At 75.1% G+C, this 55411-nt stretch carries 59 protein-coding genes; 19 read left to right on the forward strand and 40 right to left on the reverse strand.

The window, feature by feature from the left end; all coding sequences use genetic code 11:
* Positions 1-1100 (forward strand): DUF885 domain-containing protein (locus PHY01_RS14580; protein ID WP_218030161.1); only part of this gene is annotated, 1100 nt, incomplete at its 5' end.
* Positions 1101-1368: 268 nt separating this feature from the next.
* The gene (phoH2, locus tag PHY01_RS14585) at positions 1369-2742 is read left to right on the forward strand and encodes an RNA 5'-3' helicase PhoH2 (protein WP_141279272.1); all 1374 of its coding nucleotides are present in this window, start codon (positions 1369-1371) and stop codon (positions 2740-2742) included.
* Positions 2743-2803: 61 nt separating this feature from the next.
* Here phoH2 and PHY01_RS27965 read toward each other — a convergent pair whose 3' ends face one another.
* The 6 genes from PHY01_RS27965 to PHY01_RS14610 all read right to left on the reverse strand — a co-directional run bounded on the left by PHY01_RS27965 (position 2804) and on the right by PHY01_RS14610 (position 8717).
* Positions 2804-2926, reverse strand: a complete 123-nt coding sequence (locus tag PHY01_RS27965) for a hypothetical protein (RefSeq protein WP_281283635.1) — start codon at positions 2924-2926, stop codon at positions 2804-2806.
* 50 nt (positions 2927-2976) lie between these two features.
* The gene (locus PHY01_RS14590; protein ID WP_141279203.1) at positions 2977-4404 is read right to left on the reverse strand and encodes a GuaB1 family IMP dehydrogenase-related protein; all 1428 of its coding nucleotides are present in this window, start codon (positions 4402-4404) and stop codon (positions 2977-2979) included.
* Positions 4405-4430: 26 nt separating this feature from the next.
* Positions 4431-6125 carry a serine/threonine-protein kinase gene (locus tag PHY01_RS27630; protein WP_246085904.1) on the reverse strand — a complete coding sequence of 565 codons (1695 nt, stop codon included), beginning with the start codon at positions 6123-6125 and terminating at the stop codon, positions 4431-4433.
* Positions 6126-6244: 119 nt separating this feature from the next.
* Entirely contained in the window at positions 6245-7738 is a 1494-nt protein-coding gene (locus tag PHY01_RS14600; protein ID WP_141279204.1) for an ATP-dependent DNA ligase, read from the reverse strand.
* Positions 7725-8213 carry a DinB family protein gene (locus PHY01_RS14605; RefSeq protein ID WP_141279205.1) on the reverse strand — a complete coding sequence of 163 codons (489 nt, stop codon included), beginning with the start codon at positions 8211-8213 and terminating at the stop codon, positions 7725-7727. Before PHY01_RS14605 ends, PHY01_RS14600 begins: the two co-directional genes overlap by 14 nt.
* Before the next feature lie 3 nt (positions 8214-8216).
* Entirely contained in the window at positions 8217-8717 is a 501-nt protein-coding gene (locus PHY01_RS14610; protein WP_218030162.1) for a DinB family protein, read from the reverse strand.
* Between the two features lie 61 nt (positions 8718-8778).
* Here PHY01_RS14610 and PHY01_RS14615 point away from each other — a divergent pair, with 61 nt between their 5' ends.
* The gene (locus tag PHY01_RS14615; protein ID WP_141279207.1) at positions 8779-9747 is read left to right on the forward strand and encodes a helix-turn-helix transcriptional regulator; all 969 of its coding nucleotides are present in this window, start codon (positions 8779-8781) and stop codon (positions 9745-9747) included.
* A gap of 124 nt (positions 9748-9871) precedes the next feature.
* Here the strand turns inward: PHY01_RS14615 and PHY01_RS14620 are convergent, their stop codons facing one another.
* The 8 genes from PHY01_RS14620 to glpX form a co-directional block, all read right to left on the reverse strand.
* A complete protein-coding gene (locus PHY01_RS14620) occupies positions 9872-10828 on the reverse strand; it encodes an ABC transporter ATP-binding protein (protein ID WP_141279208.1) in 957 nt (318 codons plus the stop codon).
* A 13-nt stretch (positions 10829-10841) separates the two neighbouring features.
* On the reverse strand, positions 10842-11615 hold the full coding sequence (locus PHY01_RS14625; protein WP_170183819.1) for an ABC transporter permease: 774 nt from the start codon (positions 11613-11615) through the stop codon (positions 10842-10844).
* On the reverse strand, positions 11612-12511 hold the full coding sequence (locus PHY01_RS14630; protein ID WP_246085905.1) for an ABC transporter permease: 900 nt from the start codon (positions 12509-12511) through the stop codon (positions 11612-11614). Before PHY01_RS14630 ends, PHY01_RS14625 begins: the two co-directional genes overlap by 4 nt.
* 13 nt (positions 12512-12524) lie before the next feature.
* On the reverse strand, positions 12525-13658 hold the full coding sequence (locus tag PHY01_RS14635) for an ABC transporter substrate-binding protein (RefSeq protein ID WP_141279210.1): 1134 nt from the start codon (positions 13656-13658) through the stop codon (positions 12525-12527).
* Positions 13659-13801: 143 nt separating this feature from the next.
* Positions 13802-14995: an EAL domain-containing protein gene (locus PHY01_RS14640; RefSeq protein ID WP_141279211.1), complete on the reverse strand. Its 1194-nt coding sequence runs from the start codon at positions 14993-14995 to the stop codon at positions 13802-13804.
* Between the two features lie 91 nt (positions 14996-15086).
* Positions 15087-16478 carry a class II fumarate hydratase gene (locus PHY01_RS14645; RefSeq protein WP_141279212.1) on the reverse strand — a complete coding sequence of 464 codons (1392 nt, stop codon included), beginning with the start codon at positions 16476-16478 and terminating at the stop codon, positions 15087-15089.
* Between the two features lie 74 nt (positions 16479-16552).
* Positions 16553-17167, reverse strand: coding sequence for a L,D-transpeptidase (locus tag PHY01_RS14650; RefSeq protein ID WP_141279213.1), 615 nt, complete (start codon positions 17165-17167; stop codon positions 16553-16555).
* Positions 17168-17292: 125 nt separating this feature from the next.
* Positions 17293-18357: a class II fructose-bisphosphatase gene (gene glpX, locus PHY01_RS14655; protein WP_141279214.1), complete on the reverse strand. Its 1065-nt coding sequence runs from the start codon at positions 18355-18357 to the stop codon at positions 17293-17295.
* A gap of 114 nt (positions 18358-18471) precedes the next feature.
* On the opposite strand from glpX, the gene PHY01_RS14660 reads away from it, so the two are divergent.
* Positions 18472-19083, forward strand: a complete 612-nt coding sequence (locus PHY01_RS14660) for a DUF4245 domain-containing protein (RefSeq protein ID WP_141279215.1) — start codon at positions 18472-18474, stop codon at positions 19081-19083.
* A 91-nt stretch (positions 19084-19174) separates the two neighbouring features.
* Here PHY01_RS14660 and PHY01_RS14665 read toward each other — a convergent pair whose 3' ends face one another.
* The 3 genes from PHY01_RS14665 to PHY01_RS14675 are packed head-to-tail and all read right to left on the reverse strand — an operon-like array spanning position 19175 to position 21295.
* A complete protein-coding gene (locus tag PHY01_RS14665) occupies positions 19175-19390 on the reverse strand; it encodes an exodeoxyribonuclease VII small subunit (protein ID WP_141279216.1) in 216 nt (71 codons plus the stop codon).
* Complete coding sequence (gene xseA / locus PHY01_RS14670) at positions 19383-20690, reverse strand: exodeoxyribonuclease VII large subunit (RefSeq protein ID WP_141279217.1); 1308 nt, start codon at positions 20688-20690, stop codon at positions 19383-19385. The genes PHY01_RS14665 and xseA overlap by 8 nt, the downstream gene beginning before the upstream one ends.
* Positions 20687-21295 carry a lipid droplet-associated protein gene (locus tag PHY01_RS14675; RefSeq protein WP_141279218.1) on the reverse strand — a complete coding sequence of 203 codons (609 nt, stop codon included), beginning with the start codon at positions 21293-21295 and terminating at the stop codon, positions 20687-20689. The genes xseA and PHY01_RS14675 overlap by 4 nt, the downstream gene beginning before the upstream one ends.
* 101 nt (positions 21296-21396) lie before the next feature.
* Between PHY01_RS14675 and PHY01_RS14680 the strand changes: the two genes are divergently transcribed.
* Positions 21397-22353, forward strand: coding sequence for a 4-hydroxy-3-methylbut-2-enyl diphosphate reductase (locus tag PHY01_RS14680; RefSeq protein WP_141279219.1), 957 nt, complete (start codon positions 21397-21399; stop codon positions 22351-22353).
* On the opposite strand, the gene PHY01_RS14685 is transcribed toward PHY01_RS14680, so the two are convergent.
* Both PHY01_RS14685 and PHY01_RS14690 read right to left on the reverse strand, forming a co-directional pair.
* Positions 22283-22963, reverse strand: a complete 681-nt coding sequence (locus PHY01_RS14685; RefSeq protein WP_141279220.1) for a DUF6542 domain-containing protein — start codon at positions 22961-22963, stop codon at positions 22283-22285. The genes PHY01_RS14680 and PHY01_RS14685 overlap by 71 nt on opposite strands.
* Positions 22960-24495, reverse strand: a complete 1536-nt coding sequence (locus PHY01_RS14690; protein WP_246085906.1) for a DNA recombination protein RmuC — start codon at positions 24493-24495, stop codon at positions 22960-22962. The genes PHY01_RS14685 and PHY01_RS14690 overlap by 4 nt, the downstream gene beginning before the upstream one ends.
* Positions 24496-24614: 119 nt before the next feature.
* Between PHY01_RS14690 and PHY01_RS14695 the strand changes: the two genes are divergently transcribed.
* Together PHY01_RS14695 and PHY01_RS14700 are read left to right on the forward strand one after the other, a co-directional pair.
* Positions 24615-25733, forward strand: a complete 1119-nt coding sequence (locus PHY01_RS14695) for a glycosyltransferase (RefSeq protein ID WP_141279222.1) — start codon at positions 24615-24617, stop codon at positions 25731-25733.
* 150 nt (positions 25734-25883) lie between these two features.
* On the forward strand, positions 25884-26480 hold the full coding sequence (locus PHY01_RS14700) for a hypothetical protein (protein WP_141279223.1): 597 nt from the start codon (positions 25884-25886) through the stop codon (positions 26478-26480).
* Between the two features lie 6 nt (positions 26481-26486).
* Here PHY01_RS14700 and PHY01_RS14705 read toward each other — a convergent pair whose 3' ends face one another.
* A complete protein-coding gene (locus PHY01_RS14705; protein ID WP_141279224.1) occupies positions 26487-26975 on the reverse strand; it encodes a methylated-DNA--[protein]-cysteine S-methyltransferase in 489 nt (162 codons plus the stop codon).
* Positions 26972-28444, reverse strand: a complete 1473-nt coding sequence (locus tag PHY01_RS14710; protein ID WP_141279225.1) for an AlkA N-terminal domain-containing protein — start codon at positions 28442-28444, stop codon at positions 26972-26974. The genes PHY01_RS14705 and PHY01_RS14710 overlap by 4 nt, the downstream gene beginning before the upstream one ends.
* Positions 28445-28571: 127 nt before the next feature.
* On the opposite strand from PHY01_RS14710, the gene PHY01_RS14715 reads away from it, so the two are divergent.
* From PHY01_RS14715 to PHY01_RS14725, 3 genes are read left to right on the forward strand one after another with little or no spacing between them, the layout of a single operon-like run.
* Complete coding sequence (locus PHY01_RS14715; RefSeq protein WP_141279226.1) at positions 28572-28886, forward strand: hypothetical protein; 315 nt, start codon at positions 28572-28574, stop codon at positions 28884-28886.
* Positions 28887-28925: 39 nt separating this feature from the next.
* Positions 28926-30464: a sensor histidine kinase gene (locus PHY01_RS14720; protein WP_246085907.1), complete on the forward strand. Its 1539-nt coding sequence runs from the start codon at positions 28926-28928 to the stop codon at positions 30462-30464.
* Positions 30461-31126: a response regulator transcription factor gene (locus tag PHY01_RS14725; RefSeq protein WP_141279228.1), complete on the forward strand. Its 666-nt coding sequence runs from the start codon at positions 30461-30463 to the stop codon at positions 31124-31126. Before PHY01_RS14720 ends, PHY01_RS14725 begins: the two co-directional genes overlap by 4 nt.
* Positions 31127-31128: 2 nt before the next feature.
* On the opposite strand, the gene PHY01_RS14730 is transcribed toward PHY01_RS14725, so the two are convergent.
* The gene (locus PHY01_RS14730) at positions 31129-31749 is read right to left on the reverse strand and encodes a hypothetical protein (RefSeq protein ID WP_141279229.1); all 621 of its coding nucleotides are present in this window, start codon (positions 31747-31749) and stop codon (positions 31129-31131) included.
* A 147-nt stretch (positions 31750-31896) separates the two neighbouring features.
* On the opposite strand from PHY01_RS14730, the gene ychF reads away from it, so the two are divergent.
* Positions 31897-32970 (forward strand): redox-regulated ATPase YchF, encoded by a 1074-nt coding sequence (ychF, locus tag PHY01_RS14735; protein WP_141279230.1) that lies wholly within the window; start codon positions 31897-31899, stop codon positions 32968-32970.
* Positions 32971-32998: 28 nt separating this feature from the next.
* Here the strand turns inward: ychF and PHY01_RS14740 are convergent, their stop codons facing one another.
* The 4 genes from PHY01_RS14740 to PHY01_RS14755 all read right to left on the reverse strand — a co-directional run bounded on the left by PHY01_RS14740 (position 32999) and on the right by PHY01_RS14755 (position 35566).
* A complete protein-coding gene (locus PHY01_RS14740) occupies positions 32999-33304 on the reverse strand; it encodes a site-specific integrase (protein ID WP_246085908.1) in 306 nt (101 codons plus the stop codon).
* A gap of 265 nt (positions 33305-33569) precedes the next feature.
* Positions 33570-34016, reverse strand: a complete 447-nt coding sequence (locus tag PHY01_RS28230; RefSeq protein ID WP_344253286.1) for a DUF6941 family protein — start codon at positions 34014-34016, stop codon at positions 33570-33572.
* 199 nt (positions 34017-34215) lie between these two features.
* The gene (locus tag PHY01_RS14750; protein ID WP_218030163.1) at positions 34216-34461 is read right to left on the reverse strand and encodes a hypothetical protein; all 246 of its coding nucleotides are present in this window, start codon (positions 34459-34461) and stop codon (positions 34216-34218) included.
* Between the two features lie 550 nt (positions 34462-35011).
* A complete protein-coding gene (locus PHY01_RS14755; protein WP_218030164.1) occupies positions 35012-35566 on the reverse strand; it encodes a sugar O-acetyltransferase in 555 nt (184 codons plus the stop codon).
* A gap of 124 nt (positions 35567-35690) precedes the next feature.
* Between PHY01_RS14755 and PHY01_RS14760 the strand changes: the two genes are divergently transcribed.
* Complete coding sequence (locus tag PHY01_RS14760; protein WP_141279234.1) at positions 35691-36323, forward strand: hypothetical protein; 633 nt, start codon at positions 35691-35693, stop codon at positions 36321-36323.
* Between the two features lie 106 nt (positions 36324-36429).
* Here the strand turns inward: PHY01_RS14760 and PHY01_RS14765 are convergent, their stop codons facing one another.
* Together PHY01_RS14765 and PHY01_RS14770 are read right to left on the reverse strand one after the other, a co-directional pair.
* Complete coding sequence (locus tag PHY01_RS14765; protein ID WP_141279235.1) at positions 36430-37260, reverse strand: RCC1 domain-containing protein; 831 nt, start codon at positions 37258-37260, stop codon at positions 36430-36432.
* 45 nt (positions 37261-37305) lie between these two features.
* The gene (locus PHY01_RS14770; RefSeq protein ID WP_141279236.1) at positions 37306-38112 is read right to left on the reverse strand and encodes an SCO6745 family protein; all 807 of its coding nucleotides are present in this window, start codon (positions 38110-38112) and stop codon (positions 37306-37308) included.
* Positions 38113-38194: 82 nt separating this feature from the next.
* Here PHY01_RS14770 and PHY01_RS14775 point away from each other — a divergent pair, with 82 nt between their 5' ends.
* On the forward strand, positions 38195-39793 hold the full coding sequence (locus PHY01_RS14775; RefSeq protein ID WP_141279237.1) for an alpha-amylase family glycosyl hydrolase: 1599 nt from the start codon (positions 38195-38197) through the stop codon (positions 39791-39793).
* On the opposite strand, the gene PHY01_RS14780 is transcribed toward PHY01_RS14775, so the two are convergent.
* Positions 39769-40353, reverse strand: coding sequence for an isochorismatase family protein (locus PHY01_RS14780; RefSeq protein ID WP_141279238.1), 585 nt, complete (start codon positions 40351-40353; stop codon positions 39769-39771). The genes PHY01_RS14775 and PHY01_RS14780 overlap by 25 nt on opposite strands.
* A gap of 89 nt (positions 40354-40442) precedes the next feature.
* On the opposite strand from PHY01_RS14780, the gene PHY01_RS14785 reads away from it, so the two are divergent.
* The gene (locus PHY01_RS14785) at positions 40443-41168 is read left to right on the forward strand and encodes a Clp protease N-terminal domain-containing protein (protein ID WP_174824122.1); all 726 of its coding nucleotides are present in this window, start codon (positions 40443-40445) and stop codon (positions 41166-41168) included.
* Here the strand turns inward: PHY01_RS14785 and PHY01_RS14790 are convergent.
* The 11 genes from PHY01_RS14790 to PHY01_RS14840 all read right to left on the reverse strand — a co-directional run bounded on the left by PHY01_RS14790 (position 41135) and on the right by PHY01_RS14840 (position 49068).
* Positions 41135-41515, reverse strand: a complete 381-nt coding sequence (locus PHY01_RS14790) for a type II toxin-antitoxin system VapC family toxin (RefSeq protein ID WP_141279239.1) — start codon at positions 41513-41515, stop codon at positions 41135-41137. The genes PHY01_RS14785 and PHY01_RS14790 overlap by 34 nt on opposite strands.
* Before the next feature lie 3 nt (positions 41516-41518).
* Positions 41519-41758 (reverse strand): type II toxin-antitoxin system Phd/YefM family antitoxin, encoded by a 240-nt coding sequence (locus PHY01_RS14795; RefSeq protein ID WP_141279240.1) that lies wholly within the window; start codon positions 41756-41758, stop codon positions 41519-41521.
* A 13-nt stretch (positions 41759-41771) separates the two neighbouring features.
* Positions 41772-42830, reverse strand: coding sequence for a 3-deoxy-7-phosphoheptulonate synthase (locus tag PHY01_RS14800; protein ID WP_141279241.1), 1059 nt, complete (start codon positions 42828-42830; stop codon positions 41772-41774).
* 157 nt (positions 42831-42987) lie between these two features.
* The gene (locus PHY01_RS14805; protein ID WP_170183820.1) at positions 42988-43380 is read right to left on the reverse strand and encodes a VOC family protein; all 393 of its coding nucleotides are present in this window, start codon (positions 43378-43380) and stop codon (positions 42988-42990) included.
* Complete coding sequence (locus tag PHY01_RS14810; RefSeq protein ID WP_141279276.1) at positions 43377-43655, reverse strand: ArsR/SmtB family transcription factor; 279 nt, start codon at positions 43653-43655, stop codon at positions 43377-43379. Before PHY01_RS14810 ends, PHY01_RS14805 begins: the two co-directional genes overlap by 4 nt.
* A gap of 41 nt (positions 43656-43696) precedes the next feature.
* Positions 43697-44860, reverse strand: a complete 1164-nt coding sequence (locus tag PHY01_RS14815; RefSeq protein WP_141279242.1) for a PP2C family protein-serine/threonine phosphatase — start codon at positions 44858-44860, stop codon at positions 43697-43699.
* Positions 44857-45666 (reverse strand): polyphosphate kinase 2, encoded by an 810-nt coding sequence (ppk2, locus tag PHY01_RS14820; RefSeq protein ID WP_141279243.1) that lies wholly within the window; start codon positions 45664-45666, stop codon positions 44857-44859. The genes PHY01_RS14815 and ppk2 overlap by 4 nt, the downstream gene beginning before the upstream one ends.
* 12 nt (positions 45667-45678) lie before the next feature.
* On the reverse strand, positions 45679-46170 hold the full coding sequence (locus tag PHY01_RS14825; protein WP_141279244.1) for a TspO/MBR family protein: 492 nt from the start codon (positions 46168-46170) through the stop codon (positions 45679-45681).
* Positions 46171-46217: 47 nt separating this feature from the next.
* Positions 46218-47075: an ABC transporter permease subunit gene (locus PHY01_RS14830; RefSeq protein ID WP_141279245.1), complete on the reverse strand. Its 858-nt coding sequence runs from the start codon at positions 47073-47075 to the stop codon at positions 46218-46220.
* Positions 47072-48049, reverse strand: a complete 978-nt coding sequence (locus PHY01_RS14835; RefSeq protein ID WP_141279246.1) for an ABC transporter ATP-binding protein — start codon at positions 48047-48049, stop codon at positions 47072-47074. Before PHY01_RS14835 ends, PHY01_RS14830 begins: the two co-directional genes overlap by 4 nt.
* Complete coding sequence (locus PHY01_RS14840) at positions 48046-49068, reverse strand: LolA family protein (protein ID WP_141279247.1); 1023 nt, start codon at positions 49066-49068, stop codon at positions 48046-48048. The genes PHY01_RS14835 and PHY01_RS14840 overlap by 4 nt, the downstream gene beginning before the upstream one ends.
* Positions 49069-49162: 94 nt before the next feature.
* On the opposite strand from PHY01_RS14840, the gene PHY01_RS14845 reads away from it, so the two are divergent.
* The 5 genes from PHY01_RS14845 (at position 49163) to typA (ending at position 55407) form a co-directional block, all read left to right on the forward strand.
* Entirely contained in the window at positions 49163-49846 is a 684-nt protein-coding gene (locus tag PHY01_RS14845; protein ID WP_141279248.1) for a response regulator transcription factor, read from the forward strand.
* A 7-nt stretch (positions 49847-49853) separates the two neighbouring features.
* Entirely contained in the window at positions 49854-51164 is a 1311-nt protein-coding gene (locus tag PHY01_RS14850) for a sensor histidine kinase (RefSeq protein WP_141279249.1), read from the forward strand.
* A 147-nt stretch (positions 51165-51311) separates the two neighbouring features.
* Complete coding sequence (locus tag PHY01_RS27970) at positions 51312-52067, forward strand: (deoxy)nucleoside triphosphate pyrophosphohydrolase (protein WP_281283637.1); 756 nt, start codon at positions 51312-51314, stop codon at positions 52065-52067.
* Positions 52068-52163: 96 nt separating this feature from the next.
* Positions 52164-53033, forward strand: coding sequence for a PDDEXK-like endonuclease domain-containing protein (locus PHY01_RS14860; protein WP_141279250.1), 870 nt, complete (start codon positions 52164-52166; stop codon positions 53031-53033).
* Positions 53034-53481: 448 nt separating this feature from the next.
* Positions 53482-55407: a translational GTPase TypA gene (gene typA, locus PHY01_RS14865; protein WP_370467415.1), complete on the forward strand. Its 1926-nt coding sequence runs from the start codon at positions 53482-53484 to the stop codon at positions 55405-55407.
* Positions 55408-55411 lie beyond the last annotated feature (4 nt).

Consider the following 55411-nt stretch of genomic DNA (forward strand, 5'->3'; position numbering starts at 1 on the left):
CCCCCCTGCCGGCGGGCCCGCCCCCGTCGCCCGCAGCGCTCGTCCGGTCCGCCGGCCACCTCGCGATGCGGCTGCCGGAGCTGGGTCTGGAGCCCCGCCGCGAGCGGTTCCTCGCGGCCCAGCTGATCGCGCTGGAGGCGATGGCCCGGCGGCTCGCGGGGCAGGGCATCCCCTACTCCGACGCGCTCGCGGCGGCGTCCGACGGGCCGGTCGCCGCGGGCTCCCCGGACGACTACCGGGCCGCCCACCGCGATCTCGACGCCCTGCTGCCCGGCTCCGGCGACCTCGCGACCCGGCTCGCCGAGCACCGCCGCCGCGACGAGGTGCCACCCGACCGGCTGCCCGCCGCCGTGGCCGCGGTGGTCGAGGCGCTGCACGGCCGGGCCCGGGACGTCGGCCTGGTGGACGGGCCGGAGGAGGTCGCGTTCGAGATCGTCGACGGCGCGGCCTGGAGCGCGCTGCACGTGCGGACGGGGCCGGGCCGGTCCCGGGTCCTCGTCGACGCCGCGGCGCGGCCCACGCGGGCCGGGCTGGCCCGGCTGCTGGCCCACGAGTCCTACCCGGGCCACCACGTGGAGCAGTGGCGCCGCGAGGAGGTGCTGGTGGGGGAGCGGGGCTGGGCCGAGCACCGGCTGGTGCTGCTCGGCACCCCGCAGGCGCTGCTCGCCGAGGGCGCGGCCGACTGCGGCCTGTACGTCCTCGCCGGTGACCGCTGGGGCCGCTGGGCCTCCGGTGTGCTGGCGACCGTCGGCCTGGGTTTCGACGGCGAGCGCGCCGAGCGCATCGCCGCCGCGGTCGCCCGGCTGACGCGGGTCCGGCTCGACGCGGCGCTGCTGTGGCACGGGCGGGCGCGGCCCGACGACGTCGAGGCACACCTGCGGCGGTGGCTGCTCGTCGACGACCGGGGCGCGCGCCGCGTCCTGGGCTTCGTGACCGACCCGCGCTGGCGCGACCACGTGGTCACCTACGTCGAGGGCGCCCCTCTGGTGCGCCGCTGGCTCGACCGCCCCGGCGCGACCCCGGCGCAGCGGCTGCGGGCCCTGCACGAGCAGCCGTGGACCCCGTCGGGGCTGCGGGACGAGCTGCGCCGGACGGGGTGAACCCGGCGACGGGCGGTAGCTGTCAAGCGATCAGCGGTAGGCCGTTCTGTTAATTCTCGGTGCGGGTTCCCGGCCGCTCGTCGTGTTGCTGTTGACCGCATGGGGGTGACCGCCGGTAGCGTTCGTGGTGGCGGTACGTACCCGATGCGCACCGCCCGGGGAGGCCCTGGTCCGTGGTGGTTGCACCGGAGGGGGCCGGCACCCGGCCCTCGTGGGCGTGCGCGGCGCTGCCGCGGACGGTCAGACCAGGGCCGGCCGGCCCACCGATATGTGGGCGCGGTGCCGCGCCCGCGAGGGAGCATCCGTGACTGATCGTGCTGTCGCCCCTGTTTCGGGACCCACACGCTGCTACGTGCTCGACACCTCCGTCCTGCTGTCCGACCCGTGGTCGCTGACCCGGTTCGACGAGCACGAGGTGGTCCTGCCGCTGGTGGTGATCTCCGAGCTGGAGGGCAAGCGGCACCACCCCGAGCTGGGGTGGTTCGCCCGCACGGCGCTGCGCACGCTCGACGAGCTGCGCATCGAACACGGCCGCCTCGACGCACCGGTCCCGATCGGTGACGCGGGCGGGACGCTGCACGTCGAGCTCAACCACACCGACCCGGAGGTGCTCCCCGCGGGCTTCCGCACCGACTCGAACGACTCCCGCATCCTGGCCTGCGCCCTGAACCTCGCCGCGGAGCGCAGGCTCGACGGCCGCGGTGACGTGGTGCTGGTGTCCAAGGACATGCCGCTGCGGGTGAAGGCGGCCGCGGTCGGGTTGCAGGCCGACGAGTACCACGCCCTCGACGTGGTGCCCTCGGGCTGGACCGGCATGGCCGACGTCGAGGTCACCCCCGACGACGTCGACGCGCTGTTCAAGGACGGGTCGATCGACCACGACCTGGCCCGTGACCTGCCCGTCAACACCGGCCTGCGGCTGCTCGGCGGCGGGTCGGCGGCGCTGGGCCGGGTCACCGCAGACAAGCGCGTGCGGCTGATCCGCGGCGACCGCGAGGCGTTCGGCCTGCACGGTCGCTCCGCGGAGCAGCGCGTGGCGCTCGACCTGCTGCTCGACCCCGACGTCGGCATCGTCTCCCTCGGCGGGCGCGCGGGCACCGGCAAGTCGGCGCTGGCGCTGTGCGCCGGGCTGGAGGCGGTGCTGGAGCGCCAGCAGCACCGCAAGGTCGTGGTGTTCCGGCCGCTCTACGCCGTCGGCGGGCAGGAGCTGGGGTACCTGCCGGGCAGCGAGAACGAGAAGATGGCGCCCTGGGCGCAGGCCGTCTTCGACACCCTCGGTGCGCTGGTCAGCGACTCGGTGATGCAGGAAGTCATCGCCCGCGGCATGTTGGAGGTGCTCCCGCTCACCCACATCCGGGGGCGGTCGCTGCACGACAGCTTCGTCATCGTCGACGAGGCGCAGTCGCTGGAGCGCAACGTCCTGCTCACCGTGCTCTCGCGGCTGGGCACGGCGAGCCGCGTGGTGCTCACCCACGACGTGGCCCAGCGCGACAACCTGCGGGTGGGGCGCCACGACGGCGTCCAGGCGGTGATCGAGAAGCTCAAGGGCCACCCGCTGTTCGCCCACGTCACGCTGACCCGCAGCGAGCGCAGCCCGATCGCGGCGCTCGTCACCGAGATGCTGGAGGGACCGCAGGCCTGAGGCACGCGGACGGCACTCCCACCCGGCCCGACCGGGGGGAGTGCCGTCCGCGCGGCGCCGCTCAGGCCTGCGCCGCGCCCGCGGTCTGCGGGACGCCCGACGAGCGGGCGGCGTCGGCGGCGAAGCAGTCGTTCACCGCGGCCGGGCCGAGCAGTCCGTCGAGCATCGCCTGCAGCGACTCCACCCCCGGCGCCTCCCAGATGCAGATCGCCCGGCTGACGTCGGCCGCAGCAACTACAGCCCGTGCGGGGTGCCCTCGGTGAAGCCTGCCGTGGTCTGGACGCCGATCACCGCCCGCTCGTGCAGCTCGCCGAGGGTGCGGGCACCGGCGTAGGTCGCCGCGCTGCGGACCCCGGAGCAGATGCCGTCCAGCACGTCCTCCACGCCGGGACGCTGGGGGTCCAGGAGCTGGCGTGAGCTGGAGATGCCCTCCTCGAACAGGCCCTTGAGCGCGCGCTCGAACCCGCCGTCGCCGCGGGTGCGGGCGCTCACCGCGCGCTTGCTGGCCATGCCGAACGACTCCTTGTAGGCCCGCCCGGACTCGTCGTGCAGCAGGTCGCCCGGCGACTCGTAGGTGCCGGCCAGCCAGGACCCGATCATGACGGCCGACGCGCCCGCCGCCAGGGCCAGCGCGACGTCGCGGGGGTGGCGCACCCCGCCGTCGGCCCAGACGTGGACGCCGTGCTCGCGGCCGGCCGCGGCGCACTCCAGCACCGCGGAGAACTGCGGCCGCCCGACCCCGGTCATCATCCGCGTCGTGCACATCGCGCCCGGCCCGACGCCGACCTTGACGACGTCGGCGCCGGCCGCGGCCAGGTCGCGGACACCGGAGGCGGTCACCACGTTGCCCGCCACCACCGGCACCGGGGCGTCACCCACGGCCGCGCGGACGGCCCGCAGCGCGTCGAGCATCTTGTCCTGGTGCCCGTGCGCGGTGTCGATGACGAGCACGTCGACCCCGGCGTCGAGCAGTGCCTTCGCCTTGACGGCCACGTCGCCGTTGATGCCGACGGCGGCCGCGGTGCGCAGCCGCCCGCCGGCGTCGAGGGTGGGCGCGTAGACCTCCGCGCGCAGCGCGCCGAGCGGGGTGAGCAGCCCGGCGAGCCGCCCGTCGCCGTCGACGCCGAGGACGACGGAACGACCCGAGGAGAACACCTCGCGCGGCGCCGTGCCCAGCGGCACGGTCAGCGCGCCGGGATCGAGGACGTCGGCCAGGCGGGTGAAGCGGTCGACGCCCGTGCACGCGGCCTCGTCGACGGTGCCGACCGGGCGGCCGGCGTCGTCGACCACCACGACCGCGCCGTGGGCCCGCTTGGGCAGCAGGTTGATCGCGTCGGCGACGGCGTCGCCCGGGGTGAGGACGAGCGGGGTGTCCCAGACCGGGTGCCGGGACTTGATCCAGGCGACGATCTCCGCCACCGCGGCGGGGGCGACGTCCTGGGGGAGCACCGTCAGCGCCCCGCGGCGGGCGAGTGTCTCGGCCATCCGGCGGCCCGCGACGGCCGTCATGTTCGCGGCGATGACGGGGACCCCCGCCCCGGTGCCGTCGGCCGTCGCGAGGTCGACGTCGAAACGGGAGGTGACCGACGACCGCGCCGGGACGAGGAACACGTCGTCGTAGGTGAGGTCGTGGGTCGGGGTCTGGCCGTCGAGGAAGCGCACGGTGACGGGAGTCTACGCGCCGCCGCTCACTGCAGCTGACCGCTGATCTGGTTGGCCTCCTCCAGCAGCGTCGCGTAGTCCTCGCCGGGGCTGGCGCCGCGGGTGACCACCACCGGGATGCCGTCGACGGTGAACTCGATCGTGTAGCCGTCGTCGTAGGCCTGGCAGCCGATCGTGCCGGACCGCCCGTTGCTGCCCGACCAGGTGTGGAAGTGGGCCTCGCCGGTGGCCGGGATGTTGTCGCACGCGGAGTCCGGCGAGTTCGCGCCGCCGGTGTTCTGCTGCACGACGTAGACCGCCGTGTCGGGGTCGGGGTAGAGGTTGAAGGTCCAGCCGCTGCACTCCGCGCTGGCCAGGACGCCGCCGCTGGTCTCGTCGCCCGCGTAGGGGCCGTCGCAGCTGGGCCCGATGTCGCCGCCGAGGTGGGCGCTCAGCTCGTCCACGGCCGCGCCACCCGTCGGGGCCGGGGTGGAGTCGTCGGCGGCGGCGGATGCGGCGTCGTCGGCGGCGTTGATCGCCGACAACGCCCAGGCGACGCCCCCGCCGAGGGCCAGCACCGCGACCGCGACGAGGGCGATCACGCCGGTCCGCCGCCGGGCCTTCGGCGGCTCTCCCGCCGCGGGGGCGGGCGACGCCCGGCGTGCCGGGGGCGGACCGGGAGGGGGCGGCGCCGCGGTGCCGAGTGCGGTGCGCTGCTCCCGGTCGACCCGGGTGGGCGGCGGGGTGCGGCGGGGATCGTGCGGCACGCCGCCGACCCGGGTGGGGGCGGCCGCCTCGCCTGCGGGCGGGCGGGCGACGGGGAACGCCGGGGGAGTGCTGGTGCGCGGCGGGACCGACCCGGGGGGAGCGGACGGCGGGTGCGGGAACATCGCGGTGCCCGGCTCGGTGGGCGCGGCGGCGAGCGCCGCCCGGGCACGGACCGCCAGCTCGCCCGCGGTGGGGACCCGGTCGGCGGGGTCCTTAGCGAGCGCCCCGGCGACCACCGCGTCGAGCCCGGGCGGGATCCCCGGCCGCAGCTGCGAGGGCCGCGGCGGCGCGGTGTGCGCGTGCGCCCACATCTGCGCGGGCCCGGTGCCGGCGAACGGCCGGGCGCCGGTGAGCATCTCGTGCAGCACGCAGCCCAGCGCGTAGACGTCGACGCGGCGGTCGCCCCCGTCGCCCAGGAACCGCTCGGGCGCCATGTACTCCAGGGTGCCGATCGCGGTGCCCGTGGCGGTGAGGCGGTTGCCGTTGCTCTCCACGCTGCCGACGATCCCGAAGTCGACGAGGTAGGCGTAGTCGTCGTCGGGCAGGCCGTCGCTGAGCAGGACGTTGGACGGCTTCACGTCGCGGTGCACCAGCCCGTCGGCGTGGGCGGCGTCCAGCGCGCGGGCCACCTGGCCGAGGACCCGGACGGCCCGGTCGGGCGGGAGCGGGCCGGAGCGGGCGAGCACGGTGCCCAGGTCGGTGCCCTCGACCAGGCGCATGTCGATGTAGAGGCGGCCGTCGATCTCGCCGAAGTCGTGGATCGGGATGACGTGGCCCTCGCGCAGGCGCGCCACGAGCTGCGACTCACGCCGGAAGCGCTCCCGGAAGTCGCGGTCCTCGCCGAGCCCGGGCAGCAGCCGCTTGAGCGCCACCGTGCGCCCGCGGACCGTGTCGTGGGCGCGGTGGACCTCGCCCATGCCGCCCCGGCCCAGCAGCTCCTCGAGCCGGTAGGGGCCGAACATCTCCTGCGTCATGGGGCTCCGCATCGGGGGCGCCGGCGCGGTCCGGCGCTGCGTCACGCGCGGCGGGGGCCGCGCAGGGGGAAGTGTCTCCGCTCCGGCGACGCCGGGCAATCATCGATCCGGTATCGGGCTCAGGCCAGCAGCGCCCGCACCGCGTCGATCGTGTCGGCCTCGGCGGCGGTCTTGTCCGGGCGGTAGCGCAGCACCCGGGCGAAGCGCAGGGCGACGCCGCCGGGGTAGCGGGTGCTGCGCTGCGCCCCGTCGAGCGCGATCTCGACGACCAGCTCCGGGCGCAGCAGCACGGCGTGGCCCTGCTCCTGCCTGGCCAGGGCCGGGAACGTGGCCGTCTGCCAGGCCAGCAGCTCGTCGGTCATGCCCTTGAACGTCTTGCCCACCATGATCGGCTCGCCGCCGTCGGGGTCGCGGGCGGCGAGGTGGATGTTGGACAGCGACCCGGTGCGGCGGCCGTAGCCCCACTCCGCGCCGATCACGACCAGGTCGAGCGTGTGCACCGGCTTGACCTTCTGCCACGCCTTCCCGCGCCGCCCCGCCGCGTACGGCGAGTCGAGCGCCTTGACCACGACGCCCTCGTGCCCGGCGGCGAGCGCGCCGTCGAGCACCTCGGCGGCCTGCTCCCGGGTGGGACGGCGGACGCCGGGCATTTGCAGCGGCCCGGGCAGCAGCCCGGCCAGCGCGTCGAGGCGGACGTGCAGCGGCTCGTCGAGCAGGTCGGTGCCGTCGAGATGCAGGAGATCGAAGAAGAACGGGCTGAGCAGGTTCTCCCCGCCGTCGCTGCCGAAGCGGCTCATCGTCTCCTGGAACGGGCGGGGGCGGCCGTCGTCGCGCAGCGCGAGCGTCTCCCCGTCGAGGACGGCGGAGCGACACGGCAACCCGCGGACCAGCTCGACGAGCTCGGGCACGGCCGGGGTGATCTCGCGCAGCGTGCGCGTCCAGACCCGCACGTCGTCGCCGTCGCGGTGGACCTGGATGCGGGCGCCGTCGAGCTTGAACTCCACGACGACGTAGGGGCCCCAGGCCGCGTCCAGCGACTCGCCGGGGGCGGCGAGCATCGGCCGGACCGGGCGCCCCACCTGCAGGCCGACGGCGCGCAGGTCGCCCCCGCCCAGCGCCGTCGCGGCCGTGCCGGGGAGCGAGCCGGACAGCATGAACGCGCGCCGCACGTCGGCGGCGGGCGCCCCGGCCGCCGCGGCGACGGCCTCCAGCATCACGCCCTCCAGCGCGCCCTGACGCAGCTCGCCGCCCAGCAGCCGGCGCAGGAACCGCTGCTCGTCGGCCGTGGCCGCGCCGAACAGCTCCGTCAGCAGGTCCGCCCGGCGGCGCGTCGAGCCGGCGCCGGAGGTGGCGGCCAGCGCGTCGAGCAGGCCGTCGACGCGCCCGACGGTGAGCGTCGGCTCCGGGACGGGCCCGGCGTCGAGCCCGGCCAGGGTGCGCCATCCGGTGCCGAGCCGGCCCTGGAGCAGCTCGCCGGACAGCCAGGCCGTGGCCGGGGCGACCTCGCCGGGCCGGGCGCGCCGCAGCAGGTCGGCCAGTGCGGTGGCCTTGGCCGTCCGCGACCGGGTGGCACCGACGGCCGCGGACGTCGTGACGACCTCACCGAACAGCATCGGCGGATCGTCCCACCTCCAGCGTCTCGCGCAGGATGTCGGCGTGGCCGGCGTGCCGGCTGGTCTCCGCGACGAGGTGCAGCAGTACCTGCCGGGCCGAGAACTCCCGCTCGGGGTACCAGGGCGCGTCGGGGAGCGGGTGGGTGACCTCCAGGTCCGGCAGCGCGGCGACCACCTCCTCGGTACGCCGGGCCGTGGCCGCGTAGCGCTCCAGCAGCCCGGCCACCGTCTCGCCGGGCCCGACCACGAAGCTCGCGGCGTACCGGTCCATGTCGTCGACCTTCTCGCCCGTCACCACGAAGTCGATCCACATCTGCTCCGCGTAGGTGACGTGCGCGACGATCCCGCCCAGGCTCAGCGCGCTGACCGTCGGGCGGGTGACGGCGTCCGCGTGGTCCAGGCCGTCGAGCGCCTGTCGCAGCCCCTGCCGCTGGGTCTCGAGGACGGCCAGGATCCGGGCCTTCTCCGCGGTCACCGCTCAGCCCATCGTCTTCTGGCCGTCGAGGGCCTCGCGGAGGATGTCGGCGTGGCCCGCGTGCTGGGCGGTCTCGCCGACGATGTGGGTGAACACCCGCCGTGCGGAGCGCGTGGCGCCCTTCGGGAACCACGGGGCCTCGGGGAGCGGGTGGGCCACGTCGAGGGAGGGCAGGCTCTCCACCAGCGCGTCGGTGCGCTTCGCGATCTCCGCGTACTCGGCGAGCACGCCCGCGAGCGTCTCGTCGGCGCGCAGCACGAAGCCGTCGGCGTGCTCGGCCCAGCTGTCCGCGGTGGCCTCCATCGCCGCCGTGCCGTGCTCGATGAAGTCGGCCCAGCCCTGCTCGGTCCGCGCGACGTGCTTGATCAGCCCGCCGAGGGTCAGCTCGCTCACGGTGGTGCGCTGCCGCGCCTGCTCGTCGGTGAGGCCCTGCACCGTGAACCGCAGGAAACCGCGCTGGGCGGCGAGGGACTCGAGGATGTCGGCGCGCTCGGTGTTCGTCATGGGAACCACGGTAGGAGCCATTACGGCCAGTTCCTGACCGTTGTGCGGCGATACTGGGAACATGGCGAACACGAGCTCCCGGACGCTGCGGCTGCTGTCGCTGCTGCAGACGCACCGCCACTGGCCCGGGCCCGACCTCGCCGACCGGCTCGGGGTCTCCCCGCGCACGCTGCGCCGCGACGTCGACCGGCTCCGCGAGCTCGGGTACCCCGTGCAGGCCAGCCGGGGTGTCGACGGCGGCTACCAGCTGGCCGCGGGCGCCGCGCTGCCCCCGCTGGTCGTCGACGACGACGAGGCGGTCGCGCTCGCCGTCGGGATGCAGGCGGCGACGCAGGGGTCGGTGGCCGGGATCGAGGAGTCGGCGGTGCGGGCGCTGACCAAGGTCGTGCAGGTCATGCCGCCGCGCCTGCGCCGCCGGGTCGACGCGCTGCGCGCCGTCACCGTGCCGCTGGAGTGGGGCACCCGCGCGGCGCCCGTCGTCGACCCGGCGGTGCTGATCGGCGTCGCCCAGGCCTGCCGCGACACCGAGCGGCTGGAGTTCACCTACGCCGCGCCCGGCCGCGACCCGATGGGCCGCCACGTCGAGCCGCACCGGCTGGTGCCGCTGGGTCGGCGCTGGTACCTCGTGGCCTACGACCTGCACCGGCACGACTGGCGCAGCTTCCGCCTCGACCGCCTCGCCGACCCGCGGACGACCGGCGCCCGGTTCCGCACCCGCGACCTCCCGGGCGCCGACGCCGCCGCGTTCGTCCGGGCCGGGCTGGAGACGGCGCAGCCCGCCCGGTTCGCCGTCGAGGCGCTGGTGCACGCCCCGGCCGACCGGGTGCGCGAGCGGCTCGGGCGCTGGGCCGAGATCGAGGAGGTCGACGCCACGAGCTGCGTGCTGCGCATGACCACCGACACCCTGGACTGGCCCGCCATGGGGCTGGGCTCGGTGGGCGCGGAGTTCGAGGTGCGCTCCCCACCGGAGCTGGCCGACCTGCTGCGCGACTGGGGGGAGAGGTTCGGCCGGGCCGCCGGGCGTACCTAGACCCCGACGCCGGCGGGGCCGCCGGGTTTCGCGCGCCGAACCGGCTCTCGCGCGCCCCCGGGGCCGCGCGGGACCCGGGAGTGCGCGCGAAACCCGGGAGTGGGCGCGGGAGCCGGGGGGCGGGTCAGCCGGCGAGCGCCACGGCCGTGGGCTCGCCGATGCCGGGCAGGCCGGGGCGGCTCACCACGTCGACGGTCAGCTCCCCGACGTCGGTGGTGACGACGAGCCGGGTCACCGGGCCGAGGAACGTGGTGGTGAGCACCGTGCCGGGGAGCCCGCCCGGGCCGACCGTCAGCTCCTCGGGCCGCATGGCCCGCTCCGGCGCGCCGGGGGTGATCACCCCGTCGGTGACCGGCACCGCGTTCATGATCCCGACGAACTCGGCGACGAACGGCGTCGACGGCGCCGAGTACACCTCCTGGGGGGTGCCCACCTGCTCCAGGCGCCCGGCGCTGAGCACCGCCACCCGGTCGGCGACGGCGAGCGCCTCGGCCTGGTCGTGGGTGACGAACAGCGTAGTGATCCCCTCGGCGAGCTGCAGCCTGCGGATCTCGTCGCGCAGCTGCACCCGCACGCGGGCGTCGAGCGCGGAGAGCGGTTCGTCCAGCAGCAGCACCGCGGGGGAGACGGCGAGCGCGCGGGCCAGCGCCACCCGCTGCTGCTGGCCGCCGGAGAGCTGGTGCGGGTAGGCGTCGCCGCGGTCGCCCAGCCCGACCAGCTCCAGCAGCTCCCGGGCCCGCTCGCGGCGGCGCGCCACCGCCACGCGCCGCACCCGCAGCCCGAACGCGACGTTCTCCGCCGCCGTCATCGTCGGGAACAGCGAGTACGCCTGGAACACCATGCCGGTGTCGCGCTTGGCGGCCGGCACCCCGGTGACGTCGCGGCCGCCGATCAGGATGTGTCCCGCCGTCGGTTCGTCGAACCCGGCGAGCAGCCGCAGCGCGGTGGTCTTCCCGCAGCCCGACGGGCCGAGCAGCGCGAGCAGCTCGCCGGGGGCGAGCGTCAGGTCGAGGCCGTCGAGCGCGTGGGTGGAGCCGTAGGTGCGGCGCACCCCGCGGAACTCCACGGTCGTTCCGGTCATCGAGGGGTTCCGGTCATCGAGGGGTCCTCCGAGTGGCTCCGGCGAACGAGACGGCCAGCAGCAGCAGCCAGGTCAGGACGAGGCTCGCCAGCGTCAGGGCGACGGCGACGCCGGCCTGGCTGCGCCCGATCTCGACGATCGCCACGGGGAAGGTGTCGCCGTAGAGCAGGATCCGGGCGATGACGATCTCGCCGAGGACGAGCGCGAGCGTCAGGAACGCGGCGCCGAGCACGGCGCTGCGGATCGCGGGCAGCACCACCCGCAGCAGCGTGACGGGCAGCGACGCCCCGAGGTTGCGCGCGGCCTCCACCAGCGTGCGCAGCGGGATCGCGGCCAGCCCGTTGTCGACCGAGCGGTAGGCGAAGGGCAGGGCGAGCACCACGTAGAACGGGGTGAGCGCGGTGAACGACGACGCGAACAGCGTGCGGAACACCGGCCCGCCCAGGTTGGCCTGCACGAACGCGATGCCGGCCGCCATGACGACCGGCGGCACCACGATCGGCAGGATCGTGGCGCTCTCCAGCAGCACCGCCGCGGCGGGGAACCGCAGCCGCACCCACACCGCCGTCGGGACGACGAGCGCCAGCACCAGCGCCGCGGTGACGACGGCGATCTGCAGCGACACCAGCAGCGAGGACAGCAGCACCTCGTCGGTGGCGATCGTCAGGTAGTTGGCGAGGCCGTACCCGCCGCCGGGGACGCGCAGGCTGAACTCGGCGGCCGAGAGCAGCGGGACCAGGAAGAACACGGCCGACAGGCCCAGCACCACCACGCGCCAGGGTCTCACCGGGCCTGCCAGCGGGAGGCCCGGCGCTGCAGCACCACGTAACCGACCATGACCACGGCGATCACCAGAACCATGTCCAGCCCCAGCGCGAGCCCGACGTTCTGGGCCCCGGCCAGCACGTTGCCCGACAGCGCCGCCGCGATCGCGGTGGGCAGCAGCGGGATCGAGCCGCTGGTGAGCGCGAGCGCGGTGGCGTAGGCGGCGAAGGCGTTGCCGAACAGCACCAGCGTCGCCCCGCCCAGCGCGGGCGCGAGCACCGGCAGCGCGATCCGCCGCCAGTACGTCCAGGCCGACGCGCCGAGGTTCTCCGCGGCCTCGCGCCACTGCGGCAGCAGGCCCTCCAGCGCCGGGGTGATCAGGATGACCATCAGCGGGATCTGGAAGTAGACGTAGGTGAGCGCGAGGCCGGTGAGGGAGTCGATCCGGAACCCCGAGGCGTACAGGTCCAGCCCCGCGGTCCGCAGGAACCGCGTGGCGAGGCCGGTCTGCCCGAGCGCCGCGATGAACGCGAACGCCAGCGGCACGCCGCCGAAGTAGGCGAGCACGCCCGAGGCCGTCGACACGATCCGGCGCAGCGGACTGTGCGGCCGGCTGGTGAGCACGGCCTGGGCGAGGAACGCGCCCGCGACCGCGCCGATCACCGCCGTGCCCGCGGACAGCACGATGCTGGAGGCGAACGCCGCCCGGTACTGCGGCTGGGTCACCGAGGCGACGAGGTTGTCCAGGGTCGGACGGCCGTCGGGGTCCGAGAGCGCCCCGCTGACGACGAAGTACAGCGGCCCGCCGAGGAACACCAGCAGGTAGGCGACGAACGGCGCCAACCCCAGCGCCGCCCGCCACGAGCCGGCCGCCCGCACCGTCTCGGTGGGGGCGGCCGGGGTCTCCAGGAGGCTCACGAGGTGGCAGCCGTCATGATGTCGTGGCCGCCCAGTTCTGCGCCACCACGGCGTTGGCGGCGTCGGTCTGCTCCTGCGTCGGGTAGGTCGGCTCGCCGGCGACCGGCGGCAGCACCGACACCAGCGCCGGGTCGGCGGTGCCCGACTCCGTCATCTCGGTCAGGCGCACCGGGCGGGCCTTGCCGGCCAGCCACAGGTTCTGGCCCACGTCGGAGTAGAGGAACTCCTGCCACAGCCGCGCGGCGGCCGGGTGCGGGGCGTCGGCGTTGATCGCCTGCGCGTAGTACTGCGCGAACAGCCCGTCCGAGGGCACCGCCACCCGCCACTCGAACGACGCCGCCACCTGCTCGGCCTGGGTGAGGTTGAGGTAGTCCCAGTCCAGGACGATCGGGGTCTGCCCGCTCTCGATGGTGGCCGGCGTCGGGTCGACCAGCAGCAGGTTGCCGCTGTCGGCGAGCTGCCCGAAGAACTCCAGGCCGGGGTTGATGTCGTCGAGCGAGCCGCCGTTGGCCAGCGCCGCGGCCCAGACGCCCGCGAACGCCGAGGCCGACGACGTCGGGTCGCCGTTGAGGGCGACCTGGCCGGCGTACTCCGGCCGGGTCAGGTCGGCGAAGGTCTGCGGGCAGTTCGCGACCAGGCTCGCGTTGCAGCCGATGGAGACGAAGCCGCCGTAGTCGTTGACCCAGGCGCCGCCCGCGTCCTTGTTGGCGTCGGGGATCGTGTCCCAGGTCTGCACCTGGTATGGCGCGAAGAGGTCGACGTTGGCCAGGGCGAAGGACTGCCCGAGGTCCAGCACGTCGGGTGCGCGCTCCTGCGTGCCGAGCTGCTGCACGGCGTTGATCTCGTCCTGGCTGGTGCCCTCGGGGTTCGCCGACTCCACGGTGATCCCGTAGGTCTCCTCGAACGTCGAGATCATCTCGCCGTAGTTCGCCCAGTCCGGGGGCAGCGCGATGACGTTGAGCGTGCCCTCGGCCTGCGCGGCCGCGACCAGCGCGTCGAACCCGCCGCCCGCCTCGGCCGACGTGGCGGTGGACCAGTCGGTGCCGTCGGCGGCGGGCTCCGGTGCCCCGCCACCGCCCGAGCTGACACAGCCGGACACGGCCAGCGTGGCGCCGATGGCGGCCACGGCGAGCAGACGACGTCGCATCGCGGAAACTCCCTCATCCCCCCGGCGGCACCGCCGGTCCGGCGCAGCGTGCACTGTGGAGCCGACCGTAGCGTGGCCCTCACCCGACCGGGGGAGGTCGTGACGGTGTCCGGACGGATTCGACGCCGGACCGTGACGATCGCTCAGGCCGCCGACGGGCTGCTGCCCGTGGCCTCGGCGAGCAGGTCGGTGACGCGGACGACGCCGGTGCAGGCACCGGCCCCGTCGACCAGTACGAGGTCGTCGTAGCTGCGACTGCGGTCACCGCCCAGGCAGCACGCCACCGCGGACGGCAGCCCGGCGTCGACGGGGTGGGTGCGCGGCGGTTCGGCGAGCGAGGTGGCCGGGCGGTTCGCGTAGAGCGCGCGTCCGAACGGGCCGGAGATCGCGAGCAGGAACCGGCTGCGGTCGAGGAAGCCGGTGGGGCGGCGCTCGGCGTCGAGCAGGACGACGCTGCCGGCCTGCGGGTGGTCGGCGAACGCCTGACGGGCGCTCTCGGCCGTGGCGCGGTCCGGCAGGCTCACCGCCGCCTGGGCCAGCTCGGCGAGCGTCGGCCCGGACGGCGCGGGCAACGCCCGCGGGACCGGTGACGGGGCGCGGGCCGGCCGGACCGAGCGCGGCAGCAGCTCGGGGGCCAGCAGGATCCCGGCCGTCGACGGGCGTCGCTGCGGCCCGGCCAGCAGCGGCCCCTGCCCCCAGGGGATGCCGTGGTCGCGCACCGCGGCGAGCTGGTCGGTGGTGGCGACGCCGGCCGCGCACACCCGCACGCTGACCGCGCGCGCCACGTCGCACAGCGCGCCGACGACGGTGCGGGCGCGCGGGTCGGTGGGCAGCCGGGCGACGAGGTGGGTGTCGATCGTGACGAGGTCGGGCTCCAGCTCGGCGACCAGGTCGAGCCCGAAACCGCGGCCGACCCCGTCGAAGCCGATGCCGAAGCCCTCGGCGCGCAGCTCGGCGATGCCCTCGGCCAGCGCGTCGGGCGGCGCCGCCGACAGCGCCGGGTTGACGTCGAGCAGCATCGGCGGCACGGGCAGCGAGGGGTCGCGGCCGCGCAGCGACGACCGGACCTGGCGTACCCGCCGCCGCGCGGCCACCACGGTGTCGGCCAGCACGTCGACGTGCAGCGGCACGGTGGCGTCGTAGCGGGTGCCGTGCAGCACCGAGGCGATCGCGATGCCCGAGTCGAACTCGGCCAGCTGACGGGTGCCCCAGACGGCGTTGGCGGCGACGCGGGACATCTGGTCGCGCGCCTGCTGCCGCACGACCTCCATGCCGACCGGGCGTCCGGTGACGAGGTTCAGCACGGGCTCGAACGCGAACCGACCGTGGTCGCTCATGGCCCGAGCCAAGCACGAACGGCCCAACCGGGAATGAACGACGGGTGAACGATCACCTGCAGTAGTCGGGATTCCCTCGATCGGGTAGCGGTCAGCGCCCGCCGCGCGCCATCGCGAGCACGTCGAGTGCCCGGTCGAGCTGCTCGGCCGTGAGCGCCCCGTTCTCGACGTGCCCGCGCTCCAGCACCACCTCGCGGATCGTCCGCTTCTCCTTCAGCGACTGCTTCGCGATCGACGCCGCCTCCTCGTAGCCGAGGTAGCGGTTCAGCGGCGTGACGATCGCCGGGCTGGACTCGGCCAGCTCGCGGGTGCGCTCGACGTCGGCCGTCATCCCGTCGACGACCCGGTCGGCCAGCAGGCGGGCGGCGTTGGCCAGCAGCCGCGCGGACTCCAGCACGTTGCGCGCCATCACCGGCATCATCACGTTGAGCTGCAGGTTGCCCTGCGTGCCGGAGAACGCGACGGTGGCGTCGTTGCCGATCACCTGCGCGGCCACCATCATCGCGGCCTCACAGATCACCGGGTTCACCTTGCCGGGCATGATCGAGCTGCCCGGCTGCAGGTCGGGCAGGGCCAGCTCGGCCAGCCCGGTGCGCGGGCCGGAGCCCAGCCAGCGGATGTCGTTGGCGATCTTGAACAGGCTGACGGCCGCCGTGCGCAGCGCGCCGGAGGCCTCCACGAGCCCGTCGCGCGCGCCCTGGGCCTCGATGTGGTCGGGGGCCTCGCTCAGCGCGTCGAGCCCGGTGGCCGCGCGCAACTCGTCGACCACCCCGGCGCCGAAGCCCTCGGGGGCGTTGAGCCCGGTGCCCACGGCCGTGCCGCCGATCGGGAGCTGGCCCAGCCGGGGGAGCGCGTCACGGACGCGGTCCGCGCCGTAGGAGGCCTGGGTGGCCCAGCCGCCCGCCTCCTGCCCGAGCGTGATCGGCACGGCGTCCATGAGGTGGGTGCGCCCGGCGGTGACGACCTCGTCCCACTCCGCGGCGCGCCGCCGGAGCGCGGCGGCGAGGTGGTCGAGCGCCGGGGCGACGTCGGTGGCCAGCGCCTCGGTGGCGGCCAGGTGGATCGTGGTCGGGAAGACGTCGTTGGACGACTGCGACGCGTTGACGTGGTCGTTCGGGTGCACCTCCACCCCGGCCCGGGCGGCGAGGGAGGCGATCACCTCGTTGGCGTTCATGTTGGAGCTGGTGCCCGAGCCGGTCTGGAACACGTCGACGGGGAACTGGTCGTCGTGATCGCCCGCGGCCACGGCGTCGGCGGCGGCGGCGATGGCGTCGGCCCGTCCGGCGTCGAGCACGCCGAGCCGCCCGTTGACCCGCGCCGCGGCACCCTTGACGAGCCCGAGCGCCCGGATCTGCGCGCGCTCCAGCCCGCGTCCGGAGATCGGGAAGTTCTCGACGGCCCGCTGGGTCTGCGCGCGCCACAGCGCGTCGGCGGGGACGCGGACCTCGCCCATGGTGTCGTGCTCGATGCGGTACTCGCTCATGGCCTCAGTGTTCCCCGGACCGCCGGAGACTCTCGGTGCCCCCCGTCACAGTCGGGGTGAGGGCGTACGGGACCTCAGGACACGACCTGCACGAGGTCGCCCCGGTCGAGCGCACCGAAGAACTCGCGGGCCGCCGTGCGCGACAGGTGGATGCAGCCGTGCGAGAGCTGGCTCAGGCTGCCCTGGTGGAAGGCGATGCCGCCGTTGAAGAACACCGAGTAGGGCATCGGCGCGTCGTAGATGGAGCTGACGTGGTCGCGGCTGTGGAAGGTGACCGCGAACGTGCCGGGCGGGGTGCGGAACCCGGCGCGCCCGCTGGTGATGGGCACCGGGCCGTAGGCGACCTCGCCGTCGTCGAGCAGCCAGGCCCGGTTGCCGGACAGGTCGACGCAGGCCCGCGCGGTGGAGCGGCACGGCGTGCCCGGGACGACGACCGGCGCGACCCGGACCGCCCGCATCTGCCCGCGGGTCGTCGGCAGCACCGCGGGCGCGGCCGGGGCGGGCACGACCGTGCGCACCGGTGGCGCCGCGGCGGGCGCCGCGACGGCGCCCTGCAGGCTCGCGGGCAGCAGCCCGACGGCCGCGGCGACGGCGGCCTCCGCGGTGGGTGCGGCACCCCCGGCGGCCCCGCTGAGCAGCCCCGTCAGCCCGACGACGACCATCAGCGACAGCGCCCGACGCACCCGCATGCCCACCCACCCCCAGCGCGGACCGGCCGCCCCCGGCCGGTCCCGGGACCAGCATCCGCCCCGCCCCGGCGGCGATCAAGCACGTACCGGCGGTGCCGGGTTCACGATCCGGTCACGGGCCGCCCTCAGGGCAGCGGCGGCGTGAGGTCCGGTCCGGAGATCTGCTCGTCGGACAGGTCGAAGTCGACCGCGGAGTACTCGCGCAGCTTCGTCAGCCGGTGGTAGCCGTCGATCATGCGGACGGTGCCCGACTTGGACCGCATGACGATCGACTGCGTGGTGCAGCCGCCGCCCCGGTACTGCACGCCGCGCAGCAGGTCGCCGTCGGTGATGCCGGTGGCGCAGAAGAACACGTTGTCCCCGCGCACCAGCTCGTCGGCGGTGAGGACGCGGTCGAGGTCGTGTCCCGCGGCGACCGCCCGGGCGCGCTCCTCGTCGTCCTTGGGCCACAGCCTGCCCTGCATCCCGCCGCCCATGCACTTGAGCGCGGCCGCGGTGATGATCCCCTCCGGGGTGCCGCCGATGCCGTAGAGCATGTCGACGCCGGTGTTCGGGCGGGCCGCGGAGATCGCCCCGGCCACGTCGCCGTCGGTGAGGAAGTGGATGCGGGCGCCGGTGCGGCGGATGTCGGCGACCAGCTGGTCGTGGCGCGGCCGGTCGAGCACGCAGACGGTGACGTCGGTGACGTCGAGGTGCTTGGCCGCGGCCACCCGGCGGATGTTCTCCGCGACGGGCGCGGTGAGGTCGATGACGTCGGCCGCCTCCGGCCCGACGGCCAGCTTCTCCATGTAGAACACCGCCGACGGGTCGAACATCGCGCCCCGCTCGGCCACCGCGAGCACGGCGACGGAGTTGGCGATGCCCTTGGCCATCAGCGTGGTGCCGTCGATCGGGTCGACCGCGACGTCGCACCACGGACCCTCGCCGTTGCCGACCTCCTCGCCGTTGTAGAGCATGGGCGCCTCGTCCTTCTCGCCCTCGCCGATCACCACGACCCCGCGCATCGACACGCTGCCGATGAGCTGGCGCATCGCGTCGACCGCCGCGCCGTCGCCGCCGTTCTTGTCGCCCCGGCCCACCCAGCGGCCGGCGGCCATCGCCGCCGCCTCCGTGACCCGCACCAGCTCCATCGCGAGGTTGCGGTCGGGGGCCTCCCGGCGCCTCGGCGTGGCGTTCGCGGGGCTGGTCATCGTGTGGCCTCCTGCAGGCGTTCGGGAACGCCCCGATCCTCGCAGATCACCCGGCGGAGTGGGGTGCGGCGAGGTGAGACGGCGGTCGCTCACGGCCGCGGGGATGATGGTGGGGTGACCGATCCCGCTCCCCGCAAGCCCCCGCGTTCGGCCATGACGGTGCGCGACATGCTGGTCGCCGTGGGCCTGCTCGCCCTCGTCGTGATCGTCGTCGGCGGGGTCACCCGCGGGTGCTCGTTCAGCCCGGGCGGCCCCACCGTCGACGCGGGCGCGCTGCCCGTCGTCGACGCGCCCACGGAGCTGCGGGCCCTCGCCCCGGACGTGCCGTTCGGGCTGCGGGTGCCTGCCGTGCCGCCGGGCTGGCGGTCCAACGCCGTCGACCAGGACCGCCTCGACCCCGCCGACCCGGCCGCCGGCCGCGCCGTCCGTACCGGGTACCTGACGGAGCAGGGCCGCTACCTGCGGCTCGTGCAGAGTGACGGCTCCGAGGAGGCGCTGCTGACCTCGGAGGTGGGATCCGTCGCGGTGCCCGCGCAGGGCGTCACCGACGTCGGCGGCCTGGCGTTCGTGGTGTACGGCGCCCCCGACGAGGAGCCGATCTGGATCGGCGAGCTCGACGGCGTGCGCCTCCTGATCACCGGCAGTGGCGCGGAGCCCGACTTCCAGGCGCTGGCCGGCGCGGTGCTGGCCGGCGAGGCGCTCCCGGCGGGCGCCACCCCCCGCTGAGCCCGCGCCGAACCGATCCCGCGCGCACCCTCCGCGGCTGCGCGCACACTCGATGGTGCGCGCGGCGGAGTTCGGTGCGCGCGGGGTGCGGTCAGTCGTCGGCGCGGGCGGCCAGGGCGGTCTCGACGCGCTCGCGCGCCCCGGCGAGCTGCTCCTCGCAGCGGGTCGCCAGCGCCTCGCCCCGCTCCCACAGCGCCACCGACTCGTCCAGCGACAGCCCGCCCGCCTCCAGCGCGCGGACCACCTCCACCAGCTCGTCGCGCGCCTGCTCGTAGCCCAGCGTGTCCACCGCGGCCTGCTCAGCCATCGTCGCTCCCCGCCCGGGCCGGGGCCCGCTTCCGTGTCGTCCGCTTCCGTGGGGTGGTCTCCGGGGCGCCGGTGTCCGGCGCCGCGACGGTGGCCACCACGGCCCCGTCGGCGACCCGGATCCGCAGCCGGGCGCCCGCCGACACCTCGCCGACCGACCGCAGCACCGGCGGCGGCCCGGACCCCTCGTCGAGGCGCTGCACCACGGCGTAGCCGCGGGCGAGGGTGGCGGCCGGGCCGAGCGTCGTCAGGCGGGCGCGCAGGTGTCCGATCTCGACGCCCCGGCGGTCGAGCCCGCGCTCCACGCACCCGCGCGCCGACGCCCGCAGCCGCTCGGTCTCGGTGTGCCGGGCGTCGAGGGCGCGCAGCGGGTCGGCCAGCACCGGGCGCCCGCGCAGCGCCGTGAGCAGGCGTTCCTCGCGGTCGACCCAGCCGGCCAGCGCGCGGCGGGCACGGTCGCGCAGCCCGGCGATGCGGGCGGTCTCCTCGGCGAGGTCGGGCACCAGCCGCCGGCCCGCCTCGGTGGGCGTGGAGCACCGCAGGTCGGCGACGTGGTCGACGAGCGGGGTGTCGGGCTCGTGCCCGATCGCGGAGACGACCGCGGTGCGGCAGTCGGCGACGGCGCGGCACAGCGTCTCGTCGGAGAACGGCAGCAGGTCCTCGACGCTGCCGCCACCGCGCGCCAGCACGATCACGTCGACCTCCGGGTCGCGGTCGAGCCGCGCCAGCGCGTCGACGATCTGGGGCACCGACAGGGCGCCCTGCGTCGCGACGTGCTCGATCCGGAACCGGGCGGCGGGCCAGCGCGCGGTCGCGTTGGAGACGACGTCGTGCTCCGCGGCCGACGCGCGCCCGGTGACCAGCCCGATGCACCGGGGCAGGAACGGGGGACGGCGTTTGCGGGCGGCGTCGAACAGGCCCTCGGCGGCGAGCAGCGCGCGCAGCCGCTCGATCCGCGCCAGCAGCTCGCCGACGCCGACGGCGCGGATCTCGCTGACCCGCAGGCTCAGCGTGCCCCGGCCGAGGAAGAACGACGGCCTGCCGTGCACGACGACCCGGTTGCCCTCCGCGACGGCCGGGCCACCGTCACGGACGAGCCCGATCGGTGCCGTGAGCTGCAGCGACACGTCGGCGGCCGGGTCGCGCAGCACCAGGAACGCGGTGCCGGTGCCGGCCCGCGCGGTGACCTGCGCGAGCTGGCCCTCGACCCACACCGCGCCGAGCCGGTCGACCCACTCGGCGATCTTGCGCGCCACCGTGCGGACCGGCCACGGCTGCTCCGGTGTGGTCGGGCCGGTCACCCCTCCGAGACCGTGGTGATGCGGTTGGTCAGCATCGTGACGAACGGCGGCCGCGCCTCGTGGGCCTGCTCCCACTCCAGCAGCACGCGCAGGTCGCCGAGCGAGAGCGTGCGCAGCTTCGCCCGCAGCTGCGGGATCGACAGCTCCGGGTACTCGGGCAGGGCGGAGGGCACGTCGGCGGCCGGCTTCCGGGCGGGCGCGCGCACCGGCTTCTCCCGGGTGACCGGCACCGGCTGCGAGACGCGCGGGGTGGCGGCCCCGGGCGTGGGCGGGTCGGTGACGCGGGTGCCCTCCGGGCGGGTGGGCGGCTCGGCCGGCCGGCCCGCCGGGCGCAGCGCGGTGACCACGCCGTTGGTGTGCGGCTCGTCCTCGTCGAAGGTGGCCCAGCTCGGCTTGTCCTCCACCGGCCGCAGCGATCCGAGTGCGCGGTCGCCCTTGATGGCCACCTCGGTGACCTTCTGCTGCACCCGCATCGACGCCTGCAGCGCCTGGCTGACCGCCGTGACCGGGAACTCGACGACGAGCCGCGGCAGGTCCCGGGCCTGCTCCACGGCGAGGGCGACGATGCCGGCGGCGAGGCGCACCGGCAGTGGAAGCGGCTTCATGGGACACAGTCTCGCCTGCTCCCGCGCCCGGGGCAGCCCGGGGTGGGTGCGACCGGACACGATCGGCGGCCCCGCGGCGGACCCGTCCGTAGGCTGGGGGCATGTCCGACCCCGTGAAGCGCGTCCTGCTCGCCAAGCCGCGCGGCTACTGCGCCGGCGTCGACCGTGCCGTGGAGGCCGTCGAACTCGCACTCGAGCAGCACGGCGCACCGGTGTACGTCCGCAAGCAGATCGTGCACAACAAGCACGTCGTCGAGACCCTCGAGGAGCGCGGCGCGATCTTCGTCGACGAGACCGACGAGGTGCCGCCCGGCGCGCTCGTGGTGTTCTCCGCGCACGGGGTCTCTCCCGCCGTGCACGCCCAGGCCGCCGAGCGCGAGCTCCGCACGATCGACGCCACCTGCCCGCTGGTCACCAAGGTGCACCACGAGGCGAAGCGGTTCGCCCGCGAGGACTACGACATCCTGCTGGTCGGGCACCACGGCCACGAGGAGGTCGAGGGCACCTCCGGCGAGGCCCCCGAACACATCCAGATCGTGGAGTCCGCCGAGGACGTCGGAGGAGTGACGGTGCGCGACCCCGAGAAGGTCATCTGGCTGTCCCAGACCACGCTGAGCGTCGACGAGACGATGCAGACGGTGCACGCGCTGCGCGAGCGGTTCCCGGCGCTGCAGAACCCGCCGAGCGACGACATCTGCTACGCCACGCAGAACCGCCAGGTCGCGGTGAAGGCGATGGCCGCGCAGTGCGACCTCGTGCTCGTGGTCGGCTCCACGAACTCGTCGAACTCGGTGCGGCTGGTCGAGGTGGCGCTGCAGGCCGGGGCCGGGGCGTCGTACCTGATCGACTACGCCCGGGAGATCGACGACGCCTGGCTCGACGGCGTGCGGACGGTCGGCCTCACCAGCGGGGCGTCGGTGCCGGAGGTGCTGGTGCGCGGCGTGCTCGACCGTCTCGCCGAGGTCGGCTTCGACTCCGTCGAGGAGATCACGACGGCGGAGGAGACGCTGACCTTCTCGCTGCCCCGCGAGCTGCGCCCTTCGCGGGCTTCGCGCTGACCTTCCCCGGGGCGTCCTTCCCGGCCGCGTCCTTCCTGGCCGCGTCCTTCCCGGCTGCGGGCCTGCGGACCGACCCGCGCCGGCCGGTGGCGCTGCGCTTGCCCTCCGGCGGGCGGGCGGCCTCCACGGCCGCCCGCTGGGCCAGGATCCGCCCGACCCCCAGCGACAGCACGGCGGCGGTGGTCCACGCCATCGTCGGGAAGCTGTTGACCAGCGGCGCGCCGATGGTGATGAGCCGCTCGGAGATGCCCGTGCCCGGGCGCGGCGAGCCCGCGAGCAGCACCACCACGGGAACGGCGACAGCGAGCAGCAGCGGCGGCGACACCATCGGCCCGAACAGGCTGCGCCGCCGCACCCAGGCCACCGACAGCACGCACCCGCCGAGGTAGCAGACGGTGAACACCGCGCCGAGCGTGCCGATCCGGAAAAGGTCGAGCAGGACGCCGAGCAGCGTCAGACCGGCGGCCAGCCCGACGGCCGCGAGCGGCGGCACCCCGAGGACGGTGGCGAGCAGCGAGCGTTCGGGCACCGGCCAGCGCCCACCCGCGCCGCGCTCGGCCACGTCGAGGGTCTTCGCGGGGGCGCCCTTCCTCGCGGGGGCATCGGTCATCGGCCCACGTTAGCCCGGGTCTCGCCTCCCCGGTCGTCCGCCGCGCGGCCGCGATCGGGTTCGCGTTCGTGCCGCTCGTGGTGGTCGAGGGCCACCAGCGCGTCGGCGGCCGAGGCCACCAGCTCCGGCGCCGAGACCACGCGTGGCGCGCGTTCGATCTGGCCGGGCGCGGCCAGCTCGTCGTCGGCCACCTCGAGGTCGGTGAGCCGGCGCGCCGTGACCAGCACGCGCGACTCCAGCGAGCTGACGGTCTGGTTGTAGCTGCCCACGGCGGCGTCGAGGCTGCGGCCGAGCTTGGCGACGTGGGTGCCCATCGTGGCCAGCCGCCCGTGCAGCTCCTTGCCCAGCTGGTGCACCTGCGCGGCGTTGCGGGCCAGCGCCTCCTGCCGCCACGAGTACGCGACGGTGCGCAGCAGCGCGATGAGCGTGCTGGGGGTGGCGATCACGACGTTCTGCGCGAACGCGTGCTCCATCAGCGACGGGTCGGCCTGCAGCGCGGCCTCCAGGAACGGGTCGCCGGGGACGAAGAGCACCACGAACTCCGGTGACGGCGCGAACGCGGCCCAGTACGCCTTGCCCGAGAGCGTGTCGACGTGCTGGCGCAGCTGGCGGGCGTGGGCGGTGAGCCGCTCCCGGTGGGTGGCGTCGTCGCGGCTCTCCACCGCCTCCAGGTAGGCCGCGAACGGCACCTTCGCGTCGACGACGACCTGCTTGCCGCCCGCGAGGCGGACCACCATGTCGGGGCGGACGCCGCCGTCCTCGCCCTTCCCGGTGACCTGGGTGGAGAAGTCGCAGTGCTCCACCATGCCGGCGAGCTGCACGATCCGCTCCAGCTGCAGCTCGCCCCACCGGCCGCGCACCTGCGGCGCCCGCAGCGCGTTGACCAGTGACTTCGTCTCGTGCTGGAGCTGCTCGGAGCTGCGGTGCATGGTGGCCACCTGCTCGCGCAGCCCCGCGTAGGCCGACTCGCGCTCCTTCTCCACGTCGCGCAGCTGCCCCTCCACCCGCTGCAGCGTGGACGTCATCGGGTCGAGCAGGGCGCTGATCGCGTGCGCGCGGGCGGCGGCGTCGCCATCGGCCCTGGCGTGCAGCGCGGCGGTGGCCTCCTTCAACCGGCCTTCTGCGAGGGCGACGAACTGCTCGTTGTTGCGGGCCAGCGCGTCGGCCGACAGCGCCCCGAAGGCCTGCTTGAGCTCGGCGTCGCGGCGGGTGAGCAGCTCCTCGCGCCCGGCCGCGGCCTCGCGCTCGCTGCGCAGTGCGGCGTGCGCGCCCGCCGCGTCGGACTCGGCGGCACGCAGCCGGTCGAGCGTCTGCGCCAACTGCGCGTCGAGCGCGGCGACGCGGGCGACGAGCCCGGCCCGCTCGGCCCGGACCCCGGCCGCGTCGGCCCGGGCCATGGCGGAGGCGTCGGCCGCGGTGCGCGCGGCCTCGGCGACCGTGGCCCGCGCCCTGGCGGAGACCAGCGCCCACGCACCCGCGGCCCCGAGCGCGAGCCCGACGAGCAGGCCCAGGAGAAGCACGGCGGTGTCCACGGCGTCCACCCTGCAACGCACCCCCGACAGATCCGCGGCGGACACGCCCGGGCCGGGACCGGCGGCCGGGGCCGATCGGTGAACGGTCGAACACCTGTGCGAGTCGCTACCGTGCCCGGGTGCGCCTCCTCGTCGTCGCCGCCCCGCTCGCCGGTCACCTCACCGCGCTCCTGCCGCTGGCCGCCGCGGTGCAGGCGGCCGGTCACGACGTCGCGATCGCCACCGGCGACACCGCGCTCGGGGTCGACAGCGGCGGCGTCGAGACCCACGACGTCACCCCGGGCCTGCGGTTCGGCCGGGTCGGCGCCGCGGTGGCGCTGCGGCACCCGCGCGCGGTGTGGGCGGAGGTCGCCGGGCGCGGCGGGCAGGAGCTCGCCCGGCACCTGTTCGGCGCGCTGAACCGGCGGATGGCCGACCCGCTCGTCGCGCTCGTCCGCACCCTGCGCCCCGACCTGGTCGTGTACGAGCCGTGGGCCCCGGCGGGCGCGCTGGCGGCGGGCGCGGTCGGGGTGCCCGCGGTGCTCCTGGAGAACGGCCTGTTCGACGGGGAGTGGGCGTCGCGCACCGCGGCCGCCGGGCTCGCCGACGCGATCGGTCGGCACGGGCTGGGCCCCGGCCTGCCGCCGCCCGCGGCCGTCGTCACCGTGCGGCCGCCCGCGCTGGGCGCCGCGCCCGGGCACCTCCCGATGCGCCCCGCCACCGGCTGGTCCGGGCGGGCCGACCTGCCCGCCGGGCTGGCGGTGCCGGGTCCGCGGCCCCGGCTGCTGGTCAGCCGCAGCACCGTCCCCGGGCCCGGGCCGGGGGACCCGACGCGCGCGGTCGTGGCCGCCGCGGCGGGGCTCGACGCCGACGTCGTGCTCGTCCGGCCCGTCCCGAAGATCGCCGCGGGGCCGCTGCCCCCCAACGTCACGACGACCGGCTGGATCCCGCTGGACGCCGCGCTCCCGGCCGCGACGGCGATCGTGCAGCACGGCGGTGCGGGCACCGCGCTCGGCGCGCTCGCGGCCGGGTGCCCGCAGCTGCTCCTGCCCGGCATCGGCGACCGCCGGGGCAACGCGGAGGCCGTCGCGGGGGCGGGGGCCGGGCTGGCCGTGCCCGCGCGCGGGATCACCACCGACGTGCTGGCCCGGCTGCTCACCGACCCGGGCCTGCGGGTGGCCGCGGAGCGGATCGCCGCGGAGATCGCGGACATGCCGGTCCCGGCCGAGCTGGTCGACCCGCTGCTCGCGCTGGCGTGACGCCCGGGGCGGCCCCGCGGCGGACGTAACGCCGTCCCCGTCCCCGCCGAGCACCCGATCGACATCGTCCGGGACGTCCAGAAGGCGGCGACGGGGGCGGACAGCGGTCGACCGGCGGCGGAGCCGGGTCGGCGTGACGAAGGAGAACTCATGGGGGAGCGCATGCGCTCGAACGGTGTCCTGGTGGCCGTCGGGGCGTTCGTCCTGGTGGGTGCGACGGCGTGCGGGGGCACCACCCCGGCCCAGGCCCCACCGGCGGCGGCGCCCGCGACGACCGCCGCCGCCACCACGTCGGCGGCGGCGCCCACGACGTCGGCGGCCGCGCGGTCGCGCGCACTGGCCAGCGTCTTCCCGGACGTCGACGACGCCACGTGCGCGCCGTCGGGCGTCGACGTGGGGACGAGCACCGGGGTGGTCCCGACGGAGGGGTACACCTGCGACTACTCCGCCACCGTCCCCGGCGCGACGGTGTTCTTCGCGCAGTGGCCGGACCAGGCGGCCGCGCAGGCGTGGTACCAGGACACCGCGGACCTCGGCCCGCGGGTCGAGGACAACGACGCGTGGACCGTCGACGGCGTCCGGCAGGGGCCGCTCTACACCGCCGCGAACAACGCCGGCGTGACGATCTCGACCGGCGTCTACGAGAACCTGCCCTACACCTGGGAGATCCGCACCGGCACCCTCGACGAGTCGAACACGATCTTCGGTCAGCTCCGGCTGCGCGCCTCGACGGCGATCGGCGGCTGACGCCGGTCAGGACTCGTGGTCGAGCAGCCGCCGCTTGACGTCCACCCCCCAGCGGAACCCGCCGAGCGTGCCGTCGGTGCGCAGCACCCGGTGACACGGCACGAACAGCGCCGCGGCGTTGCGGGCACAGGCCGAGGCCGCCGCCCGCACCGCCGCGGGGCGCCCGGACTTCGCGGCGAACTCGGTGTAGGTCACCGGGGCGCCCGCGGGCACGGTGCGCAGCACGTCCCAGGCGTGGACGAGGAAGTCACCGGACCGCTGGCGCACCGGCACGTCGTCGATCGCCGACAGGTCGCCCGCGTGGTAGCGGGTGATCGCCTCGCCGACGGCGCCGAGGTCCCCCCCGGTCGTCGACGACGGGCGCAGCGTCGGGTGGATCAGCGGCAGCAGGTCGTCGAGCGAGGCGGTCCAGCCCGAGGCCAGGACGGCCCCGGTGTCGTCGACGACGGCCGTGAACGGGCCGATCGGGGTGTCCAGCGTGGAGTGGATGCTCATGGCTTCCTCCGGGGGGTCGTCGCGGCGACGCGCCACAGGTGGGTCGCGGCGTAGGAGCGCCAGGGCCGCCAGGCCGCGGCGCGTGCGGTCAGGCCGTCCACGTCGGACGGCAGGTCGAGCGCGGCGGCGCCGTGGCGGACCGCGAGGTCGGTGGCGAGCAGCTCGTCGGGGTCGCCGACCAGCCGCATCGCGACGTAGCCCGCCGTCCACGGCCCGACGCCGGGCAGTGCGAGGAGCGCGGCCCGCAGCCCGGCGGGGTCGCGTCCGGGGTCGAGCACGAGCGAGCCGTCGGCGACGGCCGTGGCCAGCCCGACCACCGTCGCGATGCGGCGGGCCGGCCCGGTCAGGACGTCGGCCCCGTGCTCGGCGATGGCCTCCGCCGTCGGGAACAGCAGGTCCGGGCCGTCGACGGCGAGCGCGGGCGGCAGCCGGGTGCCCAGCGCGGCGGCGAGCCGGGCCGTCGCGGTGACGCCCGCGGCCAGCGACACCTGCTGCCCGAGCACCGCGCGCACGGCCGTCTCCAGCCCGTCGACGGTGCCGGGCACGCGGATGCCGGGCACGGCGGCCACGCGCGGGGCCAGCGCGGGGTCGGCGCCCAGCACCTCGTCGACGGCGACCGGGTCGGCGTCGAGGTCGAGCAGCCGGCGCAGGCGGGCGACGGCCGGGCCGAGGTCGCGCGGATCGGCCAGGCGCAGCGTGGCGCGCACGTGCCCGTCCGACGGTGCCAGCTCGACGGTCGCGGCGCCGTGCGGCAGCCGCAGCGTGCGGGCGTACCGCCCGTCGCCCGCCTCCTCGACCCCCGGCAGCGCGCGCGCCGCGAGGTGGGCCAGCAGACCGTCGGCGTCGAGGGGGGTGCGGTGGGGCAGGCGCAGCACGAGCGTGCCGGCGACGGGGGCGGGGTGGCGCCGCCCGGCCTCGGCCCGCAGCACCGTCGGCGCCACGCCGTAGACCTCGCGGACGGTGTCGTTGAACTGCCGCACGCTGGCGAACCCGGCGGCGAACGCGACGTCGGCCATGCCCAGCGGCGTCGTCTCGATCAGCAGGCGCGCGGTGTGCGCGCGGTGGGCGCGGGCCAGGGCCAGCGGGCCCGCGCCGAGCTCGGCGGTGAGCACCCGGGTGAGCTGGCGCGTCGAGTAGCCCAGCGAGGACGCGAGCCCGCCGACGCCGTCGCGCTCCACGAGCCCGTCGGTGATCAGGCGCATCGCGCGGGCGGCGAGGTCGGCGCGGGCGTTCCAGTCCGGCGAGCCGGGCACGGCGTCGGGCCGGCAGCGGCGGCAGGCCCGGTAGCCGCGCAGCTGCGCGGCCGCGGCGGTCGGCAGGAACTCGACGTTGGTGCGCTTGGGCTTCATCGCCGGGCAGGACGGGCGGCAGTAGATGCGCGTGGTGCGCACGGCGGCGATGAAGTGGCCGTCGAACCGCGCGTCGCGCGAGGCGAGGGCGTTGTAGCAGCGGTCGTGGTCCAGGGGCACGGGAGCGACTCTGCCACTCCGCGCGTGCCCGCACTGGCGGGAATCGGACGTCGCCGACCCGGGTGGATGAGAGCCGTCTCATCGGGATCTCACCGTCCGGTCACGCCCACCCCGCAGGATCGACGGCATGCGAACCCCCCTGACCGCGGCGGTCGGTCTGCTGATCGTCGCCGGGGTCGTGGTCGGCGTCACCGCGGGGCGGGCGGGCTCCGGCGACGAGATCCCCGTGCAGCCCATCCGGGTCGAGGCCCCGGCCGCCGTCGACCCCGCCGCGCCGGTGCCGGTCGTGCCCGCGGTCCCGCCGGAGCGGAGCGGGATCGTGCCGGAGCAGGTGGCCCCCGGCGACCCCGACGGTTACGTCGCGCCCCCGCCCGCGGACGACGACGACGACGATGACGACGACGACGGACCCGACGACGACGGCCCGGATGACGACGACTGACGCGGTGACCACCGGCCCGGAGCGGGACGGTCGGCGAGGATGAACCCGACCGGCACCGTCGCGACGCCCCGTCGCCCCGCCCCCGAGGACCCCATGACGACCGCCCCGGCGCCCGCCCCGCCCGCCGGTGCGGTCCGGCGGATGCGCCGGCCCGGCACCGCGCGGACGCGGATCGTCGCCTGGGCGCTGGCGCTCGTGCTGGTCTCGCTGGGCGTCGTCACGCTCGTGACCTGGCGGCTGCTGCTCCAGGACACCGACACCCGGATGCGGGCGGCGCTGCTCAACGAGGTGCAGGAGTTCGGGTCCGTCGTCGCCGACGGCGTCAACCCGCGCGACGGCGCGCCGTTCGCGTCCGTCGGTGAGGTGCTCGACGCCGCGATCGCCTACAACCAGGCGCGGCCCAACGAGAAGTTCCTCGGCTACGTCGACGGCGAGTTCGCCTACCAGAGCCGGCGCGCCGACGCCGCGCCCGCCGTGCTGCAGAACGACCCGGCGTTCACGGGCCTGGTCGGCGGTGTCACCGCGCCGGTGCAGGACACCTACGAGAGCACCGCGGGTGAGGTGCTCTACCTGGCCGTGCCGATCGAGTTCGCCGACCCGGCGGGCAGCACGGGCGTCATCGTCGCGGCCTACCTCGCCGACGCCGAGCGCGAGCCCGCCCACTCCACGGCCCGGATCATGCTGCTCGTCGGCGCGCTGACCTCGCTGCTCGCCGCCGGCGGGGCCTGGCTCGTGGCGGGCCGCATCCTGCGGCCGCTGCGCGACGTCGCGGCCACGGCGCGCTCCATCACCGACACCGACCTGTCGCAGCGCATCCCGCTGGCCCCCGGCCCCGACGACGGCGACGAGCTGCGCGACCTCGTCCGTACCGTCAACGCGATGCTCGACCGCGTGGAGACCGGCGTCGACGCCCAGCGCCGCTTCGTCGACGACGCCGGGCACGAGCTGCGCACGCCCATCACGATCGTGCGCGGGCACCTGGAGGTGCTCGACGCGCGCGATCCGGCCGACGTCACCTCCACCGTGGAGCTGGTCGACGACGAGCTGGACCGGATGAACCGCATGGTCTCCGACCTGCTGCTGCTCGCCCGGTCTGAACAGCCGCGGTTCCTGCACCCGGAGCTGACCGACGTCGCGGAGCTCACCGAGGACGTGTTCGGCAAGATCGTGAAGCTCGGTGAGCGGGAGTGGGTGCTGGAGACCGCGGCCCGCGTCGACGCCGAGATCGACCCGCAGCGCGTCACGCAGGCGATCGTCGCGCTCGCCGACAACGCCGTGCGCTACACCCGTCCCGGTGACCGCATCGCGCTGGGTTCGCAGCTCGCCGGCGGGCAGCTGCGGTTCTGGGTCGCCGACTCCGGCCCCGGCATCGCCGAGGCCGACCGGGCCCGCATCTTCGAGCGGTTCGCCCGCGGCACGTCCACCGGCCCGCGCTCCGAGGGCGCCGGGCTCGGCCTGTCCATCATCCGCGCGATCGCGGTCGCCCACGGGGGCCAGGTGCTGCTCGACAGCGTCGTGGGCCGGGGTGCCACCTTCACCATCGCCGTCCCGGCGATCCTGCCCGAGGAGAGTTCGTGAGTCGCATCCTGATCGCCGAGGACGAGCCGCGGATCTCCGCGTTCGTCGAGAAGGGCCTGACGGCCAACGGGTTCGTCACCACCGTCGTCGCCGACGGGATCTCGGCCTTCGACTACGCCGTGACCGGGGCCTACGACCTGCTGGTCCTCGACATCGGCCTGCCCGGCATGGACGGGTTCGCGGTGCTGCGCAAGCTGCGCTCGGACCGCTGCACGATCCCGGTGATCGTGCTGACCGCGCGCGACAGCGTGCAGGACACCGTCGCCGGGCTGGAGGGCGGCGCCGACGACTACATGCCCAAGCCCTTCCGGTTCGAGGAGCTGCTGGCCCGCGTGCGGCTGCGGCTGACCAGCGACCGCTCCGCCGAGCTGACGGTCCTGAGCCACGGCGGCCTGCAGCTCGACCTACGGATGCGGCGCGCGAACGTCGAGGGCCGCACGGTCGACCTGTCGGCGCGGGAGTTCGCCCTGGCCGAGACGTTCCTGCGGCACGCGGGGCAGGTGCTCTCCCGCGAGCAGCTGCTCTCCCACGTGTGGGGCTACGACTTCGACCCGGGCTCGAACGTCGTCGACGTCTACGTGCGGTACCTGCGCCGCAAGCTCGGCGCCGAGCGCATCGTCACGGTGCGCGGGATGGGCTACCGGCTCGACGCGCTGGACTGATCTCAGCCGCAGGCCCCGCCGAGCAGGCCGCCGCAGGACACGCCCAGCGGTTCGGTGACGCGGCCGAGTAGGGAGTCCGGCTCACGCTCGCGGCTCGGCCCGGCCTCGTCCGGCTCGTCGCGCACCGGCTCGTCGCGCACCGGCTCGTCGCGCACCGGCTCGTCCGGTGTCTCCGCCTCGACCGGCTCGGGCTCCGGGGCGGGAGCGGGCGCCGGTGCGGCGGGTGCCCGGGCGGCGGGGGTCTCGACGGGTGCGCGCCGCGGCGCGGGCGCGGCCGGCTCGGCGGGGCGCGCGGGTGCGGCGCGACGGGCGGGCTCGGGAGCGCGCTCGGGCTCCGCGGCGGGCTCGGGAGCGCGCTCGGGCTCCGCGGCGGGTGCGGGCGGCGCGACGGCGGCGGGCGCCGGGGTCGGCACGACGGCCGGGGGCGCCGGTGCGTCGGGCACCCGCGGGTAGGCGTCGTCGACCGTCGGGCCCAGGCCCACGCGGGCGATGGTGGCGGCCTCGGCGGCCACCGGGGAGGCGGCCGCGGCCGCCTCGTCCGACAGCCGGACCACGGTCGTGAAGCTGGCGACGAGTGCCGCCCCGGCCGCAGCCGCGAGCAGCGTCCGCACGGTTCCGTGCACGATCCCCACCCCTCGTCACCGGTCGGCGACGTCGTATGCGTGATCTGGCCGCCGTCCGTACCGCCGAACGGCCCAACGGGTCGACCCGTGGCCCGCCGGACCGGCGGGCGGGGGGCGCCCGGCCGGCGGCGACTACCCTCGTCCCTCGTGTCTCTCACCCTCGGCATCGTCGGCCTGCCCAACGTCGGCAAGTCGACGCTGTTCAACGCGTTGACGAACAACGACGTGCTCGCCGCGAACTACCCGTTCGCCACGATCGAGCCCAACGTCGGCGTCGTCCCGCTGCCCGATCCGCGCCTCGACGAGCTGGCGAAGATCCACAACTCGGCGAAGACCGTGCCGGCGGTGGTGTCGTTCGTCGACATCGCCGGGATCGTCAAGGGCGCCTCCGAGGGCGCCGGGCTGGGCAACAAGTTCCTGGCCAACATCCGCGAGTCCGACGCGATCTGCCAGGTCGTCCGCGTGTTCGACGACCCGGACGTGATCCACGTCGACGACCGCATCGACCCGGCGTCGGACATCGAGACGATCTCCACCGAGCTGATCCTCGCCGACCTGCAGACGCTGGAGAAGGCCGTCCCGCGCCTGACCAAGGAGGCGCGGATGCAGAAGGACCGCCGCCCCGTGCTGGAGGCCGCGGAGCAGGCGGTCTCGCTGCTGAACGGGGGGACCACCCCGTTCGCGGCCGGCGTCGACCCCGAGCCGCTGCGCGAGCTGACGCTGCTCACGACCAAGCCGTTCCTCTACGTCTTCAACGCCGACGAGGGCGTGCTCACCGACGACGCGAAGCGCAAGGAGCTCGCCGAGCTGGTGGCCCCGGCCGACGCGGTGTTCCTCGACGCCAAGGTCGAGTCGGAGCTCCTGGAGCTCGACGAGGAGTCCTCGCGCGAGCTGCTGGAGTCGATCGGGCAGTCCGAGCCCGGCCTCTACTCCCTGGCCCGCGCGGGCTTCCACACCCTGGGCCTGCAGACCTACCTCACCGCCGGGCCGAAGGAGGCCCGCGCCTGGACGATCCCGCAGGGCGCCACCGCCCCCCAGGCCGCGGGCGTGATCCACACCGACTTCGAGCGCGGCTTCATCAAGGCCGAGATCGTGTCCTACGACGACCTGATCGCGGCCGGCTCGATGGCCGCGGCCAAGGCGGCGGGAAAGATGCGGATGGAGGGCAAGGACTACGTCATGCAGGACGGTGACGTGGTGGAGTTCCGGTTCAACGTCTGACCGGGGCCCGTTCGTCCAGGTCAGCTGCCTACGCGGCGTCGTCGTTCGTCAGTGGTTCGTCAGTACGTCCCAGAACTTCGGCGAGCATCGCCGCCGCGCCGGCCCGCGTCCGGTCCTCGGCGGTGGGCCAGAGGTGCGCGTAGGTGTTGAGGGTGACAGTCGGCGAGGAGCGCCCGAGCGCCCGTTGCACGGTCACTACGTCGCAACTGGCCGCGATCAGCCCTGAGGCGTACAAGTGCCGGAGGTCGTGCAGCTTGGCCGTCGGCAGCGTGGCGTCGCGGCGGGTCTTGCGACAGTAGAGGTGGGGCGCGAGACGGCCGGCCCGAGCCGCCACGTCACGCACATGCACCGACGGGGCAACGCATCGCTCAGAACTGCTTGGCCGTCGCCTCGGCTCGCTCCACCAGCTGCATCATGCGTACGGACGCAGGATTGGTCGCGACCGGCTTCAGTCGATGACGCCTGAGGTAGACGCTCCTATCGGCGCACCTCAGGACACGTCCGACGCACCCATCGGCTGCGGTGTTCAGAGTTTGGTTCCCTTTTCAAAGCGCTGCCCTGCGGGCGGCGCGCGACTGCTGGTAGCTGTGCCGCGAGCATCAGGGCGCTAGCTGATGCCCAATGACCTGGAAGGACTCTGCGGCTGTGTCGCCAGCGACTGAGGCTCGCCACTCATACCGGCCGGGGGGCAAGGGCAGCGGAGCCACGTTCAGCGCGAAGACCGCGCTCAGCGGACTACCGTGGGAGACGCCCGGCGGCCGCCCGACCTCCAGCACCGCCTCCCCGCGAATGAGCTGCGCTTCGCCCTCGCCAGGGATCTCGACCGACCTGCCATCGCTGTCCAGCAGCTCGATCAGCACCGGCAACTTCTCGTTAGCCCGGTCCCAAGGGACCTGAACCATAAGGGCGACGGCGTGAGGCGATGTCGGAGTACCGATCATCGTCCAGCCAGCACCCAGCATGTGAAGTTTCCCGCTGGCCGAATCTGCCTGCGCGGCATCACAAAGAATGATCTTAAACTCGATCCGCGGCTTAGTCAGGGGCACGCGGCTGCTCCAAGCGTCGCAGGCTCAGCGGCTTGTTCCCATCGACCCGTTGATGGGGATGGCCCGAGGTACAGCGTTACTCCACGCGTGGCGGGGTTGCGAGTGATGAAGTCTGGCTCTCTGTGACGGATCGCTCGGATCGCCTCGATGGGCTCATCGTCCTCGTAGAAGTCGTCGTCGTTCATCTGGTACCTCCCTCCTAGTCCACGAAGTAGACGCTTCCCAGGTTCCAAGCATCCCCCATCGGATGCTGGCGCGGGTAGAGCACAACGGTGGCTTCTTGGTTTCTGATGGTGACGTCGATGACTGCTCGTCGTCCGCGCTCCGGGTGATCGTCCCAGCGACCGGGCAGACCTGCTACGCAGACGACGGCATCACGCACCTCGACAGGGCGGATATGGTGCCGCTGCCAGATCTTCTGAGCGACCCGGTCGCTGATGGCCAAGTCCGCGACCCAGACGCTCCACACCTGCTGACAGACTCCCTCAACTGTGCTCGGAGGCGTCCGACGGAAGTCGGTGCGTATCAAGATCGTACAGCGGGCACCAACCTCATCACACTACGTCAGCTCGCCCAATTGTCCTCGCCGGACAGACAGGTCTCCGGGATGGCCAAGTTCCATGGCACCCGCACGCGATTGGGGCGGACACGGATGCGGCATCCCGTCGACGTCCCCGAGGGGCACCACACGGCGTCCCGGGCGCATGCTTGGCAACGCGCGGTCGCGGTCGGGCAGGCTGGCTGCGCCCGGGACACCGTGCGGTCGGGCTGCGCCAGGTCGACGGGATGCCGCACGAGCCCGTAGTGGGTGCAAGATCAGAGGTCCGGCCGTTCGTCATTCGTTCGTCAGGACGCCCATCGGCAGCGGGGAACAGCGACAATCACCGACCAGCGTTCGTGCAGGTCAGTACCAGTGTCGGGGGAGTAGTGGCAGGTCGGCGCGATCTGGCGATCCGTTCCGGTTCAACGTCTGACCAGGGCCCGTTCCGGACCGTTCAGATCTCCCGGACGACGCGTGCCGGGTTGCCGACCGCGAGGACCTGTGCCGGGACGTCCCGGGTGACCACGCTGCCCGCTCCGACCACGGCGTTCTCCCCGATCGTCACGCCGGGGCAGACGATCACGCCGCCCCCCAGCCACGCGTTCGACCCGACGACGATCGGCAGGGGGCGTTCCCAGCCGGCGCGGCGGCGCTCGTGATCCTCCACGGGGTGCGTGGCCGTGAGCAGCTGAACCCGTGGGCCGATCCGCACGTCCTCGCCGATCTCGATGACGGCGTCGTCCATGAACAGCCCGTCGTGGTTGACGAAGCTCCGGGCGCCGAGCGTGATCTGTGAGCCGTAGCTGCACTGGAACCGGGGCATGACGACCGCCTCGTGACCGAGCCCCGCGACCAGCCGGCCCAGGAGCAGGCGCCGCTGCTCGTCGTCGTCGGCCTGCGTCGCGTTGAACCGGTCGAGGATCCGCAGGCACCGGAGACGGGCTTCCTGCAGGTCGGGCTCGTCGAGGTACCACTCGTTGCGCAGCATGCGCGCCATCTGTTCGCCCACGGCGCCCATCCTGGCGTGCGCCCGGTCGACGCCTGATCTCCGGAGGTGGCGAGGGCGGTGCGGTCGTCCGTAACGGACATCCGCGGGGGCACGAAGACTCTGCCAGCGTGCCGAAGGGGGAGAAGTGGGCCGAAGGATCGGGGGAGCCGGCGGCGGCAGCGACAAGGGCGGAGGCGCGGGCACCTTCCTTCTCGCCGCGTTGCTGGCCATCGCCGTCGGGTCGGGTGGCACGTCCGCCCTGGGGATCGGATCGGCCGGCGGAGGAACGTCGGCATCCTCAGGCGCCCGTGGGCAGCCCAACGTCAGTAGCCGTCAGTCCCAGGCTGCCGAGGCTCGCATCGTCGCCCGCGGTGTGCAGGTGCGAGCGCGGGCGACGGACGACTCGACGAACTGTGCCGCTCACGCGTACGGGCAGGTCAAGGAGTACCTGCTCGAGCATCCCTGCGTCGGGATGCATCGTGCGTCGTTCGAATTGCGCGACGGTCGGGGTGACGTCGTCCTCGTCGCGGTGTCCTGGGTCGACATGGGCGACGAGTCGACAGCGCGCGAGTTCCACCGCCTGGTCGACGGCTCCGGCACCGGCAACATCACGGAGCTGTCCCGGGAGCGAGGGCGCTACAGGTCGGTCAGGTTCACCGGCGACATCTACGAGTCGCGCCGGGAGGAGACGGTCGTGTCGAACGCGCAGGCGCAACCGGTCGGCCGGGGGGCGACGGGTCTCGCGTTGACGTCGATCGTGACGAACGCTCTTCGCTGACGGGCACAGGATAAGGACCGGATGGAGTGGGGCAGGGCGTCACGTCGCGAAAGCGTTCACGCAGATCGGACCATGTGCGAATGCGACCGTCGCAGGCCGCCACCGTTCAGGTCCGGATCCCGCGCCACCCGTGCACCTCGCACCGACCGTCCGCGTTGCTCCCCACGGCGGCGACCGTGCCATCCGCCCGCACCCCGAGGGTGTGGGACGAGCCGGCCGCCACGGCGACGATGTGCCGCCAGGCCCCGACGTCGCACTGTCCGTGGCCGTTGTCGCCGGCGGCCAGAACGGCCCCGTCCGCGCGGAGGCCCACGACGTGGTGGCTGCCGGCCGAGACCGCGACGACGTCCCGCCACCGCGAGACGCCGGGTGCCGGACCGCCGGGCGTCGAGACGACGGTGCCGTCCGCTCGCAGGCCGACGGTGTACAGCGAGCCGGCGGCCACCGCCACGAGGTCCCGCCAGTCGTCGACCCGGCACTGGCCGCGCCGGTCGTTCCCCGTGGCGAGCGCGGTCCCGTCCGCCCGGAGACCGACGGAGTGCCAGTCACCGCAGGCGACGACCCGGATCCCGCGCCAGTGCGCGACGTCGCACCGGCCCTCGGCGTCGCGGCCGGCGGCCGCCACGGTCCCGTCCGCGAGCACCCCGAGGGTCCGGCGCCACCCGGCCGCCACGGCGGAGACGCCCCGCCACCCGTGCACCTCGCACTGGCCGTCCCCGTTCCAGCCGGTCGCCACGACGGTCCCGTCCCGGCGCAGCCCCACCGTGTGCGCCCGACCGGTGTTGGCCGCGGTGTGCACGTTCCCGACGGCCACGGCGACGATGTCCGTCCACGCGCCGACGTCGCACTCGCCGGCCCGGCCGTCCCCGGCGACCACGACCGTGCCCTCCGCCCGGCACCCGACCGAGTGGCGCCGACCGGCCGCGACCACCGCCATCGTCCCTCCGTGGATCGTCGGTCCGGCCACGCCGGCGATCGCCGGTCACCGCGACCCCGCGGCCACCATCCGCGCGGTGACGGGCTCCAGCAGCGCCGTCAGCTCGTCGAGCTCGGCGGGGGAGAGGGTGTCATAGGGCGCGGCGGCGAGCTCGTCGGTGAGGTCCTCGATGCGCTGCGCGGTCGCGCGCCCGGCCTCGGTGAACCGGCCCCCGGCGTCGATCAGTCCGCGCTCGCGCAGCCCGGCCATGACCTGCGCCAGCCGCGCCCGCGGCAGGTGGTGGAGGCGCCCGAACGACTCCGGCGGGTGGACGCCCATCCGCAGCGCGGACAGCACGTGGGCCTCCGTGCCGCCGATGCGGGCGCCGACCAGTGCGGCGACGTGCCCGTCGCCGCGGTGCTCGCGCAGCATGGTCGCGGCGTGCCACAGCCGGGTCACCGGCTCGGTGGGCACGGGCAGGGAGCGCCATCCGGCGTACAGCACGCGGCCCTGCGTCGGCGCGCCCGTCGCGGCCGCGGCGGTCAGGTCCGCGGCGCGGGCCAGGCCGGGCGACGTCGCCAGCTCCTCACCGACGATCCGCCGCACGGCGGCGGCGCTGCCCCGCCGCCACGCGGCGAAGGACTCCTCGGGCGGGACCGTCTCCCAGGCGCCCGGGATGTGCCGCGCGGCCTCGCCCTCGGCGAAGCTGTAGAAGGCGGCGTGCACGACCTGCGCCGGTACCCGGCCCAGCGGCGCGGCGCGGGCGGCGAAGTAGCCGTCCCAGTAGGTGCGGTGGCCGAGCGCGGCCAGCTCCTCGTTCGGCTCGTCGGCCAGGTAGGTGACGAGGCAGATCGGTTCCAGCAGCTCGAACATGCGGCGGGCGGTGTGCACGGAGAACCGACGCCGCGGGCGCCCCGGACTCATCGGTGCGTCACGGTCCGACAGAGTGTGGCCCATGTCCGACTGGCTGCGCGACGCCGTCCTGTACGAGATCTACCCCCAGTCCTTCGCCGACTCCGACGGCGACGGCGTCGGTGACCTGCGCGGCGTCATCGGGCGGCTCGACCACATCGCCTCGCTCGGTGTCGACACCATCTGGTTCAACCCCTGCTTCGCCTCCCCGTTCGTCGACGCCGGCTACGACGTGTCCGACTACCTGCGCATCGCCCCCCGCTACGGCACCAACGAGGACATGGTCGAGCTGGTGGCGGAGGCCGGGAAGCGCGGCATCCGGGTGCTGCTCGACCTCGTCGCCGGGCACACCTCGATCGAGCACCCGTGGTTCCAGCGGGAGCTGCACGCGCAGGGCCCCGATCCGGAGGGCGACCGGTACGTCTGGGCCGACGAGGAGCCCCGGCGGGCCTGGGACGCGGGCCTCCCCGGTACCCCGGCCTGGGTGCCGTCCCCCGGGCCGCGGCGCGGTTGGTATCTGAAGAACTTCTACGACGAGCAGCCCGCGCTGAACTTCGGCTGGGTCACCGCCGACGAGCCGTGGCGCGACGCCGTCACCGACCCGGGCCCGCGCCGCAACGTGCAGGCGCTCAAGGACGTCATGGCGTTCTGGTTCGAGCGCGGCGTGGCGGGGTTCCGCGTCGACATGGCCTTCTCGCTCGTCAAGGACGACGGCGCCGCGGCCCGGGGCAACCCGCTCACCTCCGCGCTGTGGCGCGAGATCCGCGGGTGGATGGACACCGCGTGGCCCGACGCGGTGCTCGTCCCCGAGGGCGACGAGCCCCGTACGGCCGAGCCCCCGGCCTTCCACGCCGACTTCTTCCTCGTCATCAAGACCGAGCACGCGAGCCTGTTCGACAACCACGCCGCCGGGACCCTGCCCTGGCACGAGCCCCGGCCCCCCTTCTTCGACGCCGAGGGCCGCGGCAGCACCCGGACCTTCCTCGACGCCTGGCACGCCGTCCGCGACGCCGACCCCGCCCGGCCCGTGATCCTGTCCAGCGCCGACCACGACTTCGACCGGCTGCGCTGCGGCCCGCGCACCCCGGAGCAGCTCGGCGCGGCGTGGACGTTCCTGCTCACCTGGGGAACCGTCCCGTGCATCTACTACGGCGACGAGATCGGGATGCGCTACCTGCCGGGCCTGCCCGAGGTCGAGGGGTCGATCTGCAACCCGGGCTACAACCGGTCGGGCTGCCGCACGCCGATGCAGTGGGACGACGGCCCCAACGCCGGGTTCTCCACCGCCGACCCCGCGCGCCTGTACCTGCCGGTCGACCCCGACCCGGACCGGCCGACGGTCGCGGCGCAGGAGCGCGACCCGGACTCCACGCTGCACCTGGTCCGCCGGCTCCTCGCGCTGCGCAGGGCGACGCCCGCGCTCGGCGGGCGCGCCACCACCCGCGTGCTCCACGACGGCTACCCGCTCGCCTACCTGCGCGGCGACACCCACCTCGTGGTCGTCAACCCGCGGCGCGACCCCGCCGGGTTCGGCACCCCGCACGCCCGCGGTGCCGAGCCCGTGGTCGTCCACGGCGTGCAGGTCGAAGGTGACGCCGTGTCGGCCGCCGGCTTCGGCTACGCGGTGTTCGCGATCGGCTGACCGGCCGCCCCGACGAGGTCGACCTCCGCGGCGACCGCGGTGGTGGCCGTGCGGCCGGGGCCGCTCTGGAAACCCCAGTACAGGTTGGTGTGGGCGATGACCTGGGCGGGCGGCGGGGCGCCGTACGCCGTGAGGTCCTCCGTGGTGTGGGCGTCGGTGACGAGCACGGTGTCGTAGCCGCGGACGAACGCGCCGTGCAGCGTGGCGCGGATGCAGGCGTCGGTCTGGGCGCCCGCGACGACGACGCGGCCGACTCCCAGCCCGGCGAGGATCCCGGCCAGCTCGGTGGCCTCGAAGGAGTCGCCGTGCTGCTTCTCGATGCGCGGCTCGCCGTCGGCCGGGGCCAGCTCGGGGACGATGTCCCACCCGTCGCTGCCCCGGACAATCTCGTCGTCGGTCTGCTGCACCCACACCACCGGCACCCGCTCGCGGCGGGCACGGTCGACGAGCGTGGCGACGGCGCCGACGACCGCGTCGCGGTCGTGCGCCTGCGCGACGACGCCGTTCTGGACGTCGACGACGAGCAGGGCGGTGTGCGGACGGTCCGGGAACGTGGTCATGGGCCGACGGTAGCGCCGTCCCCCGACGGTCCGCGGTGAGCGTCAACCCGAGGTTGACGACGGCCTCATCGTCAACCTACGGTTGACGCATGACGATCCGCATGAACAACCCGGTCCGGCTCGACGACTTGATCGCGGCCATCTCGAAGGTCCACGAGGAACCGCTCGAACGCCTGTCCGGGGCGGTGATCGCCGCCGACGCCCTCGGGGACGTCGCCGACCACCTCATCGGCCACTTCGTCGACCAGGCCCGCCGCTCCGGCGCGTCATGGACGGAGATCGGCGCGAGCATGGGCGTCTCGAAGCAGGCGGTGCAGAAGCGCTTCGTGCCCAAGGGCGACGCGGCGGACAACTTCGCCCGCTTCACCCCGCCCGCCCGCGGTGTCGTGGTGGCGGCGCAGAACGAGGCCCACGCGGGCGGCCACGACACGATCACCCCCGGCCACCTCGTGCTCGGGCTGCTCGCCCAGCCCGGCACCGCGGCGGCGGAGGTGTTCGCCGCGAAGGGGCTGGAGCCCGCCGCGGTGCGCGCGGCGGCCACCGCGGTGCTGCCGCCGCCGGCCGCGGAGGTTCCCGCCCTCGTCCCCTTCGACGCCCCCGCTCGCAAGGCCCTGGAGCTGACCTTCCGCGAGGCGCTGCGCCTCGGGCACGAGGCCGTGAGCACCGGCCACGTCCTGCTCGCACTGCTGGAGCAGGAGGACGGCGACGGGCCGCTGTCCGGCCTCGGCCTCGTCCGGTCCGACGTCGACGGGGCGGCGGAGGACGTGCCGGAGCCGGCCGATCAGAGCCGGGCGTCGAGCACGGGCACGCCGTAGGCGGCGAAGGCGTCGTCGGCGGTGAGCACGCTAAGGCCCGCGGTCAGCGCCTGACAGATCAGCAGGCGGTCGAACGGGTCGCGGTGGTGCCAGGGCAGGGCCTCCACCGACGCGAGGTGGGCGTCGGTGATGTCGAGGCGGTCCAGGCCCAGGTCCCGGACCGTTGCGTACAGCCCGGGGACGGGCCCCAGCTTTCCGATCGAGACCTTGATCGCGATCTCCCACAGGCTGGCGACCGAGACCGCGAGGCTCTCGGCCGCCTCCACGCTCCGGCGAGCGTCCGGACCGAGTCGCTCGTCCCCACCCAGCAGCCAGAGCAGGGCGTTGGTGTCCAGGAGGACGTGCATCCGTCAGTCCTCGGCGAACATGTCGGCGATCTCGGCGTCGGCGGTGTCGTAGTCCCCGGCGTAGACGATCCGGCCGCGCAGCGCGCCGAAGAGCTCCGCCCGTGGCGTGCGCGGTGCGGGCACCAGTGCGAACCGGGTGACCCGTCCGCCGCGTCGCGTGATGTAGACGTCCTCGCCGCGCTCGGCGGCGTCGAGCAGCTTGGACAGGTTCGTCTTCGCCTCGTGGACGTTGGAGGTTGACATCTAGCTATCCTAGCTAGTTCGCGCGCCGCTGCGCCACCGCCGCGGCCAGCTCGTCGAGGACCTCCGCGGTGGTGTCCCAGCCCATGCAGGCGTCGGTGACCGAGCGCCCGTAGACCATGTCGGGCCCCAGGTCCTGACGGCCCTCGACCAGGAAGCTCTCCAGCATCACCCCGGCGACACCGCGCTCGCCGCCCGCGATCCGCGCCGCGACCTCGCGGGCCACCCCCGCCTGCCGGACGTGGTCCTTGCCGCTGTTGCCGTGGCTGGCGTCGACGATCACCCGCTCGGGGATCCCCGCCTTCCGCATCCGGGCCAGTGCGGCCGACACCGAGTCGGCATCGTGGTTGGGGCCCCCGGAGCCGCCGCGCAGGATGACGTGGCAGTCGGGGTTGCCCGCGGTGGTGACCAGCGCGGCGAGGCCGTCGGGGTTGATGCCCATGAACACGTGGCTCGCCGCCGCCGCGCCCACCCCGTCGACGGCCACCTGCACGTCGCCGTCGGTGCCGTTCTTGATCCCCACCGGCATCGACAGCCCGCTGCAGAGCTGGCGGTGCACCTGGCTGGCCGCGGTCCGCGCGCCGATCGACCCCCAGCTGACGACGTCGGCCAGGTACTGCGGCGTGATCGGGTCCAGGAACTCGCAGCCCACCGGCAGCCCCAGTGCGGAGATGTCGAGCAGCAGCCGCCGGGCCGTCCGCAGCCCGGCGTTCACGTCGAAGGTGCCGTCCAGGTGCGGGTCGTTGATCAGGCCCTTCCAGCCGACGGTCGAGCGCGGCTTCTCGAAGTAGGTGCGCATGACGATCCGCAGCTCACCGGCGTGCCGCTGCGCCTGCCCGGCGAGGCGGTGGGCGTAGTCCAGCCCGGCGGCCGGGTCGTGGATCGAGCACGGCCCGACGACGACGAGCAGCCGGTCGTCCCGGCCGTCGAGCACGTCGACGACCTCGGCGCGGGCGCGGGTCACGGTGTCGGCGGCGGCGTCGGAGACCGGCAGGTCGTGGCGCAGCAGGGAGGGGGAGATCAGCGGGCTGACGCGGGTGGTGCGGTGCGCGTCGAGTGCGGCAACGGTGAGCACGGGAGGTCCTTGCTCCGGGGAGCGGCCCGCCGAGAAGTCCCCGTCCGAGCCGTTCGATCCGGCTCGTGGGGGAGGAGGTCAGCGCAGCGGTTCGCCGGCCGACCCGTCACGGGCCGGAGCGGTAAACCAGTACTGGCGCTGCACGGGGACGACCGTATCAGCTCTTCATGGTCGCGAGCTGGATCAGGTTGCCGCACGTGTCGTCCAGGGTGGCGACGGTGACCGGGCCCATGTCGGTCGGCTCCTGCACGAACCGCACCCCCGCGGCGCTGAGCCGGGCGAACTCGGCGTGCACGTCGTCGACGGCGAAGGAGGTGAACGGGATGCCGTCGGCCACCAGTGCCTCCTTGAACGGCGCCGCGGCCGGGTGTGCGGAGGGCTCCAGCAGCAGCTCGGGTCCGTCGGGCTCCTTCGGCGAGACGACGGTGAGCCACCGGTGCTCGCCGAGGGGGATGTCGTGCTTGGGCACGAAGCCCAGCAGGTCGGTGTAGAAGGCCAGCGCCCTGGACTGGTCGTCGACGTAGACGCTGGTGATGTTGATGCGGATCATGACTGCTCCCGGATCGGCCAGCGCTCGAGGATCGAGCGCAGCGGGGTGGTGTCGAGGTGGTGGAACTTGTAGCGGCCCTCGCGGCGGGTGTGCACCAGGCGGGCCTCCTCCAGCACGGCGAGGTGCTGCGAGATGGCCTGCCGCGACGAGGTCAGGCCGTGCTTCATCGCCAGGCGCGTGCAGATCTCGAACAGCGTCTGGCCGTCGCGGTCGGTCAGCTCGTCGAGGATCGCCCGCCTGGTCGGGTCGCCGATCGCGCGGAACACGGCGTCCACGGCGTCCACGGCACATTTATAGGCAAGTGGCTACTTGCCTGTCAACCCCGCCAGTCCAGGCACAGCACCGTCGAGTCGTCCTTGAGGGCGCCCCCGGTCGCCTCGATCACCGAGTCGCTCACCGCGCGCACCACCTCGCGCGGGTGCAGGTCGGCGGTGGCGCCGAGCACCGCGGGGACGTCGACGTGGGCGCTGTTGCGGTCGAGCACGCCGTCGGTGACGAACGGCAGCCGGTCGCCGGGGCGCAGGGCGATCTCCTGCACGCCGTGGCGCGGGCCCGGGTAGAGCCCGAACGGCAGGTCGATCGCGAGCTCGACCTCGGCCACCCGCCCGTCGCGCAGCAGGATCGGGAACGGGTGCCCGGCGTTGACGACCGCGGCGCGCCCGGTCGCCAGGTCGATCCGCGCCACCTGTCCGGTCACGAACTCGCCGACGGGGGAGTGCTCGGCGAGGGCGTCGTTGGCCGTCTCGACCTGGTCGGGCAGGTCGAGCCCGCGCCGTCGTCCGTTGCGCAGGCTGCTCACCAGCACCGTCGCCAGCAGCGCCGCGCGCACGTCGTTGCCGACCGCGTCGGTGACCGACAGGTGCAGCGTGTCGCGGTCGAGCGCGTAGTCGAAGGTGTCGCCACCGACGGTGGCGGCCGGCTCCAGCCAGGCCGCGAGGGTGAACTCCGCCGCGTCGAGGCTGAACGCGTCGGGCAGCAGCCGCCGCTGGATCTCCGCGGCCAGGGTGAACGGGACGGTGCGCTGCCCCCACTCGAACAGGTCGGTGTAGCGGCGGTTGGCCACCACGACGTAGCCGAACGCCTGCGCCACCTCGGCGACCTCGACGCCCGCCGCCTCGTCGGGCGCCGCGGGCATCCACAGCTCGAGCACGCCGATCGCGTCACCGCGGACGGTGACGGGCACGGTCATCACGACGCCGCCGTGGTGCGCGCGCACGTCGGTGGTCTGGGTGCGCAGCACCTTCTCGTAGACGGTGCCGGCCAGCGGGATCGTCTCGGCGGTCTCCTCGCCGCGCCGCCGGGTGCCCGCCCGTGCCCAGCTCGACCGGTCGAAGCGCACCACGTAGCGGCCCGAGTAGTCGGCGATCAGCAGGTTGACGTCCCGGGCGCCGATGACGTCGCCGAGCTCGTCCTCGGCGACCTCGATGGCGTCGACGGGTGCTGCGTCGTCGATCCGCCCCAGCAGCGATCGGCGCGTCACCCCGGCCCGCCGGGGACGAGCAGCGTGGCGGCGTGGTCGGGGACCTCGTGGAACCGTTCCCGCGGCGGGCGCCGGTAGCCGCGCTGCGGGGGTCGCTTGGGCAGCTTCAGCTTGCGCCCCGGGATCGGCTCCCACGGCACGCTGCCCAGCAGGTGGGCGATCATGTTGATCCGCGCCCGGCGCTTGTCCTCGGCCTCCACGACGAACCACGGCGACTCCGGGGTGTCGGTGCGGGCGAACATCTCGTCCTTGGCCCGCGAGTAGTCCTCCCAGCGGGTGATCGACTCCAGGTCCATCGGCGAGAGCTTCCACTGCCGCATGGGGTCGGTCATCCGGCCGCGGAACCGGCGCTCCTGCTCGCCGTCGCTCACCGAGAACCAGTACTTGCGCAGCAGGATCCCGTCCTCGACGAGCAGCTCCTCGAACACCGGGCACTGACGCAGGAAGCGCGCGTACTCGTCGGGGGTGCAGAACCCCATGACCCGCTCGACGCCCGCGCGGTTGTACCAGCTGCGGTCGAGCAGCACGATCTCCCCGGCCGCGGGCAGGTGCTCGGTGTAGCGCTGGAAGTACCACTGCGAGCGCTCCCGCTCCGACGGCGCCGGCAGCGCCACGATCCGGCAGATCCGCGGGTTGAGGTACTCGGTGATGCGCTTGATGGCCCCGCCCTTGCCCGCCGCGTCGCGGCCCTCGAAGACCACGACGAGGCGGGAGCCGGTGGAGCGCACCCACTCCTGCATCTGGACCAGTTCACCCTGCAGGCGCAGGAGCTCGGTCTCGTACGGAACGCGGGGAAGCCGGGCCATCACGCCATCGTGCTAGTTGAGGACCCAGATGGCGAGGTTCAGTGCCGAGGCGAAGGTGACCCACGCCAGGTACGGGACGAGCAGTGCCGCCGCGGGACGGCTGTGGCGGGCGAACAGCACGATGGTCGCCACGATCGAGATCCACAGCAGCACGATCTCCGCGAACGCCACCCCGAACAGGCCGCCGCCGAAGAACAGCGGCGTCCACAGCGCGTTCAGGACGAGCTGGACGCCGAACACGGAGAGCGCCGTGCGGGCCCCGCTCCACCCGGCGTTGCGCCAGACGAGCCAGCCCGCGACGGCGATCGAGGCGTACAGGACCGTCCAGACCGGGCCGAACAGCCACGCCGGTGGGGCCCAGGACGGCTGCACCAGCGTCGCGTACTGCTCGGCGGCCGAGGCCGAGGCGAGACCGCCGACGAGTGCGGCGGTCGCCGCGGCGACCCCGAACGCGGCGAGGCCGACGGCGGCCGTGGGCAGGGAGGGGCGGGTATATGTGCTCACGGACGAGATTCTCGCTCATCGAGATAGTTTGTGCACGGCGAGGTGCGTCACGCGTCGCGGCGCAACATCCGGTAGGTCGTCAGGCCCATCCCGACCGCGACGTAGCACAGCGCGCGCAGCGAGCTCTCGATCATCCCGCCGAGGGGCAGCGGGTCGCGCAGCGCGTCGACGCCCGCGGTCCAGCCGCTGGTCAGCAGCCACGGCTGCAGCCACTCCAGGGCCGGGATCGCGCTCAGCACGCCGAACACGATCAGCGCGCCCAGCACCGAGGCCAGCACGACCAGCGGGTGGTCGGTGACGGAGGAGACCGCCAGCGCCACCGCCCCCACCGCCGCGAGCTGCCCCACCACGAAGACGACGACCAGACCCACCCGCAGCAGCGCCGCCCCCGGGCCGAGCGCCGTGCCCGACAGCGTCACCAGCTGCCCGTCGGCCCCGCCCACGACGACCAGCCCGGCCAGGACGCCGACCGCCGCCACCACGACGGTGGCCAGCGTGGCGACGACGAGCACGCCGAAAGCCTTCATCACCACCAGCCGCAGCCGCGACACCGGCGAGAGCAGCAGCCCGCGCAGCGTGCCGTGCGCGCTCTCCCCGGCGATCGCGTCGGCCGCGGCCATCGCCACGGCCAGCGGCAGCAGCAGGGCCATCGACAGCGTCAGCGCGACGATCGGGAGCACCAGCCCGTTGCCCGCGACCGCGGAGACCAGCCCGGGACCGCGCCCGGTCGCCCCCGCCGTCGCCACGCCGATCGAGATGAGCACCGGGATCAGGGCGAACAGGCCGAGCATCACCAGCGTCCGCGGGCGGCGCAGCACCCAGCGCAGCTCGGCCGCGAGCAGCCGGCCCAGCGGGGCGGCACGGGGGGCGTCGGACACCGGGTCGAGCACGGGGGCGGTCGTCACGACGTCTCCTCGGTGAGCCGGGCGAACAGTTCCTCCAGCCGCGCCCGGCGCCGCCGCGCCTCCTGCACCGCGACGCCCGCGCGCACCAGCAGCGCGACCGTCTCGGCCGTGGGCGGCCCGTCCTCCCCGACGACGACCCCCGGCTCGTCACCGGGCGCGGAGTAGGCCGCGATCCCCGCGGCGCGCAGCGTCTCCAGGGCCAGGTCGACGTCGGGCGTCACGACGTCGAGGCCGCCGGTGCCGGACTCCAGCAGCGCGGCCAGCCCGCCCGCGGCCACCAGCGACCCCGACTGCAGCACCGCGACGTGCGTGCAGGTCGCCTCCACCTCGGCCAGCAGGTGCGACGACACGATCACCGTGGCCCCGCCGTCGTGCAGTTCGGCGATGATCCGGCGGACGTCGCGGGTGCCCGCGGGGTCCAGGCCGTTGGTCGGCTCGTCCAGCACGACCAGGCGGCGCGGCAGCAGCAGCGCCCCGGCCAGCCCCAGACGCTGCTTCATCCCCAGGGAGTAGCCGCGGAACCGGCGGCCCGCCGCGTCGGCCAGCCCGACGCGGTCCAGCGCGGCGTCGACGGCGCCCGCGATCTCGCGGGCCCCCAACAGCGGCTCGGTGGCCGCCACCCGCAGCAGGTTCTCCCGTCCGGACAGGAACGGGTGGAAACCCGGGCCCTCCACCAGCGCGCCGACGTGCGGCAGCGCCCGGGCGGCCCCGTCGGGGACGGGGTGGCCGAGCAGCTCGGCCGTGCCGGCGTCGGCGCGGGTGAGCCCCAGCAGCATCCGGATCAGCGTGGTCTTGCCCGACCCGTTCGGCCCGAGCATGCCCAGCACCGAACCGGCGGGGACGTCGAGATCGACCCCGTCGACGGCGACGGTGGAGCCGAAGGTCTTGCGCAGCCCCACCGCGCGGGCGGCGAGGGGGCCGGCCGCGGCGGGCGGAGGGGTCGTCGCCGCGGCCAGCGTCGGGGACGAGGTCACCGCGCCAGTGCCTCGGTCAGCACCTGCTCCGGCACCGCGCCGACGGCGACGCGGCCGTCGTCGGTGACGATCGCGTTGGCCACGGCCGTGCCGATCAGGGTGCCGCTGCCCCACGGCCCGCTGACCGGGGTGCCGAGGGCGCGCAGGTCCATGCCCGTGCCCTCGCCCTCGCCGGTGGCGGGGACCGTCGCCAGCACCACGGTGTCCCACCCGTCGCCGACGACCGTCGGCGCCGTCCCGGGGCGCTCCGGCAGGCCCTCCGGACGCTCGGCGTCGGGTTCCACCACGGTCGACCCGGGCGGTGGGGTGAAGGTGAACAGCGCCGGGTCCTGCGGCCCGAACGCGAGCTCGGTGAAGCCGACCTGCAGCGCCGGGTCCGACGACCCGGTGGCCAGCACCGTCATCCGCAGCGGCACGCGCTGCTCGGCGTCGACGGCGATGCGCACCTCGCGCAGCAGCGTGCGCTCGTCGGGGGCCGGGCTCAGGACCAGCTCGTAGGCCGGGCGTCCCGCGACCTCCGCCGTGCCGTCGACGGTGACGGTGCTGCTGGACTGCAGCATGCGGATGGCCTCGGTGGCCGCCGCGGCCGGGTCGGCGGCGTCGGGCCGCGCGGGCCGGTCCGCACCCGTGCCCTCGGTGACCGTGCGGCCCTGCGAGTCGTACGCCCAGAACGTGGTGCCGTCGGAGACGAAGGTCTTCTCGCCGTCGGCGGTGGGCAGCTGGACGCGCCCGCCGTCCTCCCCGTCGGACCAGACCCGGGCGGTGCTGGTGCCGTCGCCCGCCTGGGGGACGTCCGGCAGCGGGGGCAGGCCCAGGGAGTTGTCGACCTCGACGGTGCCCGCGAAGGCGTCCGGGTCGGCCGTCAGGACCGAGGCCACCAGCTCCTCGGGCGTGACGGGCGGCAGCACCGGGGCCGCCCCCGCACCGGTCGGCACGGCCAGCAACCCGAGCCCGACCACACCCGCCACCGCGATACCCGCAGCCGCCGTTCGGCCCGTCGTCCATCGTCCGGTTCCCATGGGCACAGCGTGGCGCACCCGGGCTGAGACCGGGCTCAGCGGCTGAGAGATGTCTGAGGTCGCCGGCCGCCGCGGGCGGTAGGTTCCCCGGGACATGGCGCGCGTGCTGGTGGTCGACGACGAACCCGGCATCCGCACGGCCATGACCAGGGGGCTCACCGCGGAGGGCATGGAGGTCGTCGCGCGCGGCGACGGCGACTCCGCGCTGGAGGCCGCGCTCACCGGCAGCTTCGACGCGATCGTCCTCGACATCATCCTCCCCGGCCGCTCCGGCTACCGCGTGCTCGAACAGCTGCGCGCGGCGGGCGTCGACACCCCGGTGCTGCTGGTCTCGGCCAAGGACGGCGAGTGGGACCAGGCCGACGGCCTCGACCTCGGCGCCGACGGCTACCTCGTCAAGCCCTTCGCCTTCGTCGTGCTCGTCGCCCAGCTCAAGGCGATCCTGCGGCGCCGCGACGCCGCACTCGGCCGCGTCGGGCACCGGGTGCGGCTCGGGTCGCTCGTCGTCGACCCGGTGGCGCGGGCGGTGAGCTGGGACGGCGAGGCCGTCGAGCTCTCGCCGCGCGAGTTCGCGCTGCTGCACGCGCTGGCCAGCCGGCCCGACACCGCCGTCGCCAAGGACGAGCTGCTGCGCATCGTCTGGGGTGACGAGGGCGCGGCCAGCCGCAACGTCGTCGAGGTCTACGTCGGGTACGTGCGCCGCAAGCTCGACGCCGTCGGCGCCGGTCAGGTGCTGCGGACGGTGCGCGGCTTCGGGTACCTCGTCTCGTCGTCCTGATGCCGGTATGAGGCGGTGGTGGGCGGGCCGCGGGCTGCGCTTCCGGATCACCGTCGTCGTGGGCGGGGTGGCGCTGGTGGCGCTGCTCGCGCTGAGCCGCCTCGGGGTGGGGCTGCTGTACTCCACGCTGCTCGCCGCGGCCGACGAGGAGCTGCGCGCCGACGCCGCCGCCGTCGTCACGCGGCTGGAGGCGGGGGAGCCGCCCGCCGTGCTGCAGGCACCCACGGTGCGGGTCGTCGACACCGCCGGGAACCCGGTCGACGGCGGCGCCGCGCTCCCGCTGGACCCGTCCGAGATCCGGGTGCTGGCCGCGGGCAAGGGGGTCGTCGCCGGCGACTTCGACGCGCTGCGCCGCTACCTGGCGGTGCCCGCCGTGCTGCCCGACGGCTCGACGCGGCTGGTGGTGGCCGTCGGCGACATCGTCGGCGGGGCGGTGCTGCTCGCCCGCGCCGCGGGGGCGTTCGTCCTCGGCGCGCTGCTGGTGGCCGGTGTCGTGGTCGTGGCGTCGTGGGTGGCGACGCGGGCCGCGCTGCGCCCGGTGGAGCGGCTGCGCGTGGCGGCGTCGGCGCTGCCCGCGGGGCAGCGGCTGCCGGTGCCGCAGGCCCGCGACGAGCTGCGGGCACTCGCCGAGGAGATGAACAGCCTGCTGGCCCGCCGCGACGACGCCGTCGCCCGGCTGCAGGCGTTCACCGGCGACGCCGCGCACGAGCTGCGGTCCCCGGTGGCGGCGATCCGCGCGCAGGCCGAGGTCGCCGTCGCCCATCCGGACCCCGACCTGGCCGACGAGACGCTGCGCGCGGTGGCCGTCGAGGCGCAGCGCCTGAGCGTCCTGCTCTCGGACCTGCTCGCACTGGCCCGCGCCGACGCCGGCCGCCGCCCGGACCCCCGCCCCGTCGACCTGGTGGCGGCCGCGCGCGCCGCGATCGACCGCGCCGGTGCCGCACCGCCCGCGCTCGACCTGGTGGCCCCCGCCCCCGCCTACGCGGCCGCCGGGCCCGCCGAGGTCGACCTGGTCCTGGACAACCTCCTCGCCAACGCCCGCCGCCACGCCCGCTCGGTCGTCCGGGTCGGCGTGCTGCCGGCCGGGCGGTGGGTGCGGCTGGTGGTGGAGGACGACGGCCCCGGCATCCCGCCCGCCGACCGCGAGCGCGTGTTCGACCGGTTCGTGCGGCTGGACCCGGAGGCGGGCGGGGGCGCCGGGCTCGGGCTGGCGCTGGTGTCCGCGCTGGTCCGCGGCCGCGGTGGTCAGGTCGCGGCGGGGGAGGCGGCGGGCGGCGGCGCCCGCCTGGAGGCCCGCTGGCCCACCGCCACCCCCTGACCCCGCCCGGCTCGTCGCACCCCGCCCCGCTCGTCGCACCCCGCCCCGCTCGTCGCACAGGGCGTGGCCGCTCGCAGGCCGCGCAACCCGTGCGACCGCCCACGACCTCTGCGACGGCGGCCCTCCGCCCGGGTGTCAGGATCGGGCGTGGTCGTGGTGCGCTCGTCGGTACTGGTCGCCGCCGCTCCCCGGACCGTCGCGGGGGTGCTGCGCGACGTCGACGTGCTCGCCGCCGGGGTGGGCCGGCCGGTCGAGGCGGCGGGGCGGTGGTTGGTGACCGGCGACGAGGTGCGGATCGACGGGCTGCCCGCGGTCCGGGTCGGCGAGGTGTCGCCGTCGGGCATGCGTCTGGGATGGGACGGCGGGGAGTACGCCGTCGCCCTCACCGCGGCCGGCGGGACGACGCGGATGGCCGAGCGGGTGCGGTGGAGCGGCCCACCCGGCCCCGACGCGGCCCGGCGGCTGCTCGCGGCGCGCACGGCCGCGGTCGTCGCGGCGGCGGTGGTGCTCGCGGCCGCACCGGTCGTCGTGGCCACCGCGCTGGTGCGCGACGACACCGTGCTCGCCGCGCAGCGCACCCGCCCGCCCGGGCTCGCCGGGCTGTGGGAGCTGCCGGGCGGGCGGGTGGAGGCGGGGGAGTCGGAGGCCGCCGCGGTGGTGCGGGAGTGCCGGGAGGAGCTCGGGACCGACGTCGTCGTCGACGGGCGGCTGGCCACCGACCTGCGCATCGACGCCGGTGTCCTGCGCGTGCACGCCGCCCGCCTCGCCGACGGTGCGCCGGCGCCGCGGGCGCTGGAGCACTCCGGTCTGCGGTGGGTCACGGCCGCCGAGGTGCCCGGGGTGGACTGGGTGCCGGCCGACCGGGCCGTCGTCGCCGATCTCGTGGACCTGCTCCGACCGTGATCGGGGGAACGGTGATCATCCGCTCCGGCGTTCGCAGGCGCACCCGATCCGGCCCGGAGCGGAACCGTGCGGCGCGGGGGTCCGTCGAAGTCGGTCATGTCCGTCGACTCCCTGCTGGCCCGCCAGGCCGGCGTCATCTCCCGCGAGCAGGCGTTCCGCGCGGGCCTCTCGCGCGACGCGATCGACCACCTCGTCCGCCGCCGCCGCTGGACGCCGTTGCACCCGCACGTCTACCTGGCCGCCGGGCACCGGCTCGACGACGAGGTCGGCGTCCGCGGGGCCGTCCTGTGGGCCGGTGACGGCGCGGTGCTCTCCGGGTGCGCGGCCGCGTGGTGGCACGGGCTGACCGACCGGGCACCGGCCGCGGCCCGGGTGACGGTGCCGCGCCACCGCACCCCCCGTGGCCGCCCCGCGGTCGAGGTGCGGCGGCGCGACCTGGACCCGGTCGACGTGACCTGGGTCCGCGGCATCGCCGTCACCGCCCGGCCGCTCACGGTGCTGGAGGCGTCGGTCGAGCTGGGCGGCCGCTTCCTGGACCGGGCACTGCAGCGGTCGGTGCGCTTCCCCGCGGTGTACGCCGCGCACCGCCGCAACCTCGGCGCCCAGGGATCGGCGCGGGCCGGGCAGCTGCTGGTGGCGGCCGCGGACCGCTCGGCGTCGGAGACGGAGCGGCTGCTGGTCCGGCTGCTGCGCTCCTCGGGTGCCCGGGGCTGGCACCGCGGGTTCCCCGCCTCGGGCCTCCTGATCGACATCGCGTTCCCCGACGCGATGGTCGCCGTCGAGATCGACGGTTGGGCGTGGCACACGGACGCCGTGCGGGCCCGGGCGGACGAGCGGCGGCGCAGCGTCCTGGTCCGGGCCGGCTGGACGATCCTGCGCTACACCTGGCACGACCTGGTGGAGCGGCCGGCGGCGGTGCTCGCGGAGATCGGGTCGGAGGTGCGACGGGCCCGCCACGCGCGATGATCATGGTCGCGGGGGGCGGCGACGGGGTGATGTTGGACACGCGCCCCCGGTGCGCCGGGGGAGTGCGCCGGGGGCTCCGGGAGGGCGTTCCGGTGCTCCGCCGACGGCCGCGAGCCCGCCGCGGCGGGGTGGGGCGGATCGGGACCCGGGCCACGACCGGCGGGGTGCCGGGGCCGCTGCCGCACCGCCCGTCGCCCGATCCTCGCCGCTCGACGGACGGGAACGGTGAATCGGTTCACCACGGGCGCGCGGCGGTGACCGCTCGCCGGAGCCCCGGGCCCCGCGGACCCCGGCTCCCGACCGCGCTCGGCCGCGGTGCCACCACCGGCGGTCGGAGCAGCGCGTGGGCCACGACCGGCGGCACTTCTCCCGCACCGCGCCCGTGATGAGGCGAGCCTGGGCTCACACCTGGACGGGGGCCGGGGTCCGGACGGGCTACCGTAAACAGGTGAGCACAGCAACCACCACCTTCGCGGCCCCCGCAGACTCCGGCGTGACCCGCGGACAGGGCGGGCTGCGCAACGTCGCCATCGTCGCCCACGTCGACCACGGCAAGACCACCCTCGTCGACGCCATGCTGCGCGCGTCGGGTGCGTTCGGCGAGCGGGTCGCCGTCGTCGACCGGGTCATGGACTCCGGCGACCTCGAGCGCGAGAAGGGCATCACGATCCTCGCCAAGCACACGGCGATCGACTGGCACGGGATGACGCTCAACGTCGTCGACACCCCCGGTCACGCCGACTTCGGCGGCGAGGTCGAGCGCGGCCTGTCCATGGTCGACGGCGTGGTGCTGCTGGTCGACGCGAGCGAGGGCCCGCTGCCGCAGACGCGCTTCGTGCTCCGCAAGACGCTGATCGCCGGCCTGCCGGTGGTGCTGGTCGTCAACAAGACCGACCGCCCCGACGCCCGCTGCGAGGAGGTCGTCGACGAGAGCCTGGAGCTGCTCCTGGAGCTGGCCGACGAGCTCGAGCTCGACGAGACCATGACCTCCCGGCTGCTCGACCTGCCCGTCGTCTACGCCAGCGGTCGCGCCGGCCGCGCCTCGCGCAACCGCCCCGCCGACGGCGAGCTGCCCGACGAGCCGGGGCTGGAGAGCCTGTTCGACGTCATCTCCGAGACCGTCCCGCCGCCCGCCGACGACGCCGACGCGCCGCTGCAGGCCCACGTCACCAACCTCGACGCGTCGAGCTTCCTGGGCCGCATCGCGCTGTGCCGGGTCCGCGCGGGCGTCATCCGCCGCGGCCAGCAGGTCGCGTGGATGCAGGACGGCGGCAAGGTCAACCGGGTCAAGATCACCGAGCTGCTGCGCACCGAGGCGCTCACCCGCGTGCCCACCGACGCCGCCTACGCGGGCGACCTCGTCGCCGTCGCGGGCATCCCGGACGTCACGATCGGCGACACCCTCGCCGACCCGGAGAACCCGGTCGCGCTGCCGCGCATCCACGTCGACGAGCCCGCCATCTCGGTGACGATCGGCATCAACACCAGCCCGCTCGTCGGCCGCGACCCGCGCCCGGGCACGAAGCTCACCGCGCGCCAGGTCAAGGGCCGGCTCGACTCCGAGCTGATCGGCAACGTGAGCCTGCGCGTGCTGCCCACCGAGCGTCCCGACGCGTGGGAGGTCCAGGGCCGCGGCGAGCTGGCGCTGGCCATCCTCGTCGAGACGATGCGCCGCGAGGGCTTCGAGATGACCGTCGGCAAGCCCGAGGTCGTCACCCAGATGATCGACGGCAAGCTGCACGAGCCGTTCGAGCAGCTCTCCGCCGACGTCCCCACCGAGCACCTGGGCGCGGTCACCCAGCTGCTGGCGGGCCGCAAGGGCGAGATGAGCCAGATGGTGCACGGCGAGAGCCGCGTGCGGCTGGACTACCGCGTGCCCTCGCGCGGCCTGATCGGCTTCCGCACCGAGTTCCTGACGATCACGCGCGGCGCGGGCATCGTCAGCCACGTCTTCGACGGCTACGGCCCGTGGGTCGGCGAGATCAACAACCGCCTGCGCGGCTCGCTGATCGCCGACCGCACCGGCCCCGTCACCGGCTACGCGGTGGAGCAGCTGGCCGACCGCGGCGTGCTGTTCATCGGCCCCGGCACGCAGGTGTACGCGGGCATGGTCATCGGCGAGTACACCCGCGCCGAGGACCTCGAGGTCAACATCGTCCGCGAGAAGAAGCTGACGAACATGCGCAAGTCGACGAGCGACGAGCTGGTCAAGCTCACCCCGCCGACCGTGCTGAACCTGGAGCAGAGCCTCGAGTTCTGCGCCAACGACGAGTGCGTGGAGGTCACGCCGGAGTCGGTGCGCATCCGCAAGGTCGAGCTCGACTCGCACCTGCGCGGGCGCCAGCGCTCGCGGGCCAAGGCGGCGGCCGGCTGATCGG

Source organism: Pseudonocardia hydrocarbonoxydans (genome assembly GCF_006539565.1).
Classification (GTDB): Bacteria; Actinomycetota; Actinomycetes; order Mycobacteriales; family Pseudonocardiaceae; genus Pseudonocardia; species Pseudonocardia hydrocarbonoxydans.

Coding starts and splice junctions, on each gene's coding strand:
- PHY01_RS14850 (WP_141279249.1), top strand. CDS start 49,854: ATGAGGCGGTGGTGGGCGGGCCGCGGGCTGCGCTTCCGGATCACCGTC.
- PHY01_RS14860 (WP_141279250.1), top strand. CDS start 52,164: ATGTCCGTCGACTCCCTGCTGGCCCGCCAGGCCGGCGTCATCTCCCGC.
- PHY01_RS14640 (WP_141279211.1), bottom strand. CDS start 14,995: ATGAGCGACCACGGTCGGTTCGCGTTCGAGCCCGTGCTGAACCTCGTC.
- PHY01_RS14785 (WP_174824122.1), top strand. CDS start 40,443: ATGACGATCCGCATGAACAACCCGGTCCGGCTCGACGACTTGATCGCG.
- PHY01_RS14600 (WP_141279204.1), bottom strand. CDS start 7,738: ATGCTGTTCGGTGAGGTCGTCACGACGTCCGCGGCCGTCGGTGCCACC.
- PHY01_RS14790 (WP_141279239.1), bottom strand. CDS start 41,515: ATGCACGTCCTCCTGGACACCAACGCCCTGCTCTGGCTGCTGGGTGGG.
- PHY01_RS14615 (WP_141279207.1), top strand. CDS start 8,779: ATGGCGAACACGAGCTCCCGGACGCTGCGGCTGCTGTCGCTGCTGCAG.
- PHY01_RS14685 (WP_141279220.1), bottom strand. CDS start 22,963: ATGACCGATGCCCCCGCGAGGAAGGGCGCCCCCGCGAAGACCCTCGAC.
- PHY01_RS14680 (WP_141279219.1), top strand. CDS start 21,397: ATGTCCGACCCCGTGAAGCGCGTCCTGCTCGCCAAGCCGCGCGGCTAC.
- PHY01_RS14610 (WP_218030162.1), bottom strand. CDS start 8,717: ATGACGAACACCGAGCGCGCCGACATCCTCGAGTCCCTCGCCGCCCAG.
- PHY01_RS14620 (WP_141279208.1), bottom strand. CDS start 10,828: ATGACCGGAACGACCGTGGAGTTCCGCGGGGTGCGCCGCACCTACGGC.
- phoH2 (WP_141279272.1), top strand. CDS start 1,369: ATGTGGGCGCGGTGCCGCGCCCGCGAGGGAGCATCCGTGACTGATCGT.
- PHY01_RS14665 (WP_141279216.1), bottom strand. CDS start 19,390: ATGGCTGAGCAGGCCGCGGTGGACACGCTGGGCTACGAGCAGGCGCGC.
- ppk2 (WP_141279243.1), bottom strand. CDS start 45,666: ATGGCCCGGCTTCCCCGCGTTCCGTACGAGACCGAGCTCCTGCGCCTG.
- PHY01_RS14720 (WP_246085907.1), top strand. CDS start 28,926: ATGAACCCGACCGGCACCGTCGCGACGCCCCGTCGCCCCGCCCCCGAG.
- PHY01_RS14770 (WP_141279236.1), bottom strand. CDS start 38,112: ATGTTCGAGCTGCTGGAACCGATCTGCCTCGTCACCTACCTGGCCGAC.
- PHY01_RS14795 (WP_141279240.1), bottom strand. CDS start 41,758: ATGTCAACCTCCAACGTCCACGAGGCGAAGACGAACCTGTCCAAGCTG.
- PHY01_RS14765 (WP_141279235.1), bottom strand. CDS start 37,260: ATGGCGGTGGTCGCGGCCGGTCGGCGCCACTCGGTCGGGTGCCGGGCG.
- PHY01_RS14645 (WP_141279212.1), bottom strand. CDS start 16,478: ATGAGCGAGTACCGCATCGAGCACGACACCATGGGCGAGGTCCGCGTC.
- glpX (WP_141279214.1), bottom strand. CDS start 18,357: ATGACCAGCCCCGCGAACGCCACGCCGAGGCGCCGGGAGGCCCCCGAC.
- PHY01_RS14715 (WP_141279226.1), top strand. CDS start 28,572: ATGCGAACCCCCCTGACCGCGGCGGTCGGTCTGCTGATCGTCGCCGGG.
- PHY01_RS27630 (WP_246085904.1), bottom strand. CDS start 6,125: ATGACGCAGGAGATGTTCGGCCCCTACCGGCTCGAGGAGCTGCTGGGC.
- PHY01_RS14705 (WP_141279224.1), bottom strand. CDS start 26,975: ATGAGCATCCACTCCACGCTGGACACCCCGATCGGCCCGTTCACGGCC.
- PHY01_RS14845 (WP_141279248.1), top strand. CDS start 49,163: ATGGCGCGCGTGCTGGTGGTCGACGACGAACCCGGCATCCGCACGGCC.
- PHY01_RS14700 (WP_141279223.1), top strand. CDS start 25,884: ATGGGGGAGCGCATGCGCTCGAACGGTGTCCTGGTGGCCGTCGGGGCG.
- PHY01_RS14635 (WP_141279210.1), bottom strand. CDS start 13,658: ATGCGACGTCGTCTGCTCGCCGTGGCCGCCATCGGCGCCACGCTGGCC.
- PHY01_RS14675 (WP_141279218.1), bottom strand. CDS start 21,295: ATGAAGCCGCTTCCACTGCCGGTGCGCCTCGCCGCCGGCATCGTCGCC.
- PHY01_RS14775 (WP_141279237.1), top strand. CDS start 38,195: ATGTCCGACTGGCTGCGCGACGCCGTCCTGTACGAGATCTACCCCCAG.
- PHY01_RS14840 (WP_141279247.1), bottom strand. CDS start 49,068: ATGGGAACCGGACGATGGACGACGGGCCGAACGGCGGCTGCGGGTATC.
- PHY01_RS14650 (WP_141279213.1), bottom strand. CDS start 17,167: ATGCGGGTGCGTCGGGCGCTGTCGCTGATGGTCGTCGTCGGGCTGACG.
- PHY01_RS14780 (WP_141279238.1), bottom strand. CDS start 40,353: ATGACCACGTTCCCGGACCGTCCGCACACCGCCCTGCTCGTCGTCGAC.
- PHY01_RS14805 (WP_170183820.1), bottom strand. CDS start 43,380: ATGATCCGCATCAACATCACCAGCGTCTACGTCGACGACCAGTCCAGG.